Here is a 57,671-nt window from a genome sequence, read left to right on the forward strand (position 1 = left end):
GGCATTGCGCGAATAATCCTTCTTTAATCGCCCGTTTGCTGCGTTGTCATCTGTTTCACCGTGTTTGACACATTCCGTATTGTTGCGCCCAAGCAACGATGGTTGTTCAATAAATACCGAATCCCTGCAAGGGATTAAAACTTGCCAACCTCGTCCAGGCCGCGATCCGCCTTCTCCAGTTCAATAAATACCGAATCCCTGCAAGGGATTAAAACTTGGCGCTCAAGGCCAATTCGTCAAGGCGGCTGAATGTTCAATAAATACCGAATCCCTGCAAGGGATTAAAACTCAATCGGACAACAACTTATACGTGGGACATGGAAGTTCAATAAATACCGAATCCCTGCAAGGGATTAAAACTGCCAGCGGTGAGATCATGATCGTCACCAACTGCGCGTTCAATAAATACCGAATCCCTGCAAGGGATTAAAACAAGCCTTTGACTATCTCTCGAAGGTCGCGCCGGATGTTCAATAAATACCGAATCCCTGCAAGGGATTAAAACTACAAGTTTGCGACCTATCGCCGTCTCGAACTAGAGCGTTCAATAAATACCGAATCCCTGCAAGGGATTAAAACCTACGGCGATTGAATACGAGGCGCGCAAGTTGTTTGTTCAATAAATACCGAATCCCTGCAAGGGATTAAAACCTACTATCATAACAGGACTGTAGTTTATAGACATCGTTCAATAAATACCGAATCCCTGCAAGGGATTAAAACCCGAGGATGTGCAAGCCCTGTGCAACCCGTAATTGAGTTCAATAAATACCGAATCCCTGCAAGGGATTAAAACGTTGGAAAGTAGTTTTTTATGGAACAACAAATAGAAGTTCAATAAATACCGAATCCCTGCAAGGGATTAAAACCTTATACTGGAATGCCTGTTAATACTTTTACTTTGGGTTCAATAAATACCGAATCCCTGCAAGGGATTAAAACGACAACTTGCCGTGCCTTTGGGGTTGCCTTTGCGCTGTTCAATAAATACCGAATCCCTGCAAGGGATTAAAACGTAACCAAATTCGCGGTCAATGTCGCGGCTGATGTGTTCAATAAATACCGAATCCCTGCAAGGGATTAAAACCGATGACTATTAGTCCTGTTATTAAGATTGTTGGTTCAATAAATACCGAATCCCTGCAAGGGATTAAAACATAATCACGCCAACGGTCGGCAGCTTGAATGCCAAGTTCAATAAATACCGAATCCCTGCAAGGGATTAAAACATCAGGCCTTTAATTGACCCGCCAATAGCAGTAAAGTTCAATAAATACCGAATCCCTGCAAGGGATTAAAACCTAAAGCAGTGTTTTATCGCAGCGATGCAGGGCGTTCAATAAATACCGAATCCCTGCAAGGGATTAAAACGTATTGACGGGCGATGATGTGCAGCGCTGGCGCGTTCAATAAATACCGAATCCCTGCAAGGGATTAAAACACCGCTATTGGCCTAATCATCCTGACCATTGCCCTGGTTCAATAAATACCGAATCCCTGCAAGGGATTAAAACTTTCCCTGCTTTGATTTCAGCTAACAGACCACGTGCCGGTTCAATAAATACCGAATCCCTGCAAGGGATTAAAACGCCATGCCACTGAATAATAGCCGCCATAATTTACGGTTCAATAAATACCGAATCCCTGCAAGGGATTAAAACTGTTATCATATGCCCCAGACGCGACAGGCGGGGTGGGTTCAATAAATACCGAATCCCTGCAAGGGATTAAAACGGTAAAGCCCGTGCGTACTTGCAGGTCAGGTAAGTTCAATAAATACCGAATCCCTGCAAGGGATTAAAACGCTCGTCAATCCAGCGCTTGATTGTGTTGTGATGTTCAATAAATACCGAATCCCTGCAAGGGATTAAAACTTGATGCATTTGGCGCTGACTTCGGCGGCGGCATTCGGTTCAATAAATACCGAATCCCTGCAAGGGATTAAAACGGGTCGCTGCACTTGCCGCGATTCAAATAGAAACTGGTTCAATAAATACCGAATCCCTGCAAGGGATTAAAACCAAGGATGGTCAAATCGAAATGGGCGGGCTTGGCGTTCAATAAATACCGAATCCCTGCAAGGGATTAAAACCTGAATCCAATCCCGACCGTATAAATCAATTCAGGTTCAATAAATACCGAATCCCTGCAAGGGATTAAAACTAGGTGGATTGCCAGCAAAATAGCGCTTTCGCGTTGGTTCAATAAATACCGAATCCCTGCAAGGGATTAAAACCTGGCAATTGCGCAATCCGATCAAGTTCCTGTGTGGCGTTCAATAAATACCGAATCCCTGCAAGGGATTAAAACTTCGTTCTTTGGGCGAATTGCCCGATCTTGGATTTGTTCAATAAATACCGAATCCCTGCAAGGGATTAAAACTCAAGGTTGTTGTTTGCCCCCCAGTCACTCGGTTCAATAAATACCGAATCCCTGCAAGGGATTAAAACTATTCCCTGCTGATTGGCATGGGCCGGATAAGAAGTTCAATAAATACCGAATCCCTGCAAGGGATTAAAACTTGAGCGCCGCCAAGCCCAAAATGCTTATGGCACGCTTGTTCAATAAATACCGAATCCCTGCAAGGGATTAAAACTCATCGACTCGCCATGATGAATCAATAAAATACGTTCAATAAATACCGAATCCCTGCAAGGGATTAAAACGCGGCGATGTTGGAGCAGATGCTGGCAACGGGTGGGTTCAATAAATACCGAATCCCTGCAAGGGATTAAAACGGAGCAACAACACAAGGCAGTAGCGGCGCAAGCGTTGGTTCAATAAATACCGAATCCCTGCAAGGGATTAAAACGAAACCCTTCGACCCTGCATACATAACCATAAACGTTCAATAAATACCGAATCCCTGCAAGGGATTAAAACTCCTAAAAAAGACTCCAGCACGGTTTTAGCGCGGTTCAATAAATACCGAATCCCTGCAAGGGATTAAAACCCTGCACCTGTTGAATTCAAAATTGAACCAATGCCGTTCAATAAATACCGAATCCCTGCAAGGGATTAAAACCTAGCGAAACAACGCTAAGGCAAGCAAATGGCGTGCGTTCAATAAATACCGAATCCCTGCAAGGGATTAAAACCAATCGGCATGGGGGGATGTTTCAGCCTATTCGTGTTCAATAAATACCGAATCCCTGCAAGGGATTAAAACACAACACGAAGTGCATTGCCACGAATAATCGTAATCGTGTTCAATAAATACCGAATCCCTGCAAGGGATTAAAACGATTATCAAAAACTTGTCAAGAGCGAAGCTACATCGGGTTCAATACATACCGAATCCCTGCAAGGGATTAAAACAAGTAATGAAGTGGCTTAAACAGGCGGTCGACCAGCAGTTCAATAAATACCGAATCCCTGCAAGGGATTAAAACTGTTGGCTGTTGTGCCACATCGAAGCGAGGGAGCGTTCAATAAATACCGAATCCCTGCAAGGGATTAAAACTATAAATGATCCGTTGTCGATATGCTTGATCGTTCGTTCAATAAATACCGAATCCCTGCAAGGGATTAAAACCGTAGGGCACATCACTAACACTTTTTTGATGCTGTTCAATAAATACCGAATCCCTGCAAGGGATTAAAACAGATCTTTTTGTCATCATTCTGTTACCCGAATAAGTTCAATAAATACCGAATCCCTGCAAGGGATTAAAACTTTCTCGCATGCCTTCATTAGATCCCATGTGTCACGGGGTTCAATAAATACCGAATCCCTGCAAGGGATTAAAACTCAGGATTGGCACGCGGGCGGGCATGGAGGATAGTTCAATAAATACCGAATCCCTGCAAGGGATTAAAACGGGATTCGTGTTGGTTGCCGCCATGCTCGTGGTTCAATAAATACCGAATCCCTGCAAGGGATTAAAACCGACCTACCAAATCCATTGGCCTGTACTTGCAGAGTTCAATAAATACCGAATCCCTGCAAGGGATTAAAACCGCCTGTTCGGATTGTGGAGCCTCAATAGGTAGTTCAATAAATACCGAATCCCTCCAAGGGATTAAAACATTGCCCCACATATGTCACCTCGCTTTCTGCATGTGTTCAATAAATACCGAATCCCTGCAAGGGATTAAAACCGCCCATAGCCGCGTGGGCGGCGGGATTCTGCTGGGGTTCAATAAATACCGAATCCCTGCAAGGGATTAAAACCCAAGCGTTAGCAACATCGGATTCGCCACCATATGTTCAATAAATACCGAATCCCTGCAAGGGATTAAAACTTGACGATTGCCGCAATCATGGTTGGATCGCGGCGTTCAATACATACCGAATCCCTGCAAGGGATTAAAACTGGTACAGCGTCGTGATTTCCGTATGGTTGGTCATGGTTCAATACATACCGAATCCCTGCAAGGGATTAAAACTCCAGCGTTTCATCCGCCCACGCCAGTGCCTCCGGTTCAATAAATACCGAATCCCTGCAAGGGATTAAAACGCAGTCAAAAGAGACCATGGACGCTTGCGAGAGAGAAGTTCAACAAATACCGAATCCCTCCAAGGGATTAAAACGTGACACTGTGCGCTGGCTGCGAGCCAATCGGCATGGTTCAATACATACCGAATCCCTGCAAGGGATTAAAACGAAACCAAGGAAGAAGGCGATACGACCACCCTGATGTTCAATACATACCGAATCCCTGCAAGGGATTAAAACCTTGCTAAAAATGGGGATTAGCTCAGCTAGGTGCGTTCAACAAATACCGAATCCCTGCAAGGGATTAAAACATCATCGAGTCCCGCAAATACCATGATTTGGGCTCAATACATAATGAATTCCTGCAAGGGATTAAAACATATCTTCGATCTTGGCTTCCAATTGGCCAACCTGGTTCAATAAATACCGAATCCCTGCAAGGGTTTTAAGTTCAATCCTTACTAGATGTCGCTTGGGCAACGCTACCACCGACTTGACATAGCCTGAGGCCGGTGCTATTCTAGCCCAAAATTCTGTGTAGCAGAATTATATCCTTGTAAAACTAATAATTACAGCAAACAGTGAGGATTCGATGGATAAACACATCAAAACCATCGCCCAACTTAATCGGCTTGTACATGAACCAGTTCGCTTACAAGTGATGAGCTATCTTGCTACCGTTGATGAAGCAGATTTTCTGTATCTGATGAACGAACTTGAGCTAACCCAAGGCAACCTCGGCTCACACATGAGCAAGCTCGAAGCCGAAGGTTATATCTCTGTCACCAAAGAATTTGTCGCCCGCCGCCCACGTACCAGCTATCGCCTGACCTCAGATGGCAAGGTCGCGATCAAGCAATATTGGCGACTAATGCGTTCAATTGCCAGCGATGTGAATGAGTGAACAAAAAAGGCCTTGGGCAATTGCCCAAGGCCTTTTTAGGATTTTTTAGCGAACGGTTCTGCTTTGGGTAAAGGCTGGCAAACAGCCATTGAATGGATAGTGGTGTGATTCACCATAGCCAATCAATGAGTTGCCAATCAAGGTGCCATTGATTTGGCCATTGTTGAAGTTGACATCAGCAAATGGAGCCAAAATCGTGCCTTTGATACCAATTCCATCCAACTTGAAGCTGGTAGCTTGGTAGAAGTTGTAGACAATCTTGGTTTGGTCAACATTGGTCAAGAAGGTTTCGAAATATTGCATCTTATTATCAAGACCGCTGATATTAACCAACACGGTTGAGCCAGCAGGAACATTGATGTGTAAGCCATTGGCTTTGCTCAATTCAATTCCATCAACCGTAAAGATGTTGGCGCTGGCATTGGTTCCGGTCAACTTGACTGCACCATATTCATAGACAGTCGTGCCGTTGGCGCTCAATGCACCCCAAGCTTGCGAGCGCTCGCGCAAGAAGCTTTGTTCGTTGGCAAAGTTGATTGGTTGGCCTTGGCGAACCGTACCATTTTGAACACTTACGCCATTCAATGATTTGCTCGTGCCATACACCACGTTGCCGTTATAAACCGAGCCATTGGTGTAGGTCAATGAACCACCAGCAATCAAATCGTCGCGCGTCCCATTCGAGTTGGTCAGGCGCACGCCAACCCCAAAGTTTTGGAAGTTGATGTTGCCACCAGCTGCAACCCGACCTTCAATATCGGTGTTGCTTTGGGTAATATTGCCAAAGGTAAAGACATTGAAATCGCCAGCAGTACCTAACCCTTGTGGGATACATTGGTTACCCGGTACCGGCGTACTGGTTGGTACTGGAGTACTAGTTGCAGTTGGCAACGGCGTATTGGTCGCAGTTGGCAACGGCGTATTGGTCGCAGTTGGCAACGGCGTGTTGGTCGCAGTTGGCAACGGCGTGTTGGTCGCAGTTGGCAACGGCGTGCTGGTTGCGGTCGCGGTTGGGGTGCTCGTTGCGGTTGGCAACGGCGTATTAGTCGCAGTTGGCAACTGCGTGTTGGTTGCAGTTGCGGTTGGGGTGCTCGTCGCAGTTGGAACTGGCGTATTGGTCGCCGTTGGCAACGGCGTGCTGGTTGCAGTTGCAGTTGGGGTGCTCGTCGCGGTTGGCACTGGCGTGTTGGTCGCAGTTGGCACTGGCGTGTTGGTCGCAGTTGGCGTGCTGGTTGGCGTGCTGCGGCGAATGCTGAAATTGACAGCAACTGGCTCACAGCGAATTGCCAACGATTCACCAAACAAACCAACGTAGGTTGCGCTCAAGCGATAATCGCCTTCAGGCTTGGTGCTCGAATCCCAACCATTTGGCTGAGCGCCCTGATTGCCCATGAAATAGTATGGCGAGTTTACATCGGTGTAATTGGTGGTTTGCGCACCAGTCAAAGCAAACTCAACTTTTTGGGGCAAAGCACCAGTAACTTCAGCTTGGATATTCAAAACGCCACTGACCAATTGGTTGTTGCTTACCCCGCTCAAGCGGCTAATTTGGCCTTGAGCACAAACTTCTTGAACTGGAGGGGCACAATAGCTGGTGTTGGGGAAGCGGGTTGAAAGCAAACGATCGCCATAGCGTTGGCCAACCAGTGATTGCAACACTGGCCCACGGAAAATATCGAGTTGGGCTTTGCAATCAGGAATTGCAACATCCATAGTGATAGTTTGGCGTGGCCCAACAGTATACAGCGTGTAATCAAACACTTGTTGGTTGCCAATCCGATCATCAAACATTCGATAGGAGGCAATCCCAACCTGATAGGCACAATTGTACGAGTTATTGTACACAGCCCCAGCGGTGTTGGAGGTAAACCAGCCAGTCAATGAACGAGTATTCGTTGCATCACAAATAGCTGGAGTTGGAGTGGTTAACACTATGGCGACTGCTGGTGAAGAGACCGATTCCACCACTCGCACGGTAGCTTGCACTGCCTGCGGTGTTTTGACAGTTTGGCGTGGAGTTGCAGCCCAAACGCTAAAAGGAACGCCTAAGACCGCCACCAGCAACACGGCCAACCAAACGACACGTTGCTTCATAAAGCATCCTCAATAATAGAGCTAAAGTACTACGCAAATAAAGACCTTCCTATCATAATCTAGCCACACTATAAAGCAAGGTGGAGATTTGTTTTTATTATGTGTGAATATCGCAACATCTTTTTTAATATGGTACTAGGACTTTCAGCACATACGCTTTTCAGTCATTCATGCCTAAATTCATTAAAATTTTATATCTTAGATTGCCTATTAATCTAAATATTTATTAAAACAGTGATTATTGTACGTCAACGAGCATTTTATCGTGCCAAACAAAAGCAAAGCCCGCCGATTGGCGAGCTGCAACGTTAAATTTGCTGACTATTCTAGAGCGCTAAAGCAGTTTTGGTTGCCTGCAAGGCAGCGGCGAAACTCAAGGCCACGCTTGGCTCAAGCTGATCGAGGCCAGTTTGGGCCAGCCATTGTTGCTCGGCGACACTTTGATACAAGCCACGTTCTTGGCGAATGTGTTGCGCGCTGGCCATTAATTGTGCTGCCAGTGCTGGGTGGGTTCCTGCCACAAGCGCGGCGCAGTGTTGCATAATCATCAAATCATAACGCCGTAACTCTGTTGTTGCAGCAACAGCAAGCATGGGTTGTGCTTGCTGTTGCATTGCAGCATGATCATTGGTTGCAATTGCCAAGCGCGTTGCTAAAATCGCATAATATAAGCGAAATTCTTGAATCAATGCCTCAAATGGTTCAAGCTTTTGTAAATATTCGCTAGCTTGAGCATAATTTTCTGTTGCGATTGCGATTTCTGCGTGCTTAATCCAACTCCGTTGCATTGCTTCTTGATTACCAACTGCGCGCCAAGCTTGCTCAGCTTCGCCAAAATGAAGCTCAGCTTGGGCATAATCAGCTTGTTCAGCTGCCGCAATTCCCCGTGCATAAAGAATATAGGCCAAATTATCGTGATCGCTAATTGCATAGGCATTAACAAATGCTTGATCAAACCATTGGGTCGCCTCAGCATAGCGCCCATAATCAACCGCTACTAAACCTAAATTGATTTGGCTAAGAAACATATCCCATGTTTGATTCAGTTGTTGTTTAAGCGCAAGTGCTTGCTCAAAATAGTCTTGGGCAGTGGCTAATTGATTTCGTTCTTGGGCTAAAGTGCCAAGATTATGTAACATCAAGATTTCGCGTTGTTGATTGCCAACCGTGCGCGCCAATGCCAATGCTGCCTCAAAGGCTACTTGTGAATCGTGCAAACGTCCAAGCGTACCATATAAAACTGCCAAATTACCAATTGCGCTGATCTCATCGTGCGGTAAATTTAGTTCCTGCCATAAACGTCGAGCTTCAATTAAATAGGCTTCAGCTTCATCAAATCGATTCAAGCTAATTAACAAACCACCTAATCCGGTGGCAATGCGTGCAATTGCACTTAAATCGCTGCGATTTGGGTGCTGATAGGTTTGTTCAAGCCAAGCAACTGCTTCACGATAAGCGCTTGTTCGATACCAATAAAAATAAAGGTTGCCAGCAATGCGCTGGGCAATCAGACCATCGCTGCTTTCAAGCGACCAACTTATCGCTTGGCGAATATTATGAATCTCGCTCCGAGCTTGCTCGATCCATTTCGCACCATCAGCGCCGCGAATCTGCTGATGAACTGATTCACTCAAGGCTTGGTAATGCAACGCATGGCGCTCTTGCAAATAATAAAAACGGCCTGTTTTTTGCAATTGCTCCAAAGCATATTCGCGCACTGCATCAATCATAATAAAGCGCGGTTGTTGGCCAGGAAGGTGTTCAGTTTGCAACAAATGGCGGTCAATCAGAGCATTCAAACTGGTTTCAAACGCTATACCCTCAACCAAACCAACCTGTTTAATCGTGTCGCTGGTTGCCCCGCCAGCAAAAACACCCAACTGGATAAAAATATCTTTGGCATCAGCGGGCAACATGCTAACGCTCCACGCCAGCACCGGCTTGATAATCGCTTGGCGCGCCGATTGCTTGGGGTTCAAAGCAGCCATCGAAAGATGATTACGCACGAAAAATAATAAATCTTGCGGGGTAAGCGAGGCACTATGGGCGGCAATTAACTCAATCGCCAAGGGCAAGCCTTGCACCAAACGACAAATATCGACCAACGCTGCGGCGTTGTCGGCGCTCAAACGAAAACGTGGCTGGCGCGTCCGCATGCGCTCAACAAACAAGTTAACTGCACTATATTGCTCTAAATCTTCAAGGCTATAGTCTTCGCCAACCTCTGGGTATTGCAAGGCAGGCACCATAATCGTGGTTTCATCGGCAACTTCGAGCGCTTGGCGACTGGTAATCAAACAGGTTAGGCCAGGCGCGCGACGCACTAAGGCTTGGATTTCGCTAGCAGCTGCGGCCACTTGCTCAAAATTATCCAGAATTAGCAGAATTTGTTTATCGGCTAAAGCCAAAACCAACGAATCCAAAATCGCTTCATTGTGCGATTCTTCAACGCCGAGCGTCGCTGCAATCGTTGGCAACACAAATTGAGCTTGTGAAACTGGGGCCAAGGCCACAAAATAGCGCCCATCGCGAAAAACCTCGCCAACTTGCTCAGCAACCTCTAAACTGAGACGGGTTTTGCCAGCTCCACTTTGGCCATATAATGTTACCAACCGTGCTTGAGCATCGAGCAAAAGGTCAAGCACCAAGGTGCGAGCACGGGTGCGACCAATGAGGCGCGTGGCATATTGGGGCAATTGTGATGGTAATAGTGGCATAACAAAACCTCATCACCGCGAAACGTGTCGTAAAAGTCTACTGTAATGATTCATTCGCAAGTTAGCAAGGTTGATTTATGTCCCTCAATCAGGCTATCTTTTAACAACAAATCACCCGTAAAATTCCCCCAAGCGGAGCATGGAACTATGCTATGCTTGCATATGATGAGGCCAAACAGGTTAGCCTATGCCAGTGATAGCAAAAGCCATGGTGCTGATACCACATTCGTATACAACCCGCAGTTCGATTATCACGCTCGACGGTGATGGTATTATTGTGATCAAAATTCGGCCAGGCATCCAAGAGACGGTTGAGGACGCTGAGGAAAATTTGGCAGCAGTTGATATGTTGGCTGGGGGCATTCGCCGCCCACGCTTGCTCGATTTGCGCGAGGCCTTGCCAATCTCCCGCGAAGTGCGGCGCTTTTATATGCAGCCAGCCACCCGCAACAGCGCCACGATTGTAGCGCTGTTGGTTGATTCGACGCTCAGTCGGGTGATTGCCAATTTGATTATTGGCTTAACTGGCAATAGCCAAGCGGTGCAGGTATTCAGCGATGAACATGCCGCTCGCCAATGGTTACGTCAAGCAAATGTCAATTAGTTTTGGCTGCGCTCAATTTGAGCCACAAAATCCTCAAACGAACTCTTCCCCGAAACGGTAATCCGATTCCAAATCAGCGAATCATCGTTGGTTGTATCAGTGGTTTGGCGGGTGGTCGTCGCACTGGCATAGCCCGCCTCGCGCACTAGCTCAATGGTCAGGGCATTGTAGCGGCCATAGGGGTAGCAAAAATGGCGAATCTCCAGCCCCAAACGCTCCTCTAGATCACGTTTACTATGCGCAATTTCAATCCATTGGGCTTCACGATCAAGCGTGGTTAAATCGGGGTGAACCCGCGTGTGCGAGCCAATTGTCACCAGCGGCGATTGACTCAACTCCTGCAATTGCTGCCAGCTCACATAGGCTGGCTCGCCAACCAAAGCCACAGGAATATAGGCCGTAATTGGAACATTCAAGCTTTGGGCTATCGGAAACGCCTGCTCATACAAATCGCGGTAGCCATCATCAAGCGTAATCACGACGGGATGTTCGGGCAAGCTGATTTCGCCCCGTTGCGCAGCCAACACCATATCCAAACTCACCACATGAAAATTATGGCTTTGCAGATATTCGAGCTGGCGTTTAAATTCAGCTGGAGCCACCGATAAGCTATCGCGCAAACGATCAGCAGGATTCGGATTTTGCGAAATATAATGATAGGTGAGCATGGTCACGTGTAAGGCTTGGTATTCCCATGGCCGCAAGCCATAGCGCCATTCCAAGGCATGTTGGCCAACATTGCCCATCTCAACTTGCCAGCCAACAGGATTGCTCGGGGTATAGGTCAAGGTGCGACGCTCAAACAATTGCACCAAAACCTCGCGTTCAACGCCATCAACCAAGGTCTGCGTCCAAAAAGCTGGGCTAATTGGTCGCCCAAACACATACAAAGCTTCGCGGGCTTGGGCTTGCACATAGTTCCACAGCACCGCTGGCACAGTTTGGCCAGTCACTTCATCGCGCTGGCTGCCGCTGGTTTCGGGGTAGCGCTCGGCCAAACTTGGGTCAGCCCAAACTTGCACGCCAGTTGCTTCGTGGCTCAGCCAATTGGTGACCGCTTGGCCGCGCAAATCGGATCCTGCTTGGTCATGCAAAGTCAAAAATTCTGCCCAATCGCGATAGCGCGGCGCACGATTGGCGGCCACCGCATCGCCAGCGACTGGTTGCTCTGAGCCACAGCCGCCACTTGCACAGTGCTCGCGCCATTCTGCATTGCCAATTTGCAAGCGCCCAGTGACCAATTCAAGCACCAACAAGCCATTGGTAATGTACCATGGCGATTTGCTTGCAAGATTCGGATCAGTAATTTCCATGCGCGCTTTGGAGTAATAGCGCACCCAACGCAATTGGCGCGGGCTTTCGGCGTAGCGCTCTTGGGTTTGCCATAAGCGTTGCGGCCCCCACAGCCATGCTTGCTCCGCGCCACGTTGGCCATCGGTGGCCTGCCAAAGCTGCTCGAACGCCCGATCTTCGCCTAAAATAATCCGTGCCGCTGTGCTTTGAGGCAGCAACAACGGCACAATAACCAACAACCCAAGCCAAACTCTTAGGGTTTTTGCCAATCCAACGCCCATGCAACCTCTCGATCGATGTGGTCGCGCCAAAAAGCCCAGGCATGGCCTTGCGGATATTCTGCGTAGTTCAGCTCCACACCGGCTCCGACCAGAATATCGCGCAACGTCCGGTTGCCCTCTAGGAAATTGCATTCATCGCCAGTTACCGGCCCGCCAATACATGTTTCATAGGTTCCCACGACGGTCACAATCCGCGCATTTACTGGCGGTTGAATTGACATCAGGGTGAGCAGGCGGCCATTTTGGCGAGAAACAAAGCCTGATTGATTGACCACAGCGCCAAATACCTCAGGATATTGTAAGGCCAAATAGAGCGAAATCAAGCCACCATATGAATCGCCAACCACAACTCGTTGCTTAGGATCGTTGATTGTGCTGTATTTGCTATCGATCATCGGCACTAATTCGGTTGCGAAAAATTCGCTATAGGCATCGTTCAGGTCATAATCGCGTTGACGGCCTTGCTCGCGGCTTGGTTTGACAAACACGGCAATCAAAGGCGGCAAAATCTCATCGGCAATCGCATTATCCAAAATTGTTGGCGTAAAAGCATAGTTTTGGTAATCATCGCCATCTTGGAAATAAACGCTGGGATATTGCTTGGCAGGATCGTAATTGGGCGGCAAATAGACATGCAATTGATGAGTGGTTTTGCTAATTTCAGTGTAATAATCGCCTAATTCTTCCAGCGTGCCTTTTGGCACGTCGCTGCGCGAAATAATTTCGGTTGGCGTAACATATTCGGGCATGCGCAACTCGGAATTCAAGCCCATGCTGCTTGGAACCACGGTTGAATTGCGCGGATCGTTGATCAAGCCACCACCGCCGCCAACGCCAAAGCGATAATCGATGCGTGCGGTTGGGCTGATGGTTTGAACAACGCCCCACCAATTGGTCGTACCAAGTCGCTCCATCGGAATCGTCTGAAACCAATTGGTCAGATCGCTTGATAATTCCATCCGTGGAGCATCTTTTTCGACCATAAACAAGGCTTGATCGCCTTGGGTCAAGGGGCTTGCTGGAAACATCGCGTTAAAATCATTGATCAGTTTAAGTTGCGCTGCTTGATCATCGGTTTTGGCCAATTGCTCGCGCAATTGATTAAAACTGGTGATCGGCTGGCTGGCATCATAGGTGATCGCCGCGCCACCGCAACTTGCCAAAAGCACACTTAATACAAGAAATAAGCCAATAAATCGCTGCATAAATTAATCCTTTGCTTGATTGGAAGGTTGGATGACTTGGCGAACTTTGGCCCAAGCCCAGGTTCGGCGACGCAATTCGCTATGATCAATGCGCTTTTGCCGCCATTGCCAAACCGCCGCTAAACTACGTTGCAGGCCCGCAAACGTCATTAAGCGTCGATACCAACGATTGAAGCGCTTGCCATAGGCCAAGCAAAAAAATTGGGATCGCGCTTGTTGCAAGGCCAAAAACGAGCGCACCCGAAATTGGCTTGAGCTTGCCCCGCCATGATGAATGACGGTTGCCTGCGGCTCTTGCCAAATTGCCCAGCCAGCTTGCCGAATGCGCCAGCAAAGCTCGACTTCTTCTGCATAGAGCCAAAAATCTTCGTTAAACATGCCAACTTCGGCCAAGGTTTCGGCTCGAACCAGCATCGCCGCACCCAAGGGATGATCGATCGCAAAGGCTGCATCGCCGCCATCTTGCAGGTAGCGGCCATTCAGCGGGTGGTGATACAGCCGCCCAAAACCGCGCCCACGCGGCGGATAGAGATCGAACACGCTCATCAACAAGGTTGGAAAGCGAAAGGCAGCAACTTGAAACGAGCCATCGGGGTAGCGTAAGCGTGGCGCAACCATGCCAACCCGCGAATGCTGCTCCAAAAATGCCACGAGTTCTTCCAAGGCTCCGCTGGTCAGCTGGGCATCGGGGTTGAGCAACAACAAGTAGGTTGGTTGGGCAAGCAAGGCATGGCGAATACCCACATTATTGGCCTTGGCAAAGCCCAAATTGGCCCCCGATTCGATGACCTGGGCTTGGGGAAACTCGGCCTGGACCATGGCAACGCTGCCATCATGCGAAGCGTTATCGACCACAATTGCCGTGGTTGGCAGGCTGCTCAGGGCGAGGCTGGCCAAACATTCGCGCAACAAATCGCGGGTGTTATATGAAACAATAATGACTGGAATTGGCTGCATCCTGCTACTCCCGACCTGCGGCGAGTTGCGCTAAAATGCCAGCCAAATCATCGGCTACGAGATCAATTTCCGGCTTCCATGCTTGGGCTTGTTGCATGCTATGCACCCCGCTGCCCACAAAGGCGGTGGCAATTCCAACCCGCTGCGCGCCTGCAATATCAGTATCCAAACGATCGCCAACCATCAAGGTTTGCTCGGGTGTTACGCCAAAAAGCTGCAAGGCCGCTTCAAACATGGCAGGTTCAGGCTTGCCAATCACTTCTGGCGTGCAATCGCTGGCTGCTGCCAAGGCCGCTACAATCGCGCCCGCCCCAGGAATCAAGCCCTCTGGCGCGGGAAAGGTGCGATCGCTGTTGGTGGCAATAAAAGCTGCGCCAGCGCGCAAGGCCAAGGTTGCGGTTTTCAAGCGGGCATAGGTCAGGTTGAAATCCACCCCAACCACCACCGCCGCCACATCGCTCTCGGCGGACACAAAATAGCCATCTGCAAACAACGACGACTGAATGCCGTCCATGCCAATCGCCAGCAAGCGCGTGCCCTGCGGGTAGCGGGTGCGCAGCAAGGTTGCCGTCACCGTCGATGAGGTAATCACATGCTCAGCCGAAATTGCAATTCCCAGCTGCTGGAGATGGGTGGCAAAGGTCGCGGGCAATTGCGATGAATTATTAGTTAAACAGGCATAGCCTAAATCGAAGCGATCAAGCACACTGGTTAATTCTGCCGCGCCTGGCAAAATCGTCCCACCCCGATGCAAAACTCCATCCATATCGAGCAAGATGAGCTTTAACTGCTTGAGATTGAGCATGCCGAAAAATCCCCATAAAAAACAACTTCTCCCGATTGTACCACTGCCACGGCTTGCCAACACGTTCATACTGCGATCTAAAGGTTATGAAATATGACATGGAACCAAAGCAACGCGAGCGGTGTAGAACTTAACAAAGCAGCCAAATCAGGAGCATCTGCCGTGGATCAAGCCCAGCAGCCCGCTGATCTCGCCCAAACTTGGGCAACCCAAATTCTCGCCCATCAAACGGCGATCTTTCGCTTGGCCTATCTCATGGTGGGCGATGCGATGATTGCCGAAGATTTGGCCCAAGAAACAGTTATGCGCGCCTTGCGGATGCAGCATCAGTTTGATAGCGAGCGCCCGTTGAAGCCATGGCTTTTGCAAATTACCGCCAATCTGGCGCGAAATTATCGCCGTTCGTTGCGCCGGTATCTGCGTGCATTGCAACGCTTTGCCTTGCAACAGCCAGAACACAGCGAATTTCACGAAACCAGCGGCCCAGCTTGGGAGGCAACTCAACTTTGGCATGCAATTGGTCGGCTCGCGCAACGCGAACAAGAGGTGTTGTATTTGCGCTATTTTTTGGAATTAAGCGAGCAGGAAACTGCCCAAGCGCTTGGCATCGCCCAAGGCACGGTCAAATCGCGCTTACACCGCGCGTTGGTGCGCTTGCGCGGCGTGGTCGATGGCGAATTTCCCGAGTTGCGAACGGAGCGTTGCGCATGAACCAACCACCAGAATCCTATCCAGAAGAAACTCTGCGCAAACAAGCCCAAGCCTTTCCCTACCCGCCAACCCCGCAGTTGCAAATCACGCGCGCGCGTCGCTCGGTCTGGCCATTGCGGCTCGGCGTGGCAATCGCAGTCGTGTTGCTTTTGAGTTTTACGCTGCCAGCAGTGCGAGCACACGTTGGGCGCTGGCTGCAAGTTGGCACCATTTTTATTGGCAATCAGCCACCAACTATGCTGCCAAAGCCAACCCAAATTCAGCCCAGCCCACCAAGTGAGGTCAATTGGCTACCCACAAGTTCATTGCTTGGCCCGCCCGATCAACTAGTGCAATTAGAGCCATATCCGCATGTGCAGCGCTTGATGTGGTTCAGCCAAGCCCAAACCATCACGCTTGATCTGCTTGACTCGCAAGCATGGGCTGGCAAAACTGTGCTCGCACTCGATGACGTGACGCGGACGCAGGTTCACAATCAGCCAGCGTTTTGGCTGCAAGGTCAGCGCGAATTAACCTTTTTTGATCCTGGCACAACCCAAATCTACCAAACCACAAGCTTGAGCGCTACCGCAACCCTCATTTGGACTGATGATCAGCGGACCTATCGACTTGAAACCAGCAGCGATCTGGCCACCATGCGCCAACTCGCCGAATCGTTTCGCCAAGGAGAATAACTATGCGTCGTTTATTGATTTTCATTTGTCTCGTCGGATTGCAATTTGGCCTGCTGAGCAGCAGCAAGGCTGGCGGCTGGGCAACTACGCCAATCAGCAACCTGCCCGATACGATTGTTGCTGGCCAAATTTTTCAACTTAAATTTAGCGTGCTGCAACATGGCACCAAACCAACCAACGGCTTACCAGCCAATCCAATCAGGCCCGAACTGACGGTGCGCCACGTAGCTAGTCAGCAAGTCAAAACATTCTATGCCCAACAGGTTGGTGATGTTGGCCATTTCCAGAGCAGTTTACAACTCCCAGTTGCCGGAGAATGGGAAATTTCAATTCTGCCACTGCCGTTTGGCAACAGCGAAGGCGAAGTCTATCGCATTACCGTCCAAGAAGCTCCGCCAGCAACTGATAATTGGTGGTATATGGGGCTGGCGGCTGGTGGCTTAGGCTTGGCTGTGGGAATGGGCTGGTTGATCAAACGCATCAGCCATTAATCAACGAATGCTTAAAACCAGCAGCGATCTCACCGAATCGTTTCGCCAAGGAGAATAACTATGCGCCGTTTATTGATCTTCGTGTGTCTCGTCGGATTGCAATTTGGCCTGCTGAGCATCAGCAAGGCTGGCGGCTGGGCAACTACGCCGATCAGCAAACTGCCCAATACGCTTGTTGCTGGCCAAAGCTTTCAGCTTGAATTTAGCGTGCTGCAACATGGCACCAAGCCAATCAGCGGCATCGGTGATGATCCGATAAAGCCCTTACTGACCGCAGAGCATGCAACCAGTGGAGAGTTTCAGCAAGTTTGGGCTACCCAAGTTGGTGCTGTTGGTAATTTTCAAGCTACATTGCAATTGCCAAGCGCCGGAGAATGGAAAATTTCAATCAAGCCACTGCCATTTGGCACGCTCGAAGGCGAAGTCTATCGCATTACCGTTCAGGAAGCAGCTGCACCAAAAACAGCGAATACCAGTTGGTGGTATATGGGGATTGCCGCAGGTGGCCTAGGCTTGGCGGTAGGTATGGGCTGGTTGATCAAACGCATCAGCCACTAAGCTAAAATAAATGGAGGCTGGCGCACACCAGCCTCCATTTAGCGTTGTTCAGGCGCGGTTAATCCAATTGTTTCGGCGGTAAGCGCTTCGAGCGCTACTTTGGCTGCCGCCTGCGAAGCCATGGTTTTTGAGGTACCGATACCAACGCCCAATAACGTCTCGCCAGCCCAAACCTCAATTGTCCAGGTACGCTCGTGGTCGGGGCCAGTCACATTAACTTCACGGTAATTGGGCGTTAGGTTGATCCGGCCTTGGACATATTGTTGTAAGTCGGTCTTGTAATCTTGATTTTGGACTCCACTGGCCTTAACCGATTTGAGCAAGGGCAGCACAAAATCGCGGGCGGCAGGCCAGCCACCATCAAGCGCAATCGCCGCCAACAAGGCTTCAAAAGCATCGGCCAACAAATTATCGCGCTCACGAGCCTTGGCCCGTTCCTCGCCACGGCTAATCTGCACATAACTCCCAAGATCAAAACGCCGTGCAAGGCTCGCTAAGGTGCGGGTTTGCACCAACATCGCGCGCATTTTGGTGAGATCGCCCTCGCCAAGCTCAGGAAACTCGTGAAACAAAAAAGAACCACAAATAAAATTTAAAAGCGCATCGCCAAGAAACTCAAGCCGTTCGTTCGATTCTGAGCCCGCTTCTGGGTGTTCATGCACATACGAGCGATGCAGCAAGGCAGCCCGTAAAAACGCGACATCGTTGAAGGTATAGCCAAGTTCGGTTTGTAGTTTGTTTAAATCCATAGCAGCAATGTTAAGCTACGCGAGCCAGCCGAATTGCAATAATCCAGCTAGCTCGCAGGGTTTTTAGGCTTCAAAAGCCTTGAACAACAGGCTAACGTTATGGCCGCCAAAGCCAAATGAATTGCTCATAAAACTGGAGAATTGAGCTTGCCGCGGTGTGTTCGGCACACAATCAATCTCACACTCTGGGTCGGGGGTATGATAATTGATCGTAGCGGGGATCAGGCCTTCTTGCATGGCGCGAATGCCGATGACTGCTTCGATTGCGCCGCCAGCGCCCAAGGTATGGCCAATTTGCGATTTATTTGAGCTAATCGGCAACTTGGCCGTGTAATCGCCAAACACTTTTTTAATCGCCAAGGTTTCGGTACGGTCGTTGACGGGAGTAGAAGTACCGTGAGCGTTCAAATAGCCCAATTCGTGTGGCTCCAAGCCTGCGTGACGCAAAGCCATGCGCATGGCTTTGACCGCGCCTGAACCATCTTCGGCGGGCATCGTGATGTGATAGGCATCGGTGCTCACGCCATAGCCAACCAATTCGGCCAAAATGGTTGCGCCACGGCTGACGGCATGCTCGTAATCTTCCAAAACCAGCACGCCAGAGCCTTCGCCCATCACAAAGCCATCGCGATCTTTATCGAATGGGCGTGAGGCGGTTGCAGGATCGTCGTTGCGGGTTGAAAGTGCGCGCGCGCTGGCAAAGGCACCGATCCCAATTTCGGTAATTGCTGCTTCGGTACCGCCAGCCAAAATAACTTTGGCCTCGCCGCGCCGAATCACGTGCCATGCCTCGCCAATCGCATTACCAGAGGTGGCACAAGCTGAAACAGGGCAGAAATTCGGGCCACGCGCCCCAATTTCAATCGCCACAACCCCCCCCGCCATATCAACAATCATCATCGGAATTAAAAATGGCGTAATACGGTCGGGACCCTTGGTATCCATCACGCGCAAATAGGTTGTAAAGTTATCGAGACCACCAACGCCACAACCAATGATGACCCCTACATCATCGGCGTTTTCGTCGGTAATAGTCAGATCGGCGCTGCGCAAGGCTTCTTTGGCTGCTGCCACTGCAAAATGGACAAAGCGCGAGTTGCGCCGTGCCTCTTTTTTATCCATATAGTTGGCGGCTTCAAAGCCATGGACTTCTGCGGCAATCTGAGCACTAAAATGTGTTGGGTCGAATTGGGTAATTCGCCGAACTGCCGAACGTGCTTGGACAATGCCCTCCCACAAAGATGGCACGTCGAGGCCCAATGGGCTAATCGCGCCCAATCCTGTGACGACGACACGTCGATTCATAGCAAAACCTCCTAGTGCATAGCAAAGTGCCGCATCATTATAGCAGCAACTCCCTAAACCGACCGAGAGGCCAACCAAGCATCCTTGGCTGACCTCTCGCAACAGTAAAACACAACAAACTTGGGCTAGAGTTGTTTGAGCAAATTGGCCATTTCGATCGCCGCAACTGCACACTCCGCGCCTTTGTTACCAGCCTTGGTGCCAGCCCGTTCAATTGCTTGCTCAATTGTGTCGGTAGTCAGCACGCCCAGCAATACCGGAATGCCTGTATCGTGCATCACCTTGGTTACGCCGCTCGAAACCGCATTGACCACAACTTCATAATGTGAGGTTGCGCCGCGAATCACGGCTCCAAGGGTGATAATGGCATCGTGTTGGCCACGCTCAGCAATTTTCTTCACCACCAGCGGAATCTCATATGAGCCAGGACACCACGCCACGCTAATATCATCGTTGGCAATGCCATGGCGCTTGAGCGTATTGACCGCACCTTCAAGCAAATTGCCGCCAATAAAATCGTTCCAGCGCGCAATCACGATTGCAATTCGCAAACCAGTGCCGATCAAGTTGCCTTCAATTACGTTCATGCATAATCCTCAAGGCCAATTTAGCCATTCATTTCGAGCAAGGTTTCGCCATCGAGCACTTCGACGTTCGGGCGGGCTTTTGCCGATTTGCGTGCGCCTTCTTGCACCTTCAGCGGCGTAACAATCACGCCTTTGTGCCATTCTGGGTTGTCGCGCAAATCTTGATACAGCTCTTGGACTTGGCCCGGCTTGAGGGATTCGCTGATTGTACAGCGCACCAGCCAAAGCTCAGCAGTTTCGTTGCGCTCAAGATATAGATCAATCACATCTTTATCGAATTTATAGTTTTTGAGCTTGAAGTTATTGGAGCGGAAGAGCTGGGCAACCCACGAGCCAAATTTTGGCAAGGTCAACGATTCCAAATCTTCGATGCTAACGACACGGCCTGGGCGTTCGAGTTGGCCACCGCGCGAGGCCATTTCATCGCGCATTGCTTGGGTGCGCTCTTGGCCACGTCGCGCCATCACCGTGCCATAAGCAGGGAAGGGCAGCAAGGTCATTGCAATCATCATCGCCACGGTCAAGAAGTTGCCTTGTTGGGATGGAACTGGTTGGTTAGGATCGTTCAAGCCAGGCTTAGCATTAAAGCCAAAAACAAGCACCGAGCCAATGATCAAAGCGGTAACGCTCGCAATCAGCGAGAAAATCACCCCATGCACCAAGGCTCGACCTTGAATCTTACGGCCAAGATAAATCCCGCCGCCAATCGGAATCACCCCAGCCAAATAAATAACCCAAGAGAATGGTGCGAAAATGACCAAACACCAAACCACCCCAGTTAGCAAGCCAGCGATCCAGAGTTGTCGCCAAAGCAACGGCACTTTCGCCGCTTGGGGCTTAGAATCTTTCAGATCAGTTTTGGTTTCTTGAGATACAGGAGTTGCCATTGCAGCTACTATTCCTTTTCCATAAGTTCTTCGACAGCTTCGCGCAGCTTGCCAAGATCGCTAAATGAACGATACACCGAGGCAAAACGGATGTAGGCTACCTCATCGAGTGAGCGTAAGCGCTCCATCACCTGTTCGCCAATGACCGAGCTAGGAACTTCTAGCGCATCGTAGGCAATCAGGGCGGCCTCGACTTCCGTTACCAACGTTTCAATTACATCGGCTGAGATAGGCCGTTTATAGGCCGCAACCCGTAAACCACGCAATAATTTCTCGCGGTCGTATGGCTCACGGTCGCCAGTTTTTTTAACGACCATGACATTAACAGATTCAACCCGTTCATAGGTTGTGAAACGGCGATCACAGTGTTTGCAGCGACGACGACGGCGGATTGTTTCACCATTATCAAGTTCGCGAGTATCGATCACTGCGCTTTCGCCAGGGCAATACGGGCAGCGCATAGTTCCTCTTCAGCCTAGCTTAGTAGATTCATTATACCATGGCCCCATGAGCACCACGAATGGCGCTTAGGCGATTGGTTCAACCAAATGTTGGCGATTCGTGGGCGCAGGGTATGGCTCAGGCCAATATTCAACCTGTTTGATAATTAGCCCATCCTGTATTGTAAAAAAGCTGATTGCCCGCGCCTGCACTTGGCCATCAGTGACCGAAACATCGCTACAAGCTTCGGTTTCGTTGGCAACTAAGCGATTAATCGTAAATTGCCAAGCCCCAGCAGCAGGATATTCAGCATTGATTTGGGCAAAGGCCGCCCTGCCGCGAATCCGTTCATTTGATTGCGGCCAATCGAGCGTATAATCGTCGTGCAACACCGCGCCAACCGCCGTAAAATCATTGCTTTGCATCAATTGCCAAAATGTGCTGACAATTTCATAAGCATTGGGCATCGCATGCTTCTCCTAGAGTGCAGCCAAGGTACGTTGGGCCACTTCATCCCAACGACATTCACGCAACACAAATTCACGGCCTGCTGCACCCATCGCGGCGCTCAATTCTGGCCGATCAAGCAAATAACTCAGTGCACTCGCCCATTCACGATAGCCTTGGCAAGGAATGCCGCCGCCGCTGCGCAGCACAAAATCGGTCGTCACCGGACAATCGGCGTTGACCAAGGCTGGGCGGCCTTGCAGCCAACTTTCCATCAGCACAATCGAAAAGCTTTCAATTGTCGAAAGTTGGCAAAAGACATTCGCCGCAGCATAGGCATCATACTTGGTTTGTGGCTCGACAAAACCCAAATCCAATACCCACGGGTCTAAAATACTTGGTGCATTCAGCTGGCCAGCACCAATCCGCACAAACCGCAACGGGCGGCCCGTTTCGGCCTTCCACTCGCGAAAATAAGCCAACAATTGCGGCACATGTTTGCCCCAATCGGCGCGCCCAACATAGAGCAAAATTGGCTCATCGCCAAGCCCATATTGTTGGCGAAAACGTGCTGCATCGCCAACCCGCGCCAAATCAATGCCCTCGCCAGCAACGCTGGTTTTGGCTGGATCAAGCTCATACAGGCGTAAACCCAAATCGCGCTCAGGGCGGCTGTTAAAAATAATCCCTTGCGCCCGCCGCAGCATCTCGCGATAGGTCGAATAGTAGGCATATGGCTCGTCGTGCAAGCAGGGAATATGGTAGGCGCGGCCTTGGGCCAAAAAGCTGCCCCAATACGATAAACCCATTGGATAGGGCATAAAGATGCAGCGGCGCTCGCGATGTGCTAACAAATGTTCATACAAGCCATCACTGTTGGGCAAACTTCCCAATAAGTTAATTTCGTGGGCTGAATGTTCGGGCAAGCGTCGCCCAGAGCTGGCAGCCAAGCGCCGCACCACTGGCGGAATCCCCATCGCAGGCCCAGCCATGGGCCAACGCCGAATTGGCAGGCCATTCCAATGGCTCAAACCAGCAGGATAATGCGCAACAGTCCGTTCGCCAAACGAATCGCGGCTCGTCGTCGTCCAAACTTCAATATCAGCACCTTGGGCATGGATGGAATGGGCCAGATCGCGGGCTTGATCTTCTGCTCCGCCACGAGTGTCGGGGCCAAACCATGGGGTTACAAGGGCTACAGGGCGTTGCGCTTTCATGCTTGCCGCTCACGCTCAAGTTCAACCACGCGCGCCCGCAACAAGGCAATTTCGGCACGTTGCTCGTCGATCGTCGTCACCACGCCATGCAAGGTGCGCACAATTGCATCGTTGGCAGCGTTTTGTTGCTCGGCAATCGGGTTGATATACCAGCGCAAATAGCGCCGCACCACTTTGTTGAGCGTAGCAATAACTTTTTGGGGCAAGGTTTCGCCGTGCAATGGCCAATGCACACTGACCACGCGCGTCGCCTCGACCTCGGCCAACAAGCGCTTGAGATCAACATCGCTCAGGCGTGGCTCATTGGCTTGGTCGGTTAAACCAGATGCACGACGTTGGCGAATTCCATCACGGATTTCGGCCAAAATCGCGCCAACATCAATCGGGGCTGGTTGCTCTGCCATTGGTCTGCCTCATTCCAGAATGATTTCTGCGGGCAGTATAGCAGCAAATGCAGCCCCGCTTGGCATTAGAGGGTTTCGCCGCGTTCCAGCGTAGCAACAAAGTCGCGAATCCGTTTGGCCCGGGTTTCGGGCTTTTTGGCAGTTTGGATGCGAAACAAAAATGGATAGCGTTGCGTTTGTTTGAGCGAGGCAAAGAAGTTGGCGGCGCTTGGGCTAGCATCAAGCGCTGCCTGAAAATCCTCTGGTATAGCAGCATTTTTGGGCGAATCGTAGGCCGCATCCCAACGGCCATCAGCCTTGGCCCGTTCAACTTCGGCCTTGCCAGCGGCATGCATTAGGCCAGCAGCGGTCAAACGCTCAATATGATCACGGTTCACTTTCGACCATGTGCTTTTTTTCGTTCGTGGGCTAAATTTTTGCAACCAAAACTGCTCATCGATTGGTTTGGCTCGGCCATCAATCCAACCAAAGCACAAGGCTTCATCCAAGGCCTCAGCCCGATTAACCGAGGCAATTCCGGTGGCTTTTTTAGCTAGTTTAAGCCAAACCCCGTTGCTGGTGGCATGTTCAGCCTCAAGCCAAGCCCGCCATTCCGCTTGATTGGCAAAACTGAGGATTGGTAATTCGGCCTTCGTTTTATCGCTCATCACACACTCCTTAAATACATCAAGCACACTCTCATTATTTATCAGGATTGGGCAATCAAATCAAGTTAAAAAGTTTCGCCCCGTTCGAGCATCGCCACAAAATCGTGGATTCGTTTGGCGCGAGTTTCGGGCTTTTTGGCGGTTTGGATGCGAAATAAAAATGAATAGCGGTTTGCCTGTTTGAGGGTGGCAAAGAAGTTGGCAGCAGTTGGGCTAGCATCGAGCGCCGCCTGAAAATCGTCGGGTACAGTGGCGTTTTTGGGCGAATCGTAGGCCGCATCCCAACGGCCATCGGCTTTGGCCCGTTCAACCTCAGCATCGCCAGCGGCATGCATCAAGCCAGCAGCGGTTAAGCGTTCAATATGATCACGATTAACTTTCGACCAAATGCTTTTTTTGCCCCGTGGTGTGAACTTTTGCAACCAATATTGCTCATCAAAGCTCTTTTTTTGGCCGTCAATCCAGCCGTAACACAAGGCTTCGTCAAGCGCTTGGGCATAATTAATTGATGCAATGCCGGTGGCTTTTTTGGCCATTTTGAGCCAAATTCCGGCGCTGGTAGCATGTTCAGTTGCGAGCCATGCCCGCCATTCCGCTTGGTCGGCAAAGCTCAGGGTTGGCAATTCGGCTTTTGGTTTCGCGCTCATCACACACTCCTTAAATACAATGACGTGCTCATGGAAGCATACAATCCATGAGCACGTCAACCGAGAATTAATATTTAGGGTTGAGCAATAAACTGATTGCTGAAGGCGCTGCTTAATTCAACATCTTTGGCCAATACGCCTTGGCTGCGCAAAAAGCTATGGGTTGCTTCCCAGCTGGCCAAATCGGTGTAGCCAAGCCCATATTTAGCGGTCAAATCGCTTTGCCAATAGCCAATCGTTTCGGCTAAAACTTTTTGTTGCAAGGCCTTGGTCGCGTCATCAGCAGCTTGCAGTTCGGGAATTTCGGCCAAGCTGGCGCTAAATGCCTTATCTGGATCAGCCGCAACATCGCGCATGCCCAAGGCAGTTGCTTTGACGAAACCTTGAACCAAAGCTGGTTGGTCTTTAATCAAGCTTTCGCTCACAATAATGCCATCGGAGGTTAAGGCAAATGAATCCGAAACCCGAATCACATTCAATTTAACTCCGGCCTCGGCCAGTTGAATTGGCTCGTTATTGCCGTAGCCGCTGGCAACTTGCACTTTATCTTCGCTCAAGGCCTGCACTTGAGCAAAGCCAATTTCCTGAATCTGCAAATCGCTTTCTTGCAGCGAATTTGCATACATCAAGGCCAACAAGCCAATGTACGAGGCTCCAAAACGACCTGGAATGCCCACAGTTTTGCCTTTGAGATCGGCTGGGGTTTTGATATTCAGCTCGGCTTTGCTATAAAAAACCGTTGGCGTGCGTTGGCTAATCGTCGCAACATTGACAATTGGCAAGCCCTGCGCGCGTGCCAGCAAGACTGAATCGCCGCCAGCCATGCCAAAATGCACCGAGCCATTGGCTACACGCTGCACCGAATCAGTTTCATATTGATAATCGAACGTCACATCCAAGCCTTCGGCTTCATAATAGCCTTGGGTTTTGGCCAAATAGAAGGGTGCAAATTGAATATTTGGCACATATGGCATGGCAATTGTAACTTTGGTTAGCGGCTTGGCTTGATTATTTTCCCCAGTAGTAACCGCAGTATTTGCCACAGTTTGCCCGCCACAAGCCGTCAAAAAGAGTAGCCCAACAATCGGTAAGACACGACGATATTGCATTGAAAGCTCCACACACATCTATTCCCAAGTGACCAAACGTCGTTCTAGCCACATTGCTAGCTGATAAAACCCAAACGTCAGCAAGCCCAGCGTAAACAAGGCTGCAAAAATCAACGGCGTATCGAATAAACCACGGGCGATGTTGATTAAGGCGCCTAGCCCTTCGCGGCCACCAATAAACTCGGCTACCACCGCGCCGGTTGTCGCCAAAGCCAAACCGGTTTTGATGCCGCCAAAAATCCCTGGTAAGGCCAAGGGCAATTCAATTTGCCACAAGCTTTGCCAGCGATTTGCGCCGCTAATTGCCGCCATCTCGCGAATATCGCGCGGCACGCTACGCAAGGCCACAACCACACTGCTCAGCATTGGAAAGAAGGTTACCAAAGCAGCGACCAATAATTTAGCCCGCAGATCAGCGCCAACCCAAATCAAAATCAAGGGCGCAACTGCCACAATCGGAATCGCCTGCACAATCGCCAATTGTGGCGAGACAATTCGATCAAGCCAGTGCCAATTGGCCAAAATGTAGCCCAAAACCAAGCTCGCAGCGAAAGCCAAGCCAAAACCACCCAAGGCTTCGGTCAAGGTGCGCAGAGTGTGTTGCAACAACGCGCCTTGGGTCAATTCCTGCCACCAGCGGCTAGCAACCGCCTCAGGTGTGGGCAGCACAAAAGCTGGGTATTGTTGCCAAGCAACCAAGCCACGCCATGCCAACAACACCCCAAGCAGCGAAAGCCCAATCCACAAGCGGCTCGAACTAAGCCAGGTGCGGCGTTGCTTGCGGCGCAACGGAGCAGCGGGAGCTTCTACGACATACTTCATCCGGCCATAATCTTGTAACATACGTGACACCTAAAAACAAAAAACCCCAAAAGAATCAATCATCTCAGGGTCAATCAACACGTAGATGCACGCAAGCCAAACGTTACTGCAACGAGACAGCACGCTTGAATGACGCAAATAACCCACAGCATTGTAGGTACACATACGTTGATCGATCTTCTTCCATCCGGACTTTGACCGTCGGCTCTGGATTCGCACCAGCATCCTACCTTGCGGCTCGCGGGCTTATGTGGCTGAACCACCATCACCGCCGATAAGGAATTTCACCTAACCCTGAAGACCATAGTATTTAGTTACCTGTACCATAGCACTGAGTTTTGTAACTGTCAATACACTAACAGGCCAATTCGACTGAATAAGGGATTAGAGTGAGCATGCCCTCACCCCCAACCCCTCTCCCACTGGACGCGGGCGAGGGGCTTTAATTGCGTGGTTCTACCGCACTGCGTGGTGAAAATGGATGCTCCCCCTCGCCCGCGTTTTCGTGGGAGAGGGGACACGGTTTCCAATAAACCATTACAATGAGAGGCTAGGGGTCAGGGGCCAACATAATCAAGCAAATCTGTGCAATCTGTGGCTAAAATATTCATTGTTCGTGCAATGAGTGCAATTTGTGGCTAAATATTTCAAATACTTGGCCCATAAAAAAAGCAACTGCCACGTTTGGCAATTGCTTGTAAGCTAGCTTAAAAAACCAGCAGGGTTAGAATTCGATTTTTTCTTCAATCTCGCTCAGCATAATCCGCGCAAGGGCCAAATTAGCGGTTGGTTTGTTGAGCGCGAGGTACAGGAAGATACTTGGTTTCTTTTGCAAAATTCGAATCAGATGATATTGCGTCCCTAAGGTAATCAAAATATCTTCAATCTGATCCTTTAGCCCAAGCCGACCCATCACTTTCATTTTAGAACGTACTACTTCAGTATTGCCTGCTGCAGCCAACTCTAAATTAAGGGCGCTATTCCCGCCAGCAGTGCCAAGGGTCATGCCGCTGGTATAATCCACCAAAGCAACGCCTAACGCACCGTCGATGTTCATGGCCTCTTCGAGCGACTGTTTAATGTTATTCATACAACGTCCTTTTGTTCTACGCTCCAGACACAGAGGTATCATAGAAGGATTAAACTAGCCCGTCAAGAGCTAGCAGCAAATTCCATGGCTATCCATTTAGCTCGCTATCCACCAGCATAGCTAGTTGCTTGGTTTAGCTAAAACGCTCTACAACATGCAATTGCCCAGTTTGGGTGAGCCAGACTTCGAGCCACGGCTCGGCTTCCGCATAGGTGCAGAGAACCAGTTGTTGTTGCAACAATTCGGGCTAGTCGCCATCGGGCCAAACCATATGCCAACCACCAAGCGAAGCAACTGCATCTTCACGATACAGTGGGTGTTGCGCTTGATACAGTGTTTCATAGCCATCAACTAATTCGCGATCCGCAACATCATCAGCCCCAACCCAACCTTGATCATCACGAAATGAATCAATCCATTGTTGAATCGTTGCTGATCCAAAATGCAAAACTGCATCTAATGGCGGCAAACTCGTTGCTGGCTGGGCATATAATGCCTGCATTGTTGCTAATTGTTCTTTAGTAAGTGACAACGAGCTAAGTTTGACTGAATAATTCGATTCAGCAGCATATTCAATGATTAAGGACGTTGCTTCAGTCAACATTGGCAAATAGGCACAATCAACAATCAGCACTGGGCCTGATTCAGCATTTAATTCGCCCCAATAGCCAGCAATCGGCTGATCGGGGGTGCTTGGCTCGGTTGTTAACATCATCCAGGGACGAATTAAAACTTGTGCTTCAGCAAGTAACTTGGTTAAATCCATTTAAAAACCTCTTTCTTTACTAATTTCAACTATTTCTTCGATTCAAATAGATCCAGTATGTAACCTAGGAGGTTAATAATCGCTATACTCCCAAAAAAATAAATCGGTAACACCCATAGAACAAATAATACTGGCTTTTTGCTGATAAGCATATAACCAAGCAACAAACAAAGGATTGCTATGATATAAAGTTTGTTAAAAATTAATGATCGGTAGATATAATCACAATTATCAAGCGTAACTTCAATAAATGCCCATAGAGCGAGGATAAATACGATTATTCCGATAATAATTAGACCATATCCAAAGAAAAAAATCATTGTCCCATCCTTGCCCAAAATAGTATAGAGATTCCAGATCTAGGCCAGCAAACCAGTTGTAAATTGAGGTTGAACTCCGTTGAAAAACCGAGCACGTAGGTGTAATGGTTCATTAGGTTGGCAACCATGTGCATGCCCTCACCCCAGCCCCTCTCCCACTGAACGCGGGCGAGGGGAGCGCTGGTTTTTACCGATGTATTGCGCAAGAACCACCGCGTTAAAGCCCCTCGCCCGCCACGTGGGAGAGGGGTTGGGGTGAGGGGATCAGGCCGTGGTTAACCTGATGTATTAGTACACCTACGCTACAATAAGAGAGATCCTTCTGTTAGAGAGAATGTATCGAGCACTATCCAAACCCACACAATGAAACGCTTTTGTTTGTGCTTGTCGTTGGTAAAAAATAAGCCTAGTTTGAGAGAGGTCGTATGGATAATGAATTAAGCAAAGCAGCAAAACAGCCAATGCTTCCCAAACCAATTCCCATTCCACTACCGCCGAGAGCAGCGGGCGTTGCCAAATGGCCAGCAAACTGCAATGGTATTTTGCCAAATGTCGAGAGCTTTCGTTGGCCCGAAACTATGCAATGGATCGCAAGTTTGCCCAAACCGCGCGAACATATGCTGATCGAGCTTGGCGTAGGCATGGTTTTCCCAGGTTTGATGTTACGCCATTTTGCCTACACCACCCGTTGGTACAAATGCCCCATGGATTGGCTGGTTTATGCCCGTGGGTTATATGCCTTTTTGCAGCAGCCCGAACGCTTGCGCCGCTATCTCTATGGCGCGAGCATTAGCCCAGTAGAGCGCAAACAGCTTGATGAACTGCGTTCGAGCAGGATGTTTATTGGCCAACGCGACGCTTGGAACTACATCAATTCGCTTGAATGCGCAATTACGCGCAGCTTGCTAGCGGCAAGTTTAAGCTATGCGCTGCCTTTTTTGCTTGCTGATCCTGATTATCAAGCCCGCTATCCAAGCAGCATCCTTGATGTCTATTTGTTTGTGGTTGCCGCCAGCGATTTGTTTTGGCGCACCGATAAACTCTTGCAAATTATCGATGGCGAAGTCAGTAGCCTTGAAGATTTTGGTTTTTTCTAGCCAAATCAAGCGTGCACATACGAACAAGCGTGCTTTGACAAGCGCTCATGAGATCGGCTACACTGCATCCATACGCTAAACGAGGCTGATCTTATGGATGAATTTGAGTTAATTCCACAGCAGGGCAACAATCCTCTTGCGCCCAATTTCACCAACGTCATGAAGCAACGCAGTGTTGTCGCCGACCAAATTTCGGCCCAGCATAGTTTCATCGAATATCGCCTGCGCCAACGCCCGCAAACAATTCGCCGCCACAACACCGATTTGAAAATTTTTGCCGATTTTCTGGCCAGCATTGGCATTGTGATTCCGGTTGATGAACACGAAGTGCCAATTCTCGCTACCGAGCCAGCTGCTTGGGCCGAAATGAGCGTTGGCATCGTCACAACCTTTCGCACCTGGATGCTGAATGAAGGCTATGCGCTTGGCTCAGTTAATATTCGGCTTAGCACTGTGCGACTCTACTGTCGCTTGGCCCATCAAGCTGGGGTTTTGAGCCTTGAGGCGTGGAGCCGAATCCACACCGTCGAGGGTTATCGCCGCCGCGAAGGCGATGGGATTGATGCCCAACGTGAAGCCACCGAAACCCCAACCCGGCTTTCAACCAAAAAAGCTGCGCCTCACATCTTAGATCAAAGCCAAATTCGCGAACTCAAACGGGCCGCCCGCACCAATCCGCAAAATCGCACGCCCGAGGTTGGCTGGCGCGATTATCTGATCGTTTGCTTGCTGGTCGATTTGGGCATGCGCTGCGGCGAGGTTGTGGTGCTCAAGTGGGCGCATATCCAAGGCAAAGTCTTGCTGGTCGATCGACCAAAAGTTGATAAAGTGCAAAAACATCGGCTGATTGGTGATACCGCCAAAGCCCTGCGCGAATATCAAAAAGTTATTGCCCAACCAGCCAATCCCCAAACCGCGCTCTTGGCGGCGTTTGATCATAAAGGCAATCAGATTGGCTTTGGCATTTCTGAGCGGGCGATTCACAAACGTATCGTGCAGCTCGGCAAATTAATTGGCATCAACAACCTTGCGCCACATGATTTGCGCCATTCGTGGGCGACTCGCGTGGCCCAAACCAACATTCCGGTGCAAGCCCTACGCGATGCAGGCGGCTGGACCAACCTCAATACGCCCAACCGCTACATTGCCCAACAGGCGATTGCCAATGACGGCGTGAGCTTGTTTAGCGACGATGGCGCGCTTGATGACGATGATGCAGCCTAATTGCCACTTGCAGCTTTACCTGTTTGGGTTATGATGAACAGCAATTGAGTTTGGCTTGTGGAGTACCATTCAGCGTGGATAGCTTAATTCTGGCCTCGGCCTCACCACGACGGCATGATTTGTTAAGTAGTTTGGGCCTGTCGTTTATAATTGAGGCAAATGATGGGGAAGAGCGCCAAGATCAGGTTCCTCCGGCGATTGTGGAGCAACTTCCAGCCTTCGATTTAGGCCTCGCCAGTCACCCAACCTTGTTAGCGTGGCGCAAAGCCCAAGCCGCCCGCGAAACGAATCAGCAAGCAGTGATTCTTGCAGCTGATACAATTGTGGTGATTGATCGGATGATCTTGGGCAAGCCACGTGATCCGGCTCATGCTTATGAGTTACTGCGCCGCCTTGCCGGACGTTGGCATACTGTTTATACCGGAGTTGTGGTGCTACCCGCCGCCTCTGAACAGCCGTTATGTGAATTGGTTGCCGCCGAGGTGCATTTAGCGCCGCTCAGCGATGCTGAGATTTGGGACTACATTGCAACTGGCGAGCCAATGGATAAAGCTGGTGCCTATGGAGTTCAAGGCATTGGCGGACGGCTGGTCGAAGAGGTTCAAGGCAGTTTTACAACCGTTGTTGGGCTACCGCTTCCAACGACTGCCAGTTTGTTGAGCCAAGCGGGAATCGCAATTCCCTATAGCGTTGAGCAAGCATGGCAGCGTTGGCGTGCTACATTAGCAAAGGAACCACTATGTATGCAACAGTCAAAGTGCTGATGGTCGATGATCACCCGTTGTTCCGCCAAGGGGTGCGCTGGGCGCTGTCAAGCGAACGCGATATAAAGATCATTGGCGAGGGTTCTAGTGCCGAAGAAGGCTTGGTCTTAATTTCTGAGCATGAGCCAGATGTAGTGCTAACCGATTTGAACTTACCCAACATGGATGGCTTGGAATTTACCCGCACCATTCGCCGCCAATATCCAAACATTGGCGTGGTGATGTTGAGCGTCTACGAAAGCGACGAGCATGCCTTCAATGCCTTGCGCGCTGGAGCCGCCGCCTATTATTCCAAGGAAATTAGCCCCAAAACCTTGGCAACGGTCTTGCGACGAGTGGCCCGCGGCGAATATGTGATTAACGATGTGATGTTTGAAGATCCACGGGTCGCTGATCGAATTTTGACTCAGTTCCGGGGTTTGCAAACGGGCATTGTGGCCGAGCCAGACCTTGATATTAGCTTATTCTCGCCCTTGAGCGACCGTGAAATTGAGGTTTTGGAGCATATTGCCAGCGGCGCAACCAACAAAGATATTGCCGATGCGCTGAAAATTAGCACCCAAACCGTCAAAAACCATATTTCATCGATTTTGCGCAAGCTTTCGTTGAACGATCGCACGCAAGCGGTATTGTATGCGCTGCGCCGAGGCTGGATCGAAACCCCAGCAACCTTGTTGGAAAGCATCGAACGCCGTGGCTCGCAGGCACTGAATTTTAATAATGCTGATGATGACGACGAATGAAACGAGTAACAGTCATTCTTAATCCAATGGCAGGCAATGCCCATCAACGTCGTGCAATTGCCAAAGGTATCACCGAATGGCGCAGTAACCAAGGTTGGCAAGTTCGGCTGCGCGAAACCCGCCGCGCAGGCGATGCAACCACGTTTGCCCGCGAAGAAGCCAAACGCAACGATCTGATTGTAGCGGCTGGTGGCGATGGAACGATCAACGAGGTCATGAATGGCCTCGTTGGTACCGATACCGCTTTGGGAGCACTGCCGGTTGGCACAGGCAACGTCTGGGTGCGCGAATTACATCAATCGCTCAATCCGTTGCATGCAGCCCGCCAATTAGCTGATGGCCATGTCGAACTTGTCGATGTTGGGCAAGCCAACGAGCGCTATTTTTTGCTGATGGCTGGGATTGGCCTCGATGCGGCGATTACCCGCGAAGTGCGTTCTGCAGATAAAAAACGCTTAGGTCGCTTGGCCTATGTGATCAAAAGTTTGCCAGTGCTTTGGCGCTTACGTGGCACCCGCACCCGCATCAGCCTTGATGGTGAGCCACTCAAGGGCAATGCGCTGTTTGTGCTGATTAGCAACTCGCGGCTATATGGCGGCGTGCTCAACATTGCTTATCGGGCAGCCATGCGTGATGGAATGCTCGATGTTTGTACGATGATGGGCGATAGTGCCCTCGATGCCCCCAAATTGCTTGCCGGAATTTTGTTCCGCGGCTATGGGATGATTCAAGGCTTAGAATATCGCCAAGCTCGTGAGATCGAGATTGCATGCTCGAAGCCTTTGCCAATTCAAGTCGATGGTGATGCAATTGGCACCACTCCCATGACCTTTCGGGTCGTTCCGCAAGCGCTACGCGTGCTTTTACCGCGTACCACTGAAATCAACTAACCCTGTAGATGAGGTTCTGTGTGAGACGTTCGTTCTATTTGCTGATCGTGCTTTGTTTGTTGGCCGCCTGTAGTGAAGCAGGCTCAGCCCTGCCAACTATGGAGGCCCTCCCCACCACTGAAGCTCAACCAGCAGTCGATGAAACCCAAGCTACCCAAATTGTGGTCGAAAATCAAAGCAATGTTCCCGGCAAATTGCTCTTCGTGCGGGTCGAAAATGGCTCAGGCGATATTTGGGTCCACGAAGGCACCGAGGCTCGGCGCATCACCACATCACACAAAAAATACCAGCCAAGTTGGTCGCCAGATGGCAGCCAAATTGCCTACATTCAACGCGAAGAAAGCTTCGCCGATATTTGGGTGATGAATGCCAATGGCTCCAACAAACAGCAGGTAACCAATAACGAACCAGCGGGAATTCCAGCTCGTTCCGAAGATCATGTGCAAAGCATTCGCTGGGCCTTCTACCCACGTTGGTCGCCAGATGGCCAGTTTCTCAGCTATGTGTCGCAGGCCCAAACTCCGCGTAGCGTTGGTGGCGATTCGTACCAAGAGTATCCGCTTTCGCTCTATGTGTATGGCACCCGCCGCATTGGCAGTGGCGAGTTCCCAACTGCCAGCTTTCAACGCTTTGTTCAAGCAGATACCGATTTGAGCCACCCAACCTGGTCTGCAGATGGTTCGATGATTGTCTACAGTCAGGCCGAGCGCTGTTTTGGCTGCGAAGTGGCCGATATTCAACTTGGCTATGCTGTGCTTGATCTCCCAGGCGGCAATGACGAGTATGGCGTGCTGCAAGGCCCAAACGACGATACATTTAAAGGTGCGCTTGATCCAGCGTTCTCGCCTGATGGCAAATGGTTGGCCTTCACCAAGAGCGAAAATGGCTATAGCGATATTTTTATCGTGCCTGCTCCCGATGCGACTGGCAAAGTCAGTAGTGCGCCGATTAAACTCACCAGCACTGGCCGTTCGCGCCAAGCCACATGGTCGCCTGATAGCAGCAAATTGGCCTTCTTCACGATCAACGATCAGGTAACTCTTTCGATTGCCGATCTCACGGTTCAAGGCAATACGCCTAGCCTCGGCCAACCAGTCGATATTCGGCGCGACCTGTTTGATGTCGATTCAGGGATGGCATGGGCTAAATAAGGCCCATCCACCAAGGAGCAACGAAGCCCATGGATTTTGCGATTCCCAGCCAAATTGCCGCAATGCGTGAGCAAATTAGCCAATTTTTGGTTGAAAAGGTCTATCCCAAAGAGCAAGCATGGTTCGATTACGACGAAAAAGCCTATCCTGCTTGCTCAGAAGACCACCCAGAGATTCGGCAATTGCAAGCAGAGGTCAAGGAATTAGGTTTGTGGGCGGGCCATCTGCCACGTGAGGCTGGCGGCATGGGCTTATCGATTATGGAATATGGGCTGCTCAACGAAATTATCGGGCGCTCGTATTTTGCGCCGCGCATTTTTGGCTCGAACGCGCCTGATAGTGGCAACGCCGAAATTCTTTGGCACTATGGCACGCCAGCCCAGCACGAACAATTTTTCTGGCCCTTGCAGCAAGCAGCAGTGCGCTCGTTTTTCAGCATGACCGAGCCGGAGGTCAGCGGAGCCGACCCAACCTTGCTCGAAACTAGTGCCGAACTGATCGATGATCACTGGGTGATCAACGGGCGCAAATGGTATAGCACCAATGCCAATGGCGCTGGCTTTGGCATCGTTATGGCCAAAACCGATCCCGATGCGCCAACCCATTTGCGCTATAGCCAAATTATTGTGCCTGCCGATACCCCAGGTTTGACCTTGGTGCGGCCAATTTCGGTGATGGGCCATACCACTGGCGGCGGCCATTGGGAAATTGAATATACCAACGTGCGTGTACCTGCCGAAAACCTGCTTGGTAAGCGCGGCTCGGGCTTTGCAATTGCCCAAACTCGCCTTGGCCCAGGCCGCATTCATCATTGTATGCGCTGGCTTGGCCAAGCTCAACGGGCCTTCGATTTGATGTGCGAGTATAGTACCAAGCGGGTGGCATTTGGCGGGCCGTTGGCCGACAAGCAAATGGTGCAACATTGGATTGCCGAAAGTGCTGCTGAAATTCAAGCTGCCCGCTTGAGTGTGCTCCACGCCGCCTGGCAAATTGATCAAGCAGGCGCGAAATCAGCCAGAATTGACATCTCACTGATTAAATTTAGCGTTGCGGCAATGCTGATGAATGTACTTGATCGGGCAATTCAAGTCCATGGTGGTTTAGGGGTTTCCGATGATACGCCGCTAGCCTTTATGTGGCGACAAGGCCGCGCAGCGCGCATTTACGATGGGCCAGATGAAGTGCACAAAATGGTTGTCGCCCGTGAAATCTTAAAACGCTATGGCTATCCTGAGCGCAAAGTCTAAGTCTGTAGTCTTCCGAGGTACAACCCCATGGATACGATTCAAGTTCGGCCTGATGAACAGTTGAATGAATCAGCCTTGGCCGATTATTTATACGATAAGTTGCCTGGTGCCAGCCAAGCGTTAACCGTGCGCCAGTTTGGTGGCGGCGCTGCCAATTTGACCTATCTGCTTGATTATGGTCATTATGAATATGTGCTGCGTCGCCCGCCACTTGGCCCAGTTGCCCCTTCGGCGCACGATATGGGCCGCGAATATCGGGTCTTATCGCAATTGCATCCGGCCTTTGCGCAGGCTCCCCAAACCTTTTTATTCTGCAACGAACCTGAAATTATTGGCGCGCCATTTTTCATTATGGAACGTCGCCATGGCACGGTTGTGCGGCGCGAATTGCCGCTCCAATTCAATACGCCCGAGGCTCCACGGGCGCTCAGTTTGGCGCTCGTCGATACGCTTGCCGATTTGCACGCCGTCGATTATGCAGCAATCGGCTTAGGCCACATCGGCAAGCCTGATGGCTTCATCTTACGTCAAGTCGTTGGTTGGTATGAGCGTTGGAACAACGCCAAGCCCGATGATCTGCCAGCAATGGAGAATGTTTATGCCTGGCTTTGCGAGCAACAACCGCCTGCCTCAAGCCCAACCCTCGTTCACAACGATTACAAACTTGATAATGTGATGTTTCGCCAAAACGATCCCAGCCAATTAATCGCTGTTTTTGATTGGGATATGTGTACGTTGGGCGAGCCATTGGCTGATTTGGGCACGTTGCTTTGCTACTGGAGCCAGCCCGATGATCCGCCAGCCTTGCAAGCAGTCGCCATGATGCCAACCGACGATCGTTTTGCTAGCCGCGCTGAACTTATTGCGCGCTATGCAGCCCGCTCAGGCCGCGATGTCAGTCATATTCGCTATTATCATGTGCTTGGTTTATATCGTTTGGTCGTCATTTTGGCTCAAATTTATGCGCGCTACCAACGTGGCCAAACCAAGGATGCCCGCTTTGCCCAATTTGGTGCAGTTATTCCGATTATGGCCCAAGCTGCCGCCGACCTCACCAAATAATCATTAACCAACAGCGCAACGAGCGCATGATCAGGTTGATCATGCGCTCGTTGTTTGAGCCAAAGACCCAATAACTAGCAACAATTAGGCTTCGTCTTCTTCTTCTACTGGCTGCTCAGTCACCATTTGCTCGCGCAAAAATGTGGCTTGCTCCAAAATTACCAGATCCATCGTGGTTTGATCTTTGGTATCGATCCAACGCATCAAGGCCGAAACAAACAATTCCTTCAAATAGGCGAATGAAAAGCCGTCGGTAGCTTCTGCTGCTTGTTGAATTCCAGCCTCGGTTAGTTGGGTCGAGCTATGCAGCGCTGCATTCCATTGTTGAATATAGGCCACACGCTCAGCCAATTCAGGCAAACTAAAGTAATATTTGCGATCAAAGCGGCTTGGGCGGTTCATAATCGCTGGGTCAATCGCCTCAGGGTGGTTGGTCGTCGCCAACAGCACAATTCCTTGGTTTGAGGTAAAACCATCAACTTCGTTCAAAAAGAAGGCCCGATTATTATCGTTAATCAACGAATCTAAATCTTCGAGCACCACGATACAGGGAGCACTGCGCCGCGCCCGATCAAACACCGCCCGAATATTGGCATTATTGGTTGTATATTGGGCATCGAAGCTTTTAACATACAAACATGGGTAATCTAAGGCATTCAACAACCCTTTGATCATATGGGTTTTGCCGTTGCCAGGCGGGCCAACCAAAATAATCCCTCGTTTCCAAGCAATATTGTAGTTGGCGTAGGTTTCCTTGGCTTCGAAAAAGCGCTGCAAATCGCGAAAAATATCGTGCTTGAGTGTGCCCGGCAAAATTAAATTATCGAGTGAAGTATTTTTAATTGCATAGAACAATTCTTGATTCTTTTCCCAACTTCCTTCCTCAAACACCATAATTTCATCGCGAATTTCGGTGTTCCAAGCAGAAACCGTTTTAAAAAACTGCTCAACTGCTGCTTGCGAAGCGCCAATCAAATATTGCATCGTCAGCTGGTTGCCATAGGCATTCCACGTCATACTAATCAACTCGAACTGCTGGTCGTTCCAAGTCACGGTTTGCCAGGCATTTTCCAAATAGCGAGAAATTGAGCCTTCTTCGCCACGCACCCAGCTATAGCCAATTTGTGGGTGCGGCTGTTGGCGCAACTGAAGCTCGCAAAAGCCAGCTTCTGCATAATTGCGCACATCAAAATCGCAATCTTGGGTTTGGAGAATCGCCTTATCGGGATACTGGGCAGCTAATTGCTGATTGACCAGATAGGTCAAGGCTTGGCTGGGCTGCTGTAAGGCATCAATGAAATAGGTTTCTTGCTGCACGCGAAATTCTCCTGTAGGCTAAAGCTCGCGGTTGATAGCTCAAGTATAATCAACTCATTGACAATGGTTGTCACAACGCTTAAATGGATCAGTTTTGATCTGTGCGAGGACAAATGGCCTTTTTTGATGCAATTAATCAGCTCATTCATTGTAATGTTGTGTATTACGGCCCTGTCGCGAGTGGCAAAAGCTCCTCAATCCGGCATATTGCAAGCAATTATGCGCAACGCCAACAGCTCATTTGGCCACTCCAACACTATGTAAATGAAGAAGTCCGTTTGGTTAGCTGTAGTGTGCTTGGGCAACAACAACTTGGGGCTTGGCGCTTGCACTTGCATTGTCTTGGTCAAGCAGGCGCGACAATGGATGACAGCTCTATCAAGCATTGGATCAGCATTGCTGATGCTATCATTTTTGTGGCAGATTCACAACGCGATAAATTACAGCAAAATATCATCAAACTCAGAAATGTTGCCCGAATCCAACGCCAAAACCAGCGTAATTTCAGCCAGCTACCGTTAGTTTTGCAATATACCAAACGCGATGTGCAGGGCAGCCTGCCAATCGAAACGCTGCAACGCTACCTCAACCCGCTTGCGTGGGATTATGTTGAAACCAATGCCCATGTTGGGCCAACTCAACCAATTGTAGCAGCCCTGCACATGCTCGAAACGCGACTTATAGCCGATCTCAAAAGGGCAATTATTCCATCGCTAGTCCCATTCGCTCGATTGCTGATGCCGTTTGATTAATGCACATTGTGATTGTGCTAGGCAATCAAACGTTGGCTATACTGATAGCACATGGTTTGTGTATGGAGGCTTGTGATGGAAATTAAACGCAATGGCTCGCAGCCCTCGGAGATTGGCTCGGCAGATTATTTTAGCGGCACAGTGCGAATCGACCCGTTGTTTCAAGCGCCCGAACCTGCGCGAGTACGCGGGGCAAGCGTCACCTTCGAGCCAAACGCGCGCACCGCATGGCACACTCATCCACTTGGTCAAACCTTAATTGTAACTGCTGGCAGTGGTTTAGCCCAACGTTGGGGTGGGCCGATTGAAGTAATTCGGCCAGGCGATGTGGTCTGGTTTGCCCCAGGTGAGAAACATTGGCATGGCGCTAGCCCAACCACTGCCATGACCCATATTGCGCTCCAAGAGCAGCTTGATGGCACAGCTGTGGAATGGCTAGAACACGTCAGCGAGGAGCAATATCAGGCTGATCAAGCCTAAGCGCTCGTTCGCCGTAAACTTGCTAGATCTTCAGTTGGCGAACAACCAAAATAGCGCCGATATTCACGGCTAAATTGCGAGCTACTTGCATAGCCCACCTGCTGGCCGATTGCGCCAATCTCAAGTGTCGTTACAACTAATAAACGCCGCGCTTCGTGCAAACGCAACGTTTTTTGAAACTGAATGGGGCTGAGCGCGGTAACTGCTTTGAAATGCAGATGAAAGACTGAAACACTCAAATTCGCCAAATCGGCCAGTTGCGCAACCAGCAGTGGTTGGGCAAAATGCTGACGCAACCAGCTAATCGCCTGGGCTACAGGCGTAACTCGCGAGCTGGTTTGGCCAATTTGGGCCAAGCGATTGCCAAACGGACTATGCAACAAACGAATAATAATCTCGTCGATCACCAAAGGAGCTAGTAACTCAGCCTCAGCAGGATATTGCATCAGCTCAATCAGGCGAATCGCGGCCTGCACCAGTTGGCGATTGCTGCGCTCGGTGGCAATTGCCCGCAGCTCGGTTGGCGCTGGCAGCCCTTGGGGATAAACTTTGAGCGCCAATTCGGCCACCCGCGGCAGATCAAACTCCAACTTAAAACACAAATACGGCTGCGCAATACTAGCCTGAGTAATTTGGGCTGCAACTGGCAAATCAACCGCCACAACCAACAGATGCGCAGCATCATAATTGTAAGTTTGATCGCCGAGCACCAGTTGTTTGGCTCCTTGGGCCACAAGACAAACGCTTGGCTGATAGAGGGCCGGCAGCGAGCGTTGATGCGGTTGCGATTCGCGGATGGCATAGATTTGCGGAATACAAAAGCCAAACCGTCCATCATGCGGCGCATACTGCGCCAGCAATTGAGCCAAAGCGCGGCGTTCCGGCTCTAGCAATGGTTCAGGTTCTAACGATCGGTCAAGCTCAAGCAGCGTCATCACCCAATCCTCGTAGCACAATCTTTACTATACCAGTTGAGCATGCCCAGCAAAACATTATTTTGAATAGAACATTGCGTAGAATAAAGTTAGCTTCATCCTTCATCCCTCGTTCTTCATCCTTCGGTGAGCTGTCATCAAGCTGTAACCCCTGCATCCTCTCAGCGAGCGGGCTTTTTTCTATAATGGAGCCTGATCGCACTTGCAATGGAGGTTGGTTATGCAGATTGTCTTTTTATTGATGAGCGGCGCACTTTTGCTCTTGGCGGTGCTGCTTTTGTGGTTTGTGCCGCATTTATTGGGCCAGCAAGAGCAACGGGCTAAACAAGAAAATCAGCAGCTTAAGGCCTTGTTGAGCGATGTTTTGGGCGAGCAAGAGGTCGTGGCCCGTCGCCAAGCGCAACTTGGCTCGTCGCTTGGTCATTTACAAGCCCAGCTCGAAACGCTGCACACCTCGTTTCCAGCAACGGTGGCCAAATTGGCAGCCCAGCCCGCCGATTTTAGCCGCCCATTGATCGAGCATCTTGATAATCGCTTGAATAATTTGCACTGCCAACTCGATGGCTGGATGAACGAACGTCGCCAGCATTCGAAGCAAGTCAGCCAGCAAGAAAACGAATCATGGGCCTATTTGATGAGTTTGTTGGGCACGATGCAAGAGCAACTTGGCGATGTTTCGACCCAGCGGCCTCGTCGCCCGTTGCGCGAACCGCAGCGGGTTGAGTTTGGTTCGTCAGCAGTGGTAGAAGATTTACGTGATGAAGTTGAGAGTTTGCGTGCAATCTCCGAGGAAATTGCTGCTTTGCAATGGCGTTTACGCCGGACTGTGGCTAGCGCTAGCAAGCCGAATAATCCGAGTAATCAGCAGCAGCCAATGAGCTTGCTTGGGCCAAATGAGCCAGTGCGTAGCGTCCGCACACTCTAACTATTCAGATCAATCTGCATGAAATAACCAAGCGCCCATGGTTTTGGCCATGGGCGCTTGCTGCTGCTTAAATCGCGAATTGTTCGCCATAGAGCCGGAAGAACTCAGGCGTTGGCGTGCTAGCGAATAAACCGCTGGCACTCGTGGCATTCAAGGCCAAGGCCACATAGCCACGATCAACAAAATGCTTCGAAAGCTCGGCCTGTGGTGTCGAACCGTTGGCGCTATACACCTTCAAGACTCCAGCAATGCCGTTGGTCGTGCCAAGGCTCAGCAAGGCAGCATTATCGTAGTTAAGCACCAAAGTTGGCTTGAGTGGCACACTCGCCCCAACATCGCTGGGCAAGGCTGCATTGCTGGCCAAGGCAAAAATATAGCCTCGACTTTGGGCAGTGCCCGTTGTATTGGGAAAGCTGCTACACGAGCCATACATCGTCGTGGTAATCACCCGCAAATGGTTAAGTTCGCTGGCACGACTTTCGGCAGCTTGGTTAAAAAAGACCATCAAATTGCCTTCCGATGAGCCAGCAGTTAAAGGAATTGGCGCAGTTGGATTGTGGCTCGGTGGATTGCCACCCTCGGAATAGGCCACGACCGCCAATTGAATGCCTGTTTGGCCTTCAAACACCAAGAAGGCTGTACCATCGAGCGACGGCAAATTATTAACCACGCCATTGCTATCGACGGCATAGGCATTTTGCTCGCCAGCAGCCGCAACGTAGATCGCAGTTGGGGTTAAGCCCGCTTGGGTTACAACTTTGACGCTGTACGAACCTTGCACCACCGAGCCATACGGCATCACCGCTACCAAAGGAAATTGGCTTGGCGTGCATTCAATCCAATTGAGTTCAGGCGGATTGCCCTCAAGTTGCGCAACATAGACCGCCGTTGTGCCATTGGCACGATCGCCAATCACCAGCACATAATCATCGGCATTCGCGCCAAGCAACTTAAAGCCCTGCGAATTCACCCGCGAATCGAGGCTGCCTTGCGGAATAAGCGTGGTCGGCGCATTCAGGCTGCCACGCAACAAATAGACCCAGCCGCGATTGAGGTTGGCAATTGGCGTATCATTAATTGTGAGGGTGGCAACTTCAGCCACTGGATTACTGCCAAAACCATGCTGAAACACGGGCAAGGGCAAGGGCAAGCGTTCTGGCCCAATACGCGGCTGGTCAAATGGCGCAGTTGCCATGGCGCTGTAGGGCAAGCCAGCCCCAGTTTGGGCACGGAATGGCTGCCAAACATCGTCGCCACCTTCAATCCGCATCACTTCGCTCGACCCAACCAAGTGGGCCATAATCGATTCAGCAGTTGGGTTGAACGAAGGCAAGGCCAAATCTGGGTGCTCAGCATTATTTGAATTAATATATTGATCGCGCAAGCCAATTGCATAATGCATCCATTCGTGCACAATCACCCGATAGCCCTCTGGCTCGTGCCAAGGAATGCTAAAACTACCTTGGCGCTCCCACATGCCACGACCTAAGCGAATCGGCATATGCTTGGAATCGGTGTACAGCCCTTCACGCCAACTGCGTGGATGATAGCGATTGGAAGCCAAAATTTGAATATCGGCGGCGCGCATCTTATCAACACCACCAAACACCACTTGGCCAAAGGCCATCGTGCCATTGCTCACATCAAACAAGAAATCTGAGGCTCGCCGAAATGCCCATTGCAATTGATGTAACTCGCCCGCGCTTGGCACCCATTCGATTGCCACCAACACATTGAACAAACACACTTTGGTTGCGCTCGTGGTTTGGGTTGTGGTATGGCTTGCTTGAACTTGAGCATAGGCCGTTGGATAATTCGGCAAATCGTCGCTGTTGGCGTTGGCGACGAGGTTTTGTTGCAGATCATAGACACAAAAGGCCCAATTGAGGTCTTGCAGGCCCAGCAAATTGGCGGTTGGTAATGTCCAATTGCTAAGTAAGGCGAGTTGGCTGGGCACGCGTTGTACCAAGTGAGGATTGCTTAATTGCAGACTTGGCTGATTGGTGTACCAATCGGTATTTCCGCTTGGGGCTGGGTTCGGTGTTGTGTTAAAAAGATTGTAGCGGTTGAAATAAACTTGGGCGTGTGGTGTGGACATGATCGCATTCCCCCAATGTCACAAAACAAGGGCTACTTCGGTAGCAAAGCCGATCAAAATCGAGTATAGTAGCGCTAGAACTTTGCTTCAATTACGCAGATGGTGTGCCTGGCCTCTCACAAACCTAGGCATGCTGGATGGCGTTGCATACACCAAGGGTGATGGTATGGTTTTACTTGATGATGCCTTTGAATCAACGGTTGCACCGGCACTCACTTCTTACATCTGGCTCTTGCGTTGGTGTGATTCGGCTCAGTTGGCTAGCCTCACACCGTATTCACCCGAACAAATTGAGCGTTTTTGCCAAAGCACATTTATGCTCAAGCACCATGATCACGGTTGGTATGAGTTGCACGAAGCTCCAGCTTTGGCTGACCTTCCCTACCGCGAGCACGAAGTTTTTGCTGCTGCCTTTGAGTATAGCCAGCAACAACTCAATCGTCTAGTCGCAGAGGCCTGGAATTTTGAATTGCAACGTTGGCTCTACTACCTTGAATCCTACTTAGAATTGCTTTCGGCGCGCCGCGAGTGGCCAACCATCGCTAAAGTGCTTGACCAAGCCAGCAGCATTCCGCAAGTTAATTCTCGCCAGCAGCAACTTTTGATGCTCTACAACGCAATTATCCAGATGCGGCTTGAACGCCAGTATGCTGTTGCCCAAAGTTTATTGCAACAATTGCGCGACGACATCCACCTCGAAGCCGATTTATTGCCGATGGTGATCAATAGTTTGGGCACGTTGGCCTGGTTTCGGGGAGCGTATGATCAAGCAATTCAACATTATATTGAGCAACTGCAACACGCCCAGCAGGTGCAAAATTGGCTCTATCAAGGCCATAGTTTGCTCAATCAGAGCATTTTGGCCAATCATTTGCAACGCCCAGAACAGGCGCTTGAGCTAAGTTTGCACGCTTTGGAGGCGCTGCAACGGGCTGGCAATCGCTACCGCGAAGCCCATGCGCTCTACGAAGTTGGCTCAAATTTGCTCTATTTATGCCGTTGGGATGAAGCCGATAGCTATTTCAGCCGCTCGGCGGCACTCTACGAAACGCTTGATACGGTTGGCGATTTGGCCAATTTGTATTGGCACATTGGCTTTTTGAAGCATTTAGCAGGCGATTTGGCGGCCAGCGAACAGGCTTATCAGATTAGTATTGAAGCGGCGCGAGCCAGCGTTGTGCCCAATGACGATAGTTTGCGCGATTCGTTGGCATTTTTGGGCTTGCTCTACTGTAGCATGCACGAGTATCAAGCAGCCTTGGCAATTTATGCTCAAGCAGAGGCTTTGGCTCGCCAACAAAATAATCGCCATGAATTAGCCTTGATTCTCAACCATCGGGGCGATGCAGAACGGCGCAGCGGCGCGATCGACGCAGCCTTTGCCGCTTTTGCCGAATCGATTGCGATTATCGAAGATTTGCGCACCTCGTTCCGCGATGAAGATACCAAATTGGGCCTGATTAGCACCGCCCAACAGGTCTACGAGCATATGGTGGTTTTATGCATTGAGCGCGGCGATGCGGCCCAAGCTGTCGATTATATTGAACGTGCTCGTTCGCGAGCGTTCCTTGATGCGCTGCAAGCAGGCGATGTAAGCTCAGCCGCCGAGCTTTCGCAACAATGCGCCAATTTGGCTGAAATCCAAGCCAAGCTTGATCAGCGCACAGCGATTGTTGAATACTTTACGGTTGGCGTTTTGGGCCGATCATTGCGCTTCTTGGCAGCCTTGGCTGAACGCAAATCGCCAATCTTGCACCACTTTAGCCTTGAGCCAGCCTTGTATAGCGTGGCAATTACGGCAACCAATGCTACCATCCACCAGCATAGCTTTAATCCTTTGAACCTCACTCGTGGCCATGGTGGGCATCATCGCTTGCTCCAACCGCGAATTTTAAAGGCAATTTCGCAAGCCTTAATCGAGCCATACGAAGGCTTGTTGAGCACGCTTGATTTGGTGTATGTTGTGCCGCATGGCCCGTTGCACGATGTGCCGTTTATGGCGCTACAAACCAGCGATGGCAATTGGCTGGTGCGCGATGAAAACCCAGCCATCGCCTTGGCTCCAAGTGCCACGATTTTGGTGCGCTATGCCTTGGGCCGCCCAGCCAGCAGCCAACAGCAACACTATTGTTTTGGCTACAACAGCGTTGGCGACGATGCCTTGACCTATGCAGAACACGAAGCCCAAGAAATTGCCAAACTTGTGGGTGGTCAGGCTTGGACAGGCGCATTAGCCACCGATCAATTTTTGCGCTATGCCCACGACGCACGAATTATTCACATTGCCTCGCACTGCGTTTACGATGCCCAGCAACCACTCAATTCGCACCTGATTTTGGGCAACGAAAGCTTGAGCGCTCAAACGATTATGGATCATGTGCAGATTGACACCGATTTGGTCGTGCTCAGTGCCTGTGTCAGCGGACGTAGTTTTGTCGCAGTCAGCGACGATCAATATGGCCTGCAACGAGCGTTTTTATATGCTGGCACGCGCAGTTTGCTCTGCTCATTGTGGAATGCTTCGGATGTGGCGGCGTTGTTCGTGATGGATCGTTTTTATCGGGAATTACAGGCTGGAGTACGAATTGCTGTCGCACTCAAACATGCAGTTATTGCTATACGAGACTTGACGCGGGCTGATATTATTAAACAGTTCCAAATTTGGCAGCTACCAACCAGCGCGATTCCGTTTGAACTTGATGGCCAGCACAATGACAGCCCTTTGGCTGATCCACGCTTTTGGGCTGGCTTTATGGTGATCGGCAAAGCCTAAAGTGTAAGTAACCAATGTTCGTTCGACCATTGTATAACTGTTTACGATGCTTCTCGGAGCATCAACGCCTGAAAGCAAAGGTGCGCACCATGTTCGAGACCCAATTATCTGATAGCGAGCAGCTCTATACCGAACGTGCAACTCTTCTGATCAAAAAATATGGATGGACACTGCTCTCAATCGACGAGCTGGTACAACGAACTATGCGCCGTCGCCAGACCGATTTTCAAGGCACGCTTGATCAAACCCTGATTTGCTCGTACATGATTTCGTTATACGATGCCTGTTCTGGCCGTGAAGGGTTCGGTCGACGTGAGGATGGCTATACGGAGCTTTTCCGCATGGTCTATAGCTATGCCATGCTTAAACGTTTTGAACCAGCTGAGGAAATTGCGCAGGCAACGATTGAGCGGGTGCTCAAACATTTTGACGATTGCCGCAAGCCTGGAGCATTTTGGGAATTTGTGCGTTTGCAAATGAACAATGCCTTGCGTAGTTTGCGCCGTTGGACAAAATATCCCGCTGATTCGCTTGATCAACCAAGCATGAATGACGAAGGTCAAAATCGTTACGATGTGCTAGAAGATACCCAAAGCATTGCCCCGGCCACAGTTGTGATTCAACATGAAACTAAGGAGCGAATATCGGCCTGTTTAAACGCCTATTTACGTGAACATCCCCGTTCACACAACCAATTAGCTGCATTGTGGCTGAAATATATTACCGGCCTTGATGACAATGCGATTAGCCGGACGTTGGAAACTACCGTAAGCCATGTGCATACCCTGCGGAGCCGCGCCATCAAGCGGCTGCGTGATGATCCCCGCTGGCAAGCTGTTGCCACTGATCTAGGGATTGCTTACGAATAACTATTTGGTGAGGAACTACCATGAACATGTCACTTCCGACTGCATCTCACGAGATTATGCGTCAACGCCTTGTTGAGTATGCCCATGCTGTTGCCCTCGGCGCGCCAATAGATGCTGCGCTGCAAGTCGTCGCCGACCATGTTGAAACATGTTCAGGCTGCCGCGCCGAGTTATTTGATGCCTTGGATGCTAGTTATGCCTTGTATAGCACGTCGTTTGCAATGGCAGATAACATTCCAGCGCCTTCGTTGAAGTTCTTGCGCCAGCATTCGTTGGTCACCGCCGCGCCTGAAACGGTTGGCTATCGCTTTATGATCGAGTTTTCTGACCAAATGCTTCAGCAGATGCAAATTCAATTGCAATACACAGGCCAAATGCGCGGCCAGCGGCTGATTGGCACCTATCGCCAATCGTCGGTGAGCATTCCCGATGTGACGATTGAAATGTATGAGAGCATGCAACCAAAACATGCTGTTTTGCACTGCTACATTCAAGTGCCAGAGCGCGATCCTTTTGATCAGGCTGGAACCGAAGTCAAGGTCGTCTCGCCAAGCTACGAGAACAATGGCACCACCGATGCCGATGGCTTTGTCTTATTCGATCGCATTCCAATTGAAGAATTGGCTCGCTTGAAAATCAAAATTCTCAATTAGCAAGTGTGGGTAGTACGGGTTGTGTTGTGTTCTACCCACAGTTGCGAAACGAAAATCGAATCAACGAGAGAATCATTGCTACGATTCCCCAACTTCATGCGCTAATTGTTCCAAGAATTGGTTTAAAATGCCGGTTCGTTGTTCTGCTAATGCACGGCCTGTGGCTGTTTGCATTGTTTGTGGCAGCTTTAAAAGTTTGGTATAAAAATGATCGATGCTGTTTGTCAGATCATCTGCTGGGCGAGTGCGCGGAATCGGCTGCTGCGGATCGTAGAGTCGGCGGCCAAGCTCAACGCTGAGCATCAAACAACGGGCTAAGCCAATCGCGCCCAGCGAATCAAGCCGATCGGCATCTTGCACGATTTTGGCCTCAATAGTTTCTGGTTGAATGTTGGCCGAGAAACTATGAGCCGCAATCGCATGAGCAATTGCTGGCACATACTCAGTTGGATAGCCTTGGCTGCTCAGCCATTGGGTGGCGTGTTCGGCGGCCATACGCGAGGCTTGGCTGCGTAATGGCGAGGCCTTGGAAACCACCACGCAATCGTGTAACCAAGCTGCAGGAATAATCACCGCCAAATCGCCGCCTTCTTGGGCTTGAATTAATTGGGCATTGCGCACGACTCGTCGAATATGCTCAGGATCGTGCGAAACATCTGCTTGGCCAAGCTCTTGCTCAATCCAGCTTGCAAAGCGTGGTTGCCATTGATTCAGATCAATCATCGTTCTATTTAGCTCCCAACCTTGCGATACACGCCGAGCGTCGCTTTGGCCAAATTTTCCCACGAGAAGGCTTGCGCACGAAGCAAACCCCGTTCGCGCAGATCAGCACGCAGGCTCGCATCATTAGCAATGCGCACCAATTCTTGCGCCAGCTGCTCGATATTATCGGGATCGACTTGGATTGCCGCATCGCCGACCACCTCAGGAATACTAGTGGCGTTCGTGGTGAGCACAGGCGTACCCGAAGCCATGGCCTCAAGCGGCGGAATGCCAAAGCCTTCGTAGCGCGACGGATAGACAAATGCAGTCGCGGCGTTATACCACAGCGGCAAATCTTCACCGGGCACATAGCCCAAAAAGCTCACGCTATCGTGCAATTGCAATTGCTCATAAGTACTGAAAATTTCGTCGAAATTCCAGCCCTTGCCACCGCCAATCAGCAATGGCATGCCAACTTCGTGCTTAACTTTGGCGTAGGCACGCAGCAAATTGGGAATATTTTTGCGTGGCTCTAAGGTGCCAAGATAAAGCAAAAATTGCTCAGGCAGTTGTTTTTGCTGTTTCCAAGCATTAATTTCGGCACTTGAACGCGGGTGATATTGCGCGCCAGCAGCATTGTAGGCAATGCTAATTTTGGCGGGGTCAAGCCCAAGCCGATCGACCATCGCAGCTTTGGTATACTCGGAAACCGCGAAGAGATGAGCCGCTTGGCGCACACCTTGGCGAGTTGCCGCCGCCAAATACCGCCGATTGGCCTTGCGATGCGAGCCTGTCACATCCATAAAAGCTAAATCGTGGATGGTGACGATGGTTGGTACTGGTGAAAGCAACGGCGTGATGTTCAACAATCCATGAAACAGGTTGACGCGGCGTTTGGCCAGCAGCCAAGGCGCAATAAACTGCTCCCATGGAATGCGATATTTGGGCTGAATTGTGGGCAAGCGCGATTCGACAATTTCCCAGTTGGCAGGCAAATTGAGGTGTTGGCGCACATTTGGCCCAACAAACAGCGTGTATTGGTTATCGTGGTCGAGCTTCGCGAGGTTTTCAATCAAAAAACGGGTGTGATTTGAGACCCCAGCTTGGCGAAAAGAGCTATCAAATGAGAGTAGGTGACCATTAATTGTAAAATGCATAGGCTCAATTTCTAAAACTGCAAACGAGCGATTCTTCAGCGAGTATACCATACCTGGCTTTTGGGGCTATTCTAAGCATAATCTAGATTTTATTATATATGCATTCTTGCATTCAACAAAAATTCGAATATTATGTCAATTAATAACCTTTATATATGATGATTTATTTATAGCTTCTAATATATTTTCTGTCATCTCATCCATTGAATTAATAATAAGCTCACTTAATTTCAATATAATTCTATTATCTACATACGAGTTCTCAAAATCTCCATGAGCAATAGAATTTCGTTTCATAAGCAATAAATTAAATTCATCAGATTTCTTTTCATTAATTCCAACGACACATAGTTTCTTTAATATATTATTCATTACTTTCACAGTCGTATTAGATTTAACATCTATTTTCTTTGGTATATTAATAAATCCATTATTAGCAATTTGTAATAAATTTTTTGATAAAACTATATGCTTATTAAAATCTGTTACGTTTTTCTCTAACTCCATTGTGTTAGATATACAATATGCAAGTAAGCGTTCATGAAAATCAAAAATTGATATATTACGTTGATTAATATATTCTATATATAGTCCTAACGATTCGCAAAAAAAACCTTCCCATAATGAATAAAACATTACAATACTATATTTTTCCATAATATTTCTTAAGTTATTACTTTTTTGGATATATATACTTTTTCTAATCATGGCTATTTCATTTACTCGAATATCTATTAATTCATTTAATTTAACTTTGATATCCATATAACACCTTTAATTAATATTAAATAATCTTTCTGCTATTTCAATTCGTTTATTGATACGGGCTTTATTATTGGAGGCAGTACCCATTGCAGAAATAAATTCACTATCATGGTATAATTCTCTGATTTTATCATTAATCACACTTATTTCTGCTTTTTCATATCTATCTATATATTTTGCAATACCAATAGTAACAACATCATAAATAGATGCTGAAAATCCTCCATTTTTCCCTTTAAATACATCTGGTCCTATTTTTGATAACACGTCAACTACTCTTAATAAGAGTGTTTCATATTTATTAAAGTCAAATTCTGAATTTTCAACCGAATTTTTCATAAATTCAGTCATATGTTCTGATATATTCTTTTTTACTCCTGATTCGTTATCAAAAAGAGATGTAAACCTCAAGACTAGTTCTTCTAAATACAATTCAGATTCCTGTTTTTCTGTAGGCTGAATAAGATTAATAAATTTCATATTGCCAGATAATTTTTTCAAATAGTTATTAAAGTGAACAGATTTCCCTCTAAAAATACAATTTCGAATTTCTTGATCTGTCAAAATTGACCCTCCAGTATTCAATCGATTAAATAGCTCATATCTCATATCTACTTTACTATTCCATCTTATAATTTCAATACGACAAACAGCTCGTTTTAGGCTTAACGATAACTTCTGAGGTAAAGAATTAGCAGTAAAATTTTCTAAATCTTCAACTAAATCACCCTTTAATAAAGACCAATGATTTTTTTCGTCATCTAGATTAGTATCTTTTTTCCTTAATATGCCGAAAAATGATAATATCGTAGATACTCTTTGTAATCCATCAACTAATTCCCACTGACCTTTTTCGTTTTCAGCCACGAATATTGGAGGAATCGGGATACCTAATAATATAGATTCAATAAATCTGGTTTTTTGTTCATCAGACCAACGAAAAAGACGCTGAAATTCAGGATCGATAATCAATTCATAGTTAGTATAAAGACTCATAACTTCGCCAAAAGACATATCTAATCTATCAGTTGATAAACTATTTCGTTTTTCTTGGATAGAAGCCTCAATATCTTTCTGTGGAAATTGACTAACCATATATTACCTCAATAGAATTATTCAGCATATACGAGATTATACCATAATTGTCATCACAATCAAAGACATCCAAAAAAAGCAGTAGCAGTACCTATAATACGGTTAAGACCTGAGAATCATTCCAATCGTGATCCGATGGTTGGCAGGGCAATTCTGGGTACGCTTATGGCTAGGGGGTTCTCCACCATTTTGCGGAGGAATACACATGGATACGTTGACCGCAGCACGGGCGCAGATGGAAGTCTCGCTCGCGTTTCACATGGTCTTTGCGGCACTGGGCATTGGCTTTCCCTTGCTGATGGTAATTAGCGAAGGCTTGGGCTTGAAAACGGGGCAAGCTCATTATCTTGCGCTAGCCAAAAAATGGGCTAAAGCAACGGCACTGACCTTTGCGATTGGCGCTGTTTCAGGTACGGCGCTGGCATTCGAATTGGGCTTGCTTTGGCCAACCTTTATGGGCTTTGCTGGCAGCATTATTGGCTCGGCATTTACGCTTGAAGGCTTTGCCTTCTTTATCGAGGCGATTTTTCTAGGCCTTTATTTGTATGGCTGGAAGCGGCTTTCGCCGCTGGCTCACTGGCTCACTGGCATTCCGGTGGCGATTAGTGGCATGCTTTCAGGAGCGTTGGTTGTTGCTGCCAATGCTTGGATGCAAACGCCAGTTGGCTTTGATTTGGTGGATGGCAAAGCGGTTAATGTCAATCCGCTTGCGCCGTTTCTCTCGCCTGCATGGCTTGATATGGCCTTGCACTCAACCTTGTCGTGCTATATTGCGACTGGTTTTGCAGTGGCAGGCGTGTATGCGATGGGCATGCTCAAAGGCCGCAACGACCGTTATCATCGCTCTGCATTAACAATTAGCCTTGGTTTGGCAACCGTCACCGCCTTGTTGCAACCGATTAGCGGCCATATTAGTGCTCAGCGCGTCGCCAAAGATCAGCCAGCCAAGTTGGCAGCAATGGAAGCCTTGTTTGAAACTCAAGCTGGCGCGCCATTGTTGATTGGCGGGATTCCCAACCCAGAGACCGGAGAAATTCACTTTGGAATCGAAATTCCCAAAGCCCTGAGTTTTATGGCAACCAACGATTTTAATGCAGAATTACGCGGTTTGAATAGCTTTCCACCAGATGAACGACCGAATGTGGTGATCGCTCACATTGCTTTTCAAGTGATGGTTGGAGCAGGATTTGCCTTGATTGGCTTGGGCTTGTGGTTTTGGTGGCGACGCTGGCGTGGCAATCTTGTTCTGAGCCGAAAACTATTATGGGCATTAGTGATAGGCTCGCCACTAGGCTTTTTGGCGTTGCAAGCAGGCTGGATTGTGACCGAGGTTGGCCGCCAGCCATGGATTATCTACGAGGTAATGCGCACCCGAGATGCAGTAACCACGGTGGATGGCGTGCCACAGGTGTTTTATCTGTTTAGTTTGTTGTATATTGGGCTAGCAAGTGTGCTGGTGTATTTATTACGTAAACTTGCAACTGGCTATCCACCTGAAGCCAACGAAAGCGAGGCGACCAATGCCGCTTGAAGTAATTGTGGCCGCAATTGGCTTGCTAGGGGTCATCACCTATGCGATTTTGGCTGGAGCTGATTTTGGCGGCGGCATTTGGGATTTATTCGCGTGGGGGCCGCGACGGGTACAGCAACGTGATGCCATTGCGCATGCAGTTGGCCCGGTTTGGGAAGCAAATCATGTGTGGCTGATTTTTATTATTGTGTTGCTGTTTACAGGCTTTCCAACAGCCTTTGCGGCCTTGAGCGTTGGCTTATTTGCACCCTTTCATATTGCGCTCTTGGGAATTATTCTACGTGGCGCAGCCTTTGTGTTTCGGGCCTATAGTCCACAAAAGGAGCAAGAGCCAAGCCAAAGTAGCCAGCGCTGGGGTACGATTTTTGGCGCGGCCAGCGTGATCACGCCGGTGATTTTGGGTATGGCGTTGAGCGCAGTTTCGGCAGGCCAATTACGGGTGATTGATGGCGTTGTGCAAAGTGAAGGCATTGTTTGGCTCACGCCGTTGGCAATTGCCATGGGCTTGTTAGCTTTGGCATTATGCGCCTACCTCGCCGCCGTGTATATGACGCTTGAAACGCGCGACGAGCTGCAAGCCGATTTTCGCCAACGAGCGCTGCTTGCAGGTACGGCAGTGGTTGGTCTCTCGCTTTTGAGCTTACCCTTGCTGTATTTCAAAGCCCAACATTTGTGGGATGGCTTGATTAGCTTGCGGGCTGCGCCGGTGCTCGCGGTTGGAGTGGTTGCAGCTTTAGTTTCGGGCTGGGCCTTGTTGTATTGGCGTTTTCAGCTCGCACGCGGCGCAGCAATTGTGCAAATTAGCTGCTTATTGGCAGGCTGGGGCATTGCCCAATATCCCTATATTATTTACCCCGATGTGACTTTGGCAGCGGCAGCGGCTCCACGAGCAAGCTTAATCTTTATTTTGGTTGCCTTGCCGTTGGGCTTATTAATTTTGTTGCCATCGTTGTGGTTTTTGTTCAAAGTCTTTAAAAGTGCGCCGCTTGAGGATGTGTAGCATAACTTAGTTTGATTCTGATTGAGGGACGGAAGAGAAGTTGAAATTTCTAGCGCTAGACGGATAGTTTAGTCATAAATAGCATCTTAGTATTGGGTCGCAACCCTTCCGTCCCGCCAGCGGGAGACGCAGGGGGTTTTCAGCCCCCCTGCAGCCCCAAATATTTACGTGTTGGATTGTTGCTGGGCTTTTATGACCCTAACCTTCGTGCGCTTCGCGGGCCTTCGCAATTGGGTTGATAACTTCTGATCCCTCAATGACAATCCTTTGATCTACGGTTGAGGCTGGGTATCGATTTCGAGCCAAGCACCGCGATCGTCGGGGAAAATCATCGCCAGAATCGCAAATTTCTGGCCGTTTATCAGCAATGGTTGCTCTAACGAAACCGTTTGTTTTTTACCAGCGACCTCAAATTGTTGTGGGCTAACCTCGATAATTGCCGTGGTTTCGCCGCGCCGAAAACTGCTTAAATGCAGCCAAACCCCTGGTTGAAACTCGCTTGGTGGTACGCCGCGCTTCAAAATAAAACTATCGGGCTTGGTCTGCGCATAAACTGGCAGGGCTGGGTTGGTAATTGAGGTTGGTTCGGTAGTCATACCACATGACCCTACTATCACTAACAAACTTAACATCAAGATCCGTTGTAAAAGCTGCTGCATAGGACTTTAATCCTTTTCGTTAACTGCAACTTGTTGGTCATGAGCTTTAAATTTATCAAAGGTACTAATGCGTGATATTCATAGCCAAATTGAGGGGATTCGTTAATGAATCAGGATTGGATGAGGAAGGAGGAGGAAAAAGGTGCTCAATCAATCACAAACGAATATACCAAGAACTGTAATTAATTGTCAATAATTTAGCACTATAATAGCTGTTTAGAGAGAAATTTACTGCTGTTGATAGTTAGGAACTATTAAATGCTTACCCAACTATTTACGTTCTGGAATGATGCAGTGCTTCTGTAACATTTAAAAGCCCCTCACCCCCAACCCCTCTCCCGTGACGCGGGCGAGGGGCTTTAATTATTGGTTCTTACGTAATTGGTCAGTAAAAACGGGTGACAGCCTCGCCTACTGAACACGGGCAAAGATATTGGAGGTGAGGGCAATTCAAATTCTATTCTGCTTTGGGGGCTTTAATTTGAACGGTGCCTTCTTGGGCAGGGAAGCGGCCAGCAGACATGCGTTCGTAGAATTCGCGCAACACCGCAAAATCGGCCTCAATATCGCCGGTTGGATGTAGTAACGGGCCAAAACCAAGCACTTTGCGCTTATAGTTGATATAGCTCATGCCAATCGGAATTTTGGCGTTCAAGGCGATATAGTAAAAGCCTGTTTTCCAGTGATCGGTTGCTTTGCGTGTGCCTTCAGGGGCAACCACCAGAACCAATTTTTCGTGGCGTTCGATCTCATCGACCACTTGCTGCACCGCGTTATAAGTTTTATCGCGACGAATCGGAATACCGCCCAACCAGCGCATCAGCGTTTTGAAGGGAAAGCGAAATAGCGAATGCTTGCCAATCCAATAAATTGGCAGTTGGCGCGAAAATGTTGCCAGCAACATCACCGCAAAATCCCAATTGGATGTGTGATAGGCTCCAATCGCGATCCATTTTGGCTCGGTTGGCACAGTCCCTTCGACGTGCCAACCAAACAATCTGAGAAAAAACTGTGCTAGCCAACGCAATGGACGGCCTGGTTGTAACGACATCCGCGATGGACGAAAGCCACGAAATCGCTTCATTGATGGTTCCTGTTGGGGCGGCAAGCCAACACCTGCCGCCAAAGGCTGAATTAGAGAGCGCTTTTGATCGCCGCCACGATCGCATCACGAGCCACTGCTTGCTGCTCGCCAGTGCGCAAATCTTTCAATTGCACTACACCAGCAGCCAAATCGTCGGGGCCAAGCACGAGAGCAAAATTGGCACCCTTGCGATCAGCCTCTTTGAATTGGTTGGCAATTTTGACTGGATTATAGGCGGTCAGCACACTTAGGCCTGCGGCGCGCAATTCGCCAGCCAAGCGCAAGCTTTCGTTCTGAAAATCGCTGGCAAACAAGGTTACATAGGCATCGATGGTGCGTTCTGGGCGTGGCCCCATATTAAGCTCAAGCATCAAATCAAACAAGCGCTCCAGCCCAAAGGCACAGCCAACGGTCGGCAATGAACGCTTGCTGAACATGCCAACCAAGTTGTCGTAGCGCCCGCCACCTAACAACGAACCCATCGGCGGCGAATCAAGCACGGCTTCAAAAACACAGCCAGTATAGTACGATAAACCTCGCGCCAAGCTGGGCGCAATTGTAAAGCTATCGGCGGGCACGCCAAAGCTGGTCAAGACATCGCAAATGGTACGCAACGCTGCTACGGCGGCCAATGCAGGGGCATCGTTGGCAAGCACGCTTTCCATCTCAGCTAAAACTGCATCAACCGAGCCGCTAATGCCGACAAAATGCAAAACCCGCTCGGCAGCTTCGGCGCTCACGCCGCTTTTGAGCAATTCGTTGCGCACGCCATCGTTGCCAATTTTATCGAGCTTATCGATTGCGCGATATACGCCGCCAGCCTCGTTTTCAGCCACGCCCGCCACCCGTGCCAAACCACTTAAAATCTCGCGATGATTGAGCAACACTTTTGCGCCAGTAAAGCCAATCGCGCGCAAGCCTTCGACAACCACCGCGACGATTTCAGCATCGGCGATTGGGCTATCAACGCCGACAATATCCGCGTCGAGCTGCCAAAATTCACGGTAGCGGCCTCGGGCTTGGCGTTCGCCGCGGAAGGATTGGCCCAAGGCATAGCGTTTGAACGGCATGGTCAATTTGCCTTCGTTTTGGGCCACCACCCGCGCCAAGGGCACGGTTTGGTCGTAGCGCAGGGTTAGTGCATCGTCGCCATATTTTAAACGATAGAGCAATTTTTCTTCGTCGCCAATTTTGCCCTCAAGCGTGTCTGAGTATTCGACGATCGGCGTGGAAAGTGGTTCAAAACCATAGCGCTCTAAAACACCAATCAAGGTGTCGGTGATAAAACGCCGCAAGCGCATGGCTTCTGGCAGGTGGTCGCGCATGCCTTTGTAGGCGCGAGGAGTAATTAGCATAAATTCGGTTCCTTATTTCAAGGGCATCATGCCCCAACAGCGCTAGCGCTTGAGCGAAACGCCAGTTAAATCAAGTTCGCCCAAGGCGGTAATGGTGTAGCCATCAACATACGATTTTACCAAGGAATAATCGACACTATGCATCAGCGGAATAACCACAAAATCGCTGAGC

The 57,671-nt window shown here is 49.5% G+C and carries 53 protein-coding genes, 1 CRISPR repeat array and 1 riboswitch (1 of these 55 running past the window's edge); of the genes, 22 read left to right on the top strand and 31 right to left on the bottom strand.

Annotated elements, in window-relative coordinates; genetic code table 11:
- Window positions 1-104 precede the first annotated feature (104 nt).
- Window positions 105-4,890: direct repeats of the CRISPR family, unit length 37 nt; unit sequence GTTCAATAAATACCGAATCCCTGCAAGGGATTAAAAC.
- 141 nt (window positions 4,891-5,031) lie between these two features.
- On the top strand, window positions 5,032-5,343 hold the full coding sequence (locus ACFMKP_RS14445; RefSeq protein ID WP_382292661.1) for a winged helix-turn-helix domain-containing protein: 312 nt from the start codon (window positions 5,032-5,034) through the stop codon (window positions 5,341-5,343).
- A 45-nt stretch (window positions 5,344-5,388) separates the two neighbouring features.
- On the opposite strand, the gene ACFMKP_RS14450 is transcribed toward ACFMKP_RS14445, so the two are convergent.
- Together ACFMKP_RS14450 and ACFMKP_RS14455 are read right to left on the bottom strand one after the other, a co-directional pair.
- Window positions 5,389-7,437, bottom strand: coding sequence for a choice-of-anchor A family protein (locus ACFMKP_RS14450; protein WP_382292662.1), 2,049 nt, complete (start codon window positions 7,435-7,437; stop codon window positions 5,389-5,391).
- 326 nt (window positions 7,438-7,763) lie between these two features.
- Window positions 7,764-10,154 (bottom strand): ATP-binding protein, encoded by a 2,391-nt coding sequence (locus ACFMKP_RS14455; protein ID WP_382292663.1) that lies wholly within the window; start codon window positions 10,152-10,154, stop codon window positions 7,764-7,766.
- A 187-nt stretch (window positions 10,155-10,341) separates the two neighbouring features.
- Between ACFMKP_RS14455 and ACFMKP_RS14460 the strand changes: the two genes are divergently transcribed.
- Window positions 10,342-10,758: an STAS/SEC14 domain-containing protein gene (locus ACFMKP_RS14460; protein ID WP_382292664.1), complete on the top strand. Its 417-nt coding sequence runs from the start codon at window positions 10,342-10,344 to the stop codon at window positions 10,756-10,758.
- On the opposite strand, the gene ACFMKP_RS14465 is transcribed toward ACFMKP_RS14460, so the two are convergent.
- From ACFMKP_RS14465 to ACFMKP_RS14480, 4 genes are read right to left on the bottom strand one after another with little or no spacing between them, the layout of a single operon-like run.
- Window positions 10,755-12,332, bottom strand: coding sequence for a polysaccharide deacetylase family protein (locus ACFMKP_RS14465; protein ID WP_382292665.1), 1,578 nt, complete (start codon window positions 12,330-12,332; stop codon window positions 10,755-10,757). The genes ACFMKP_RS14460 and ACFMKP_RS14465 overlap by 4 nt on opposite strands.
- Window positions 12,305-13,537 (bottom strand): alpha/beta hydrolase, encoded by a 1,233-nt coding sequence (locus ACFMKP_RS14470; RefSeq protein ID WP_382292666.1) that lies wholly within the window; start codon window positions 13,535-13,537, stop codon window positions 12,305-12,307. The genes ACFMKP_RS14465 and ACFMKP_RS14470 overlap by 28 nt, the downstream gene beginning before the upstream one ends.
- Window positions 13,538-13,540: 3 nt before the next feature.
- Window positions 13,541-14,494 (bottom strand): glycosyltransferase family 2 protein, encoded by a 954-nt coding sequence (locus ACFMKP_RS14475; RefSeq protein WP_382292667.1) that lies wholly within the window; start codon window positions 14,492-14,494, stop codon window positions 13,541-13,543.
- Between the two features lie 4 nt (window positions 14,495-14,498).
- The gene (locus tag ACFMKP_RS14480; RefSeq protein WP_382292668.1) at window positions 14,499-15,368 is read right to left on the bottom strand and encodes an HAD-IIA family hydrolase; all 870 of its coding nucleotides are present in this window, start codon (window positions 15,366-15,368) and stop codon (window positions 14,499-14,501) included.
- Window positions 15,369-15,392: 24 nt separating this feature from the next.
- Here ACFMKP_RS14480 and ACFMKP_RS14485 point away from each other — a divergent pair, with 24 nt between their 5' ends.
- Genes ACFMKP_RS14485 through ACFMKP_RS14500 form a run of 4 tightly spaced genes read left to right on the top strand, consistent with a single transcriptional unit; the run spans window position 15,393 to window position 17,733 of the window.
- Entirely contained in the window at window positions 15,393-16,010 is a 618-nt protein-coding gene (locus ACFMKP_RS14485) for an RNA polymerase sigma factor (protein WP_382292669.1), read from the top strand.
- A complete protein-coding gene (locus tag ACFMKP_RS14490) occupies window positions 16,007-16,684 on the top strand; it encodes a hypothetical protein (RefSeq protein WP_382292670.1) in 678 nt (225 codons plus the stop codon). Before ACFMKP_RS14485 ends, ACFMKP_RS14490 begins: the two co-directional genes overlap by 4 nt.
- Before the next feature lie 2 nt (window positions 16,685-16,686).
- On the top strand, window positions 16,687-17,175 hold the full coding sequence (locus ACFMKP_RS14495; RefSeq protein WP_382292671.1) for a hypothetical protein: 489 nt from the start codon (window positions 16,687-16,689) through the stop codon (window positions 17,173-17,175).
- Window positions 17,176-17,235: 60 nt separating this feature from the next.
- Window positions 17,236-17,733 carry a hypothetical protein gene (locus tag ACFMKP_RS14500; RefSeq protein WP_382292672.1) on the top strand — a complete coding sequence of 166 codons (498 nt, stop codon included), beginning with the start codon at window positions 17,236-17,238 and terminating at the stop codon, window positions 17,731-17,733.
- Between the two features lie 38 nt (window positions 17,734-17,771).
- On the opposite strand, the gene rnc is transcribed toward ACFMKP_RS14500, so the two are convergent.
- The 14 genes from rnc to ACFMKP_RS14570 all read right to left on the bottom strand — a co-directional run bounded on the left by rnc (window position 17,772) and on the right by ACFMKP_RS14570 (window position 28,851).
- Window positions 17,772-18,482, bottom strand: a complete 711-nt coding sequence (gene rnc, locus ACFMKP_RS14505; RefSeq protein ID WP_382292673.1) for a ribonuclease III — start codon at window positions 18,480-18,482, stop codon at window positions 17,772-17,774.
- Between the two features lie 63 nt (window positions 18,483-18,545).
- Window positions 18,546-19,787 carry a beta-ketoacyl-ACP synthase II gene (fabF, locus tag ACFMKP_RS14510; RefSeq protein WP_382292674.1) on the bottom strand — a complete coding sequence of 414 codons (1,242 nt, stop codon included), beginning with the start codon at window positions 19,785-19,787 and terminating at the stop codon, window positions 18,546-18,548.
- A 125-nt stretch (window positions 19,788-19,912) separates the two neighbouring features.
- Complete coding sequence (gene ribE, locus ACFMKP_RS14515) at window positions 19,913-20,374, bottom strand: 6,7-dimethyl-8-ribityllumazine synthase (protein WP_382292675.1); 462 nt, start codon at window positions 20,372-20,374, stop codon at window positions 19,913-19,915.
- 20 nt (window positions 20,375-20,394) lie between these two features.
- Complete coding sequence (locus ACFMKP_RS14520) at window positions 20,395-21,261, bottom strand: restriction endonuclease (RefSeq protein WP_382292676.1); 867 nt, start codon at window positions 21,259-21,261, stop codon at window positions 20,395-20,397.
- An 8-nt stretch (window positions 21,262-21,269) separates the two neighbouring features.
- On the bottom strand, window positions 21,270-21,722 hold the full coding sequence (gene nrdR / locus ACFMKP_RS14525) for a transcriptional regulator NrdR (RefSeq protein WP_054533243.1): 453 nt from the start codon (window positions 21,720-21,722) through the stop codon (window positions 21,270-21,272).
- A gap of 66 nt (window positions 21,723-21,788) precedes the next feature.
- Entirely contained in the window at window positions 21,789-22,169 is a 381-nt protein-coding gene (locus ACFMKP_RS14530) for a nuclear transport factor 2 family protein (protein ID WP_382292677.1), read from the bottom strand.
- A gap of 12 nt (window positions 22,170-22,181) precedes the next feature.
- On the bottom strand, window positions 22,182-23,366 hold the full coding sequence (locus ACFMKP_RS14535) for a glycosyltransferase family 4 protein (protein WP_382292678.1): 1,185 nt from the start codon (window positions 23,364-23,366) through the stop codon (window positions 22,182-22,184).
- Window positions 23,363-23,770 carry a hypothetical protein gene (locus ACFMKP_RS14540; RefSeq protein ID WP_204757732.1) on the bottom strand — a complete coding sequence of 136 codons (408 nt, stop codon included), beginning with the start codon at window positions 23,768-23,770 and terminating at the stop codon, window positions 23,363-23,365. Before ACFMKP_RS14540 ends, ACFMKP_RS14535 begins: the two co-directional genes overlap by 4 nt.
- A gap of 65 nt (window positions 23,771-23,835) precedes the next feature.
- Window positions 23,836-24,417 (bottom strand): YdeI family protein, encoded by a 582-nt coding sequence (locus ACFMKP_RS14545; protein ID WP_382292679.1) that lies wholly within the window; start codon window positions 24,415-24,417, stop codon window positions 23,836-23,838.
- 65 nt (window positions 24,418-24,482) lie between these two features.
- Entirely contained in the window at window positions 24,483-25,064 is a 582-nt protein-coding gene (locus tag ACFMKP_RS14550) for a YdeI family protein (protein WP_382292680.1), read from the bottom strand.
- Between the two features lie 74 nt (window positions 25,065-25,138).
- Window positions 25,139-26,173, bottom strand: coding sequence for an ABC transporter substrate-binding protein (locus ACFMKP_RS14555; RefSeq protein ID WP_382292681.1), 1,035 nt, complete (start codon window positions 26,171-26,173; stop codon window positions 25,139-25,141).
- A gap of 18 nt (window positions 26,174-26,191) precedes the next feature.
- Window positions 26,192-27,016 (bottom strand): ABC transporter permease, encoded by an 825-nt coding sequence (locus tag ACFMKP_RS14560; protein ID WP_382292682.1) that lies wholly within the window; start codon window positions 27,014-27,016, stop codon window positions 26,192-26,194.
- 150 nt (window positions 27,017-27,166) lie between these two features.
- A riboswitch (FMN riboswitch) is annotated at window positions 27,167-27,301 on the bottom strand.
- Window positions 27,302-27,719: 418 nt separating this feature from the next.
- Window positions 27,720-28,085 (bottom strand): hypothetical protein, encoded by a 366-nt coding sequence (locus tag ACFMKP_RS14565; protein WP_110515672.1) that lies wholly within the window; start codon window positions 28,083-28,085, stop codon window positions 27,720-27,722.
- 247 nt (window positions 28,086-28,332) lie between these two features.
- Window positions 28,333-28,851, bottom strand: a complete 519-nt coding sequence (locus ACFMKP_RS14570; protein ID WP_382292683.1) for a hypothetical protein — start codon at window positions 28,849-28,851, stop codon at window positions 28,333-28,335.
- A gap of 745 nt (window positions 28,852-29,596) precedes the next feature.
- Here ACFMKP_RS14570 and ACFMKP_RS14575 point away from each other — a divergent pair.
- The 8 genes from ACFMKP_RS14575 (at window position 29,597) to ACFMKP_RS14610 (ending at window position 37,349) form a co-directional block, all read left to right on the top strand.
- Window positions 29,597-30,268 carry a hypothetical protein gene (locus ACFMKP_RS14575; RefSeq protein ID WP_382292684.1) on the top strand — a complete coding sequence of 224 codons (672 nt, stop codon included), beginning with the start codon at window positions 29,597-29,599 and terminating at the stop codon, window positions 30,266-30,268.
- A 93-nt stretch (window positions 30,269-30,361) separates the two neighbouring features.
- Window positions 30,362-31,492, top strand: coding sequence for a tyrosine-type recombinase/integrase (locus ACFMKP_RS14580; protein ID WP_382292685.1), 1,131 nt, complete (start codon window positions 30,362-30,364; stop codon window positions 31,490-31,492).
- 74 nt (window positions 31,493-31,566) lie between these two features.
- The gene (locus ACFMKP_RS14585; protein WP_382292686.1) at window positions 31,567-32,256 is read left to right on the top strand and encodes a Maf family protein; all 690 of its coding nucleotides are present in this window, start codon (window positions 31,567-31,569) and stop codon (window positions 32,254-32,256) included.
- Window positions 32,232-32,999, top strand: a complete 768-nt coding sequence (locus tag ACFMKP_RS14590; RefSeq protein WP_204757742.1) for a response regulator transcription factor — start codon at window positions 32,232-32,234, stop codon at window positions 32,997-32,999. The genes ACFMKP_RS14585 and ACFMKP_RS14590 overlap by 25 nt, the downstream gene beginning before the upstream one ends.
- Window positions 32,996-33,889: a diacylglycerol kinase family protein gene (locus ACFMKP_RS14595; protein ID WP_204757743.1), complete on the top strand. Its 894-nt coding sequence runs from the start codon at window positions 32,996-32,998 to the stop codon at window positions 33,887-33,889. Before ACFMKP_RS14590 ends, ACFMKP_RS14595 begins: the two co-directional genes overlap by 4 nt.
- 20 nt (window positions 33,890-33,909) lie before the next feature.
- A complete protein-coding gene (locus tag ACFMKP_RS14600; protein WP_382292687.1) occupies window positions 33,910-35,040 on the top strand; it encodes a TolB family protein in 1,131 nt (376 codons plus the stop codon).
- A 29-nt stretch (window positions 35,041-35,069) separates the two neighbouring features.
- The gene (locus ACFMKP_RS14605) at window positions 35,070-36,287 is read left to right on the top strand and encodes an acyl-CoA dehydrogenase family protein (RefSeq protein ID WP_382292688.1); all 1,218 of its coding nucleotides are present in this window, start codon (window positions 35,070-35,072) and stop codon (window positions 36,285-36,287) included.
- A gap of 27 nt (window positions 36,288-36,314) precedes the next feature.
- The gene (locus ACFMKP_RS14610; RefSeq protein WP_382292689.1) at window positions 36,315-37,349 is read left to right on the top strand and encodes a phosphotransferase family protein; all 1,035 of its coding nucleotides are present in this window, start codon (window positions 36,315-36,317) and stop codon (window positions 37,347-37,349) included.
- Window positions 37,350-37,433: 84 nt separating this feature from the next.
- Here the strand turns inward: ACFMKP_RS14610 and ACFMKP_RS14615 are convergent, their stop codons facing one another.
- Entirely contained in the window at window positions 37,434-38,666 is a 1,233-nt protein-coding gene (locus tag ACFMKP_RS14615; RefSeq protein WP_382292690.1) for an AAA family ATPase, read from the bottom strand.
- A gap of 113 nt (window positions 38,667-38,779) precedes the next feature.
- Between ACFMKP_RS14615 and ACFMKP_RS14620 the strand changes: the two genes are divergently transcribed.
- Entirely contained in the window at window positions 38,780-39,418 is a 639-nt protein-coding gene (locus ACFMKP_RS14620) for a hypothetical protein (RefSeq protein WP_382292691.1), read from the top strand.
- Window positions 39,419-39,493: 75 nt separating this feature from the next.
- Window positions 39,494-39,898, top strand: a complete 405-nt coding sequence (locus tag ACFMKP_RS14625) for a cupin domain-containing protein (protein ID WP_382292692.1) — start codon at window positions 39,494-39,496, stop codon at window positions 39,896-39,898.
- Here ACFMKP_RS14625 and ACFMKP_RS14630 read toward each other — a convergent pair.
- A complete protein-coding gene (locus ACFMKP_RS14630) occupies window positions 39,895-40,833 on the bottom strand; it encodes an AraC family transcriptional regulator N-terminal domain-containing protein (protein WP_382292693.1) in 939 nt (312 codons plus the stop codon). The two genes, ACFMKP_RS14625 and ACFMKP_RS14630, sit on opposite strands and share 4 nt — an antisense overlap.
- 220 nt (window positions 40,834-41,053) lie before the next feature.
- On the opposite strand from ACFMKP_RS14630, the gene ACFMKP_RS14635 reads away from it, so the two are divergent.
- Window positions 41,054-41,758, top strand: coding sequence for a hypothetical protein (locus ACFMKP_RS14635; protein WP_382292694.1), 705 nt, complete (start codon window positions 41,054-41,056; stop codon window positions 41,756-41,758).
- A 67-nt stretch (window positions 41,759-41,825) separates the two neighbouring features.
- On the opposite strand, the gene ACFMKP_RS14640 is transcribed toward ACFMKP_RS14635, so the two are convergent.
- On the bottom strand, window positions 41,826-43,856 hold the full coding sequence (locus tag ACFMKP_RS14640) for a hypothetical protein (protein WP_382292695.1): 2,031 nt from the start codon (window positions 43,854-43,856) through the stop codon (window positions 41,826-41,828).
- 166 nt (window positions 43,857-44,022) lie between these two features.
- Here ACFMKP_RS14640 and ACFMKP_RS14645 point away from each other — a divergent pair, with 166 nt between their 5' ends.
- From ACFMKP_RS14645 to ACFMKP_RS14655, 3 genes are all read left to right on the top strand, one after another.
- Window positions 44,023-46,629, top strand: coding sequence for a CHAT domain-containing protein (locus ACFMKP_RS14645; protein WP_382292696.1), 2,607 nt, complete (start codon window positions 44,023-44,025; stop codon window positions 46,627-46,629).
- An 89-nt stretch (window positions 46,630-46,718) separates the two neighbouring features.
- Window positions 46,719-47,498, top strand: a complete 780-nt coding sequence (locus tag ACFMKP_RS14650) for an RNA polymerase sigma factor (RefSeq protein ID WP_204755934.1) — start codon at window positions 46,719-46,721, stop codon at window positions 47,496-47,498.
- Between the two features lie 20 nt (window positions 47,499-47,518).
- Window positions 47,519-48,151 carry a hypothetical protein gene (locus ACFMKP_RS14655; RefSeq protein ID WP_382292697.1) on the top strand — a complete coding sequence of 211 codons (633 nt, stop codon included), beginning with the start codon at window positions 47,519-47,521 and terminating at the stop codon, window positions 48,149-48,151.
- A gap of 78 nt (window positions 48,152-48,229) precedes the next feature.
- On the opposite strand, the gene ACFMKP_RS14660 is transcribed toward ACFMKP_RS14655, so the two are convergent.
- From ACFMKP_RS14660 to ACFMKP_RS14675, 4 genes are all read right to left on the bottom strand, one after another.
- Window positions 48,230-48,874: an HD domain-containing protein gene (locus tag ACFMKP_RS14660; RefSeq protein ID WP_382292698.1), complete on the bottom strand. Its 645-nt coding sequence runs from the start codon at window positions 48,872-48,874 to the stop codon at window positions 48,230-48,232.
- An 8-nt stretch (window positions 48,875-48,882) separates the two neighbouring features.
- Window positions 48,883-50,010 carry a glycosyltransferase family 4 protein gene (locus ACFMKP_RS14665; protein ID WP_382292699.1) on the bottom strand — a complete coding sequence of 376 codons (1,128 nt, stop codon included), beginning with the start codon at window positions 50,008-50,010 and terminating at the stop codon, window positions 48,883-48,885.
- A gap of 135 nt (window positions 50,011-50,145) precedes the next feature.
- Window positions 50,146-50,775 (bottom strand): MAE_28990/MAE_18760 family HEPN-like nuclease, encoded by a 630-nt coding sequence (locus ACFMKP_RS14670; protein WP_382292700.1) that lies wholly within the window; start codon window positions 50,773-50,775, stop codon window positions 50,146-50,148.
- A 9-nt stretch (window positions 50,776-50,784) separates the two neighbouring features.
- Window positions 50,785-51,870, bottom strand: a complete 1,086-nt coding sequence (locus ACFMKP_RS14675) for a DUF262 domain-containing protein (RefSeq protein ID WP_382292701.1) — start codon at window positions 51,868-51,870, stop codon at window positions 50,785-50,787.
- Window positions 51,871-52,075: 205 nt separating this feature from the next.
- On the opposite strand from ACFMKP_RS14675, the gene ACFMKP_RS14680 reads away from it, so the two are divergent.
- Window positions 52,076-53,401, top strand: coding sequence for a cytochrome ubiquinol oxidase subunit I (locus tag ACFMKP_RS14680; protein ID WP_382292702.1), 1,326 nt, complete (start codon window positions 52,076-52,078; stop codon window positions 53,399-53,401).
- On the top strand, window positions 53,391-54,401 hold the full coding sequence (locus ACFMKP_RS14685) for a cytochrome d ubiquinol oxidase subunit II (protein WP_382292703.1): 1,011 nt from the start codon (window positions 53,391-53,393) through the stop codon (window positions 54,399-54,401). The genes ACFMKP_RS14680 and ACFMKP_RS14685 overlap by 11 nt, the downstream gene beginning before the upstream one ends.
- A gap of 272 nt (window positions 54,402-54,673) precedes the next feature.
- On the opposite strand, the gene ACFMKP_RS14690 is transcribed toward ACFMKP_RS14685, so the two are convergent.
- The 4 genes from ACFMKP_RS14690 to ACFMKP_RS14705 all read right to left on the bottom strand — a co-directional run.
- Window positions 54,674-55,060 (bottom strand): hypothetical protein, encoded by a 387-nt coding sequence (locus ACFMKP_RS14690; RefSeq protein WP_382292704.1) that lies wholly within the window; start codon window positions 55,058-55,060, stop codon window positions 54,674-54,676.
- A 457-nt stretch (window positions 55,061-55,517) separates the two neighbouring features.
- Window positions 55,518-56,144 carry a lysophospholipid acyltransferase family protein gene (locus ACFMKP_RS14695; RefSeq protein ID WP_382292705.1) on the bottom strand — a complete coding sequence of 209 codons (627 nt, stop codon included), beginning with the start codon at window positions 56,142-56,144 and terminating at the stop codon, window positions 55,518-55,520.
- A 50-nt stretch (window positions 56,145-56,194) separates the two neighbouring features.
- On the bottom strand, window positions 56,195-57,499 hold the full coding sequence (hisS, locus tag ACFMKP_RS14700; protein WP_382292706.1) for a histidine--tRNA ligase: 1,305 nt from the start codon (window positions 57,497-57,499) through the stop codon (window positions 56,195-56,197).
- 42 nt (window positions 57,500-57,541) lie between these two features.
- Window positions 57,542-57,671, bottom strand: the final stretch of a protein-coding gene (locus ACFMKP_RS14705) for a peptide ABC transporter substrate-binding protein (RefSeq protein WP_382292707.1). It continues 1,481 nt past the right edge of the window; the window shows 130 of its 1,611 coding nt (coding positions 1,482-1,611); the start codon falls outside the window, past its right edge; it ends in the stop codon at window positions 57,542-57,544.

It is taken from the genome of Herpetosiphon sp. NSE202, from assembly GCF_042688385.1.
Classification (GTDB): Bacteria; Chloroflexota; Chloroflexia; order Chloroflexales; family Herpetosiphonaceae; genus Herpetosiphon.

Excerpts from the sequence above, each read along its gene's own strand:
- ACFMKP_RS14445 (WP_382292661.1), top strand. The coding sequence starts at position 5,032 with ATGGATAAACACATCAAAACCATCGCCCAACTTAATCGGCTTGTACAT.
- ACFMKP_RS14450 (WP_382292662.1), bottom strand. The coding sequence starts at position 7,437 with ATGAAGCAACGTGTCGTTTGGTTGGCCGTGTTGCTGGTGGCGGTCTTA.
- ACFMKP_RS14455 (WP_382292663.1), bottom strand. The coding sequence starts at position 10,154 with ATGCCACTATTACCATCACAATTGCCCCAATATGCCACGCGCCTCATT.
- ACFMKP_RS14460 (WP_382292664.1), top strand. The coding sequence starts at position 10,342 with ATGCCAGTGATAGCAAAAGCCATGGTGCTGATACCACATTCGTATACA.
- ACFMKP_RS14465 (WP_382292665.1), bottom strand. The coding sequence starts at position 12,332 with ATGGGCGTTGGATTGGCAAAAACCCTAAGAGTTTGGCTTGGGTTGTTG.
- ACFMKP_RS14470 (WP_382292666.1), bottom strand. The coding sequence starts at position 13,537 with ATGCAGCGATTTATTGGCTTATTTCTTGTATTAAGTGTGCTTTTGGCA.
- ACFMKP_RS14475 (WP_382292667.1), bottom strand. The coding sequence starts at position 14,494 with ATGCAGCCAATTCCAGTCATTATTGTTTCATATAACACCCGCGATTTG.
- ACFMKP_RS14480 (WP_382292668.1), bottom strand. The coding sequence starts at position 15,368 with ATGAACGTGTTGGCAAGCCGTGGCAGTGGTACAATCGGGAGAAGTTGT.
- ACFMKP_RS14485 (WP_382292669.1), top strand. The coding sequence starts at position 15,393 with ATGACATGGAACCAAAGCAACGCGAGCGGTGTAGAACTTAACAAAGCA.
- ACFMKP_RS14490 (WP_382292670.1), top strand. The coding sequence starts at position 16,007 with ATGAACCAACCACCAGAATCCTATCCAGAAGAAACTCTGCGCAAACAA.
- ACFMKP_RS14495 (WP_382292671.1), top strand. The coding sequence starts at position 16,687 with ATGCGTCGTTTATTGATTTTCATTTGTCTCGTCGGATTGCAATTTGGC.
- ACFMKP_RS14500 (WP_382292672.1), top strand. The coding sequence starts at position 17,236 with ATGCGCCGTTTATTGATCTTCGTGTGTCTCGTCGGATTGCAATTTGGC.
- rnc (WP_382292673.1), bottom strand. The coding sequence starts at position 18,482 with ATGGATTTAAACAAACTACAAACCGAACTTGGCTATACCTTCAACGAT.
- fabF (WP_382292674.1), bottom strand. The coding sequence starts at position 19,787 with ATGAATCGACGTGTCGTCGTCACAGGATTGGGCGCGATTAGCCCATTG.
- ribE (WP_382292675.1), bottom strand. The coding sequence starts at position 20,374 with ATGAACGTAATTGAAGGCAACTTGATCGGCACTGGTTTGCGAATTGCA.
- ACFMKP_RS14520 (WP_382292676.1), bottom strand. The coding sequence starts at position 21,261 with ATGGCAACTCCTGTATCTCAAGAAACCAAAACTGATCTGAAAGATTCT.
- nrdR (WP_054533243.1), bottom strand. The coding sequence starts at position 21,722 with ATGCGCTGCCCGTATTGCCCTGGCGAAAGCGCAGTGATCGATACTCGC.
- ACFMKP_RS14530 (WP_382292677.1), bottom strand. The coding sequence starts at position 22,169 with ATGCCCAATGCTTATGAAATTGTCAGCACATTTTGGCAATTGATGCAA.
- ACFMKP_RS14535 (WP_382292678.1), bottom strand. The coding sequence starts at position 23,366 with ATGAAAGCGCAACGCCCTGTAGCCCTTGTAACCCCATGGTTTGGCCCC.
- ACFMKP_RS14540 (WP_204757732.1), bottom strand. The coding sequence starts at position 23,770 with ATGGCAGAGCAACCAGCCCCGATTGATGTTGGCGCGATTTTGGCCGAA.
- ACFMKP_RS14545 (WP_382292679.1), bottom strand. The coding sequence starts at position 24,417 with ATGAGCGATAAAACGAAGGCCGAATTACCAATCCTCAGTTTTGCCAAT.
- ACFMKP_RS14550 (WP_382292680.1), bottom strand. The coding sequence starts at position 25,064 with ATGAGCGCGAAACCAAAAGCCGAATTGCCAACCCTGAGCTTTGCCGAC.
- ACFMKP_RS14555 (WP_382292681.1), bottom strand. The coding sequence starts at position 26,173 with ATGCAATATCGTCGTGTCTTACCGATTGTTGGGCTACTCTTTTTGACG.
- ACFMKP_RS14560 (WP_382292682.1), bottom strand. The coding sequence starts at position 27,016 with ATGTTACAAGATTATGGCCGGATGAAGTATGTCGTAGAAGCTCCCGCT.
- ACFMKP_RS14565 (WP_110515672.1), bottom strand. The coding sequence starts at position 28,085 with ATGAATAACATTAAACAGTCGCTCGAAGAGGCCATGAACATCGACGGT.
- ACFMKP_RS14570 (WP_382292683.1), bottom strand. The coding sequence starts at position 28,851 with ATGGATTTAACCAAGTTACTTGCTGAAGCACAAGTTTTAATTCGTCCC.
- ACFMKP_RS14575 (WP_382292684.1), top strand. The coding sequence starts at position 29,597 with ATGGATAATGAATTAAGCAAAGCAGCAAAACAGCCAATGCTTCCCAAA.
- ACFMKP_RS14580 (WP_382292685.1), top strand. The coding sequence starts at position 30,362 with ATGGATGAATTTGAGTTAATTCCACAGCAGGGCAACAATCCTCTTGCG.
- ACFMKP_RS14590 (WP_204757742.1), top strand. The coding sequence starts at position 32,232 with ATGTATGCAACAGTCAAAGTGCTGATGGTCGATGATCACCCGTTGTTC.
- ACFMKP_RS14595 (WP_204757743.1), top strand. The coding sequence starts at position 32,996 with ATGAAACGAGTAACAGTCATTCTTAATCCAATGGCAGGCAATGCCCAT.
- ACFMKP_RS14605 (WP_382292688.1), top strand. The coding sequence starts at position 35,070 with ATGGATTTTGCGATTCCCAGCCAAATTGCCGCAATGCGTGAGCAAATT.
- ACFMKP_RS14610 (WP_382292689.1), top strand. The coding sequence starts at position 36,315 with ATGGATACGATTCAAGTTCGGCCTGATGAACAGTTGAATGAATCAGCC.
- ACFMKP_RS14620 (WP_382292691.1), top strand. The coding sequence starts at position 38,780 with ATGGCCTTTTTTGATGCAATTAATCAGCTCATTCATTGTAATGTTGTG.
- ACFMKP_RS14625 (WP_382292692.1), top strand. The coding sequence starts at position 39,494 with ATGGAAATTAAACGCAATGGCTCGCAGCCCTCGGAGATTGGCTCGGCA.
- ACFMKP_RS14630 (WP_382292693.1), bottom strand. The coding sequence starts at position 40,833 with ATGACGCTGCTTGAGCTTGACCGATCGTTAGAACCTGAACCATTGCTA.
- ACFMKP_RS14635 (WP_382292694.1), top strand. The coding sequence starts at position 41,054 with ATGCAGATTGTCTTTTTATTGATGAGCGGCGCACTTTTGCTCTTGGCG.
- ACFMKP_RS14640 (WP_382292695.1), bottom strand. The coding sequence starts at position 43,856 with ATGTCCACACCACACGCCCAAGTTTATTTCAACCGCTACAATCTTTTT.
- ACFMKP_RS14645 (WP_382292696.1), top strand. The coding sequence starts at position 44,023 with ATGGTTTTACTTGATGATGCCTTTGAATCAACGGTTGCACCGGCACTC.
- ACFMKP_RS14650 (WP_204755934.1), top strand. The coding sequence starts at position 46,719 with ATGTTCGAGACCCAATTATCTGATAGCGAGCAGCTCTATACCGAACGT.
- ACFMKP_RS14655 (WP_382292697.1), top strand. The coding sequence starts at position 47,519 with ATGAACATGTCACTTCCGACTGCATCTCACGAGATTATGCGTCAACGC.
- ACFMKP_RS14660 (WP_382292698.1), bottom strand. The coding sequence starts at position 48,874 with ATGATTGATCTGAATCAATGGCAACCACGCTTTGCAAGCTGGATTGAG.
- ACFMKP_RS14665 (WP_382292699.1), bottom strand. The coding sequence starts at position 50,010 with ATGCATTTTACAATTAATGGTCACCTACTCTCATTTGATAGCTCTTTT.
- ACFMKP_RS14670 (WP_382292700.1), bottom strand. The coding sequence starts at position 50,775 with ATGGATATCAAAGTTAAATTAAATGAATTAATAGATATTCGAGTAAAT.
- ACFMKP_RS14675 (WP_382292701.1), bottom strand. The coding sequence starts at position 51,870 with ATGGTTAGTCAATTTCCACAGAAAGATATTGAGGCTTCTATCCAAGAA.
- ACFMKP_RS14680 (WP_382292702.1), top strand. The coding sequence starts at position 52,076 with ATGGATACGTTGACCGCAGCACGGGCGCAGATGGAAGTCTCGCTCGCG.
- ACFMKP_RS14685 (WP_382292703.1), top strand. The coding sequence starts at position 53,391 with ATGCCGCTTGAAGTAATTGTGGCCGCAATTGGCTTGCTAGGGGTCATC.
- ACFMKP_RS14690 (WP_382292704.1), bottom strand. The coding sequence starts at position 55,060 with ATGCAGCAGCTTTTACAACGGATCTTGATGTTAAGTTTGTTAGTGATA.
- ACFMKP_RS14695 (WP_382292705.1), bottom strand. The coding sequence starts at position 56,144 with ATGAAGCGATTTCGTGGCTTTCGTCCATCGCGGATGTCGTTACAACCA.
- hisS (WP_382292706.1), bottom strand. The coding sequence starts at position 57,499 with ATGCTAATTACTCCTCGCGCCTACAAAGGCATGCGCGACCACCTGCCA.